Genomic DNA, 54927 nt, shown 5'->3' with positions numbered 1-54927 from the left:
TGGAGCAGGCGCTCTACCTCGGGGACGCCGCCGCCCTCGACCGGGCGACCGAGCAGGAGGACGACAGGCTCGACTCGCGCGTCGAGGACCTCCGGGCGGCCGACCCCGGCATCGTCGTGTCGGGAGAGCTGCTGGTCGGCGACCCGCTCGAACTGCTGACGGCGCAGAGCACCGCCGACACGCTGGTGGTCGTCGGCACCCGCCACCGCGTGGGTCCGCGCTTTCGCTACGGCTGGTCGCTCGGCGCCAAGCTCGCGACGGCCGCGGGCGGTCCCGTCGCCGTCGTCCCCGTCGAGGAGCGCGACGCCGCGGAGGCCCGATCGGGCGTCGTCGTCGGCGTCGACGGCTCGGACATCGGCCGGCTCGCACTCGCGTTCGCGGCAGCCGAGGCCGCGGCGCTCGGTCAACCGCTGACGATCGTCCACTGCTGGGTCGCACCGCTGGCGGAGCAGCCGCTGGTCGTGCCGGACGACGAGTTCGTGTACACCCAGGAGACCGAGCGCAGGGACCTGCTCGACGATCACCTGCGGACGGTTCGAGAAGCCCATCCCGAACTGGTGGTGACATCCGTCCTGCTCCGCCAGAACCCGATCTCAGGCCTGCGGGTGCAGTCGGAGCACGCGTCGATGCTCGTCGTGGGCAGCAGACGCCTGACCGGGTGGAAGCGGACGTGGCTCGGGTCGGTCTCGCACGGGCTCGTGCTCGACCTCGCCGCGCCGACGGTCGTGGTCGGGCACGACACACGGATGTCAGCGGCCTCCGCGGGAGATACACTCAGCGCGTGAGGGCCAGTCGCCTTCCCGGCCTGCGCCCGGCCCCCGCCCCGAGAGGAGGCCCGCCATCACCGGCGACGATTCGATCACCTTCCCCGACGCACCCCGCGCGGAGCTGGACCGCGCGCTCGGCGAGCTCGTCGAACAGGCCAGAAAGGTCCTCGACACTCAGGGCCGCCTGCGGGCGCTGGTGCGAGCGAACCGCGCCGTCGTCTCGCACCTCGACCTCCCCGTCGTCCTGCGGACCATCATCGAGGCGGCGGTCGAACTGGTCGGAGCCCGCTACGGGGCGCTGGGGGTGATCGCCGAGGGCGGCGGCCTGGAGCAGTTCATCCACGTCGGCATGACGGACGATGTCGTCACGCGTATCGGCCACCTCCCGGAGGGCCACGGCCTGCTCGGCGCCCTCATCGACGATCCCCGGCCGATCCGGCTCGACTCGATCGCCGACGATCCGCGTTCGTCCGGCTTCCCCGACGGGCACCCGCCGATGACGGCGTTCCTCGGCGTCCCGATCGCCGTGCGCGACGCCGTGTACGGCAACCTCTACCTCACCGATCCCGTCGCCGGAGGATTCACCGACGACGACGAACAGCTCGTGAAAGCGCTGGCCGCCAACGCGGGCTTCGCCATCGACAACGCCCGGCTCTACGCCGAGACCGTCGCCCGCCAGGCCTGGAGCGCGTCCGCGGCCGAGATGACGGCGAGCATCCTGGGCAGCGATGCGGCGCGCGCACACGAGGAGCTCGCGGCGCGCGTGGCAGCGCTCGTCGGGGCGAAGACCGCCTTCGTGATGTCCGCCGAGGAGCACGACGGCACCTTCCGGTTGCTCGGCGCGAGCGACGGCCGCGCCGTGACGACGGGCCTCGTGATCGACAACGGCCGGGTGCGGAGCGCGATCGAGGGCGCCCAGCCGACGCGGATCGACGAGCTGGACGGGCTTCCCGCCGTCATGGACGACACAGCGGGTCCCGCCCTGATCGTTCCCTTCGACGGCCGGACGGGCGAGCCGGAGATCCTGATCGCCGCGCGCACGGTCGACGACCTCCCGTTCTCCACGTTCGACCTGGAACGGACGGTGGCCTTCGCCCGGCAGGCGGCCATCGCGATGGAACTGGCCGAGGCCCGCGCCGACCGGGAGCGCGTCGTGCTGCTGGAGGATCGGGCGCGGATCGCACGCGACTTCCACGACCATGTCATCCAGCAGCTGTTCGGCACCGGGCTCGAACTGCAGAGCATCCAGTCGGAGCTCGGCCCCGGCCGCCTCGCCGAGCGGATCGAGACCACCGTGCGTTCGCTCGACGACACGATCGCGCAGATCCGCAGGGCAATCTTCTCGCTCTCGCGCCGGCAGGAGGAGACCGCGAGCCTCCGGCACCGGCTGCTCGACATCGTCCAGGAGCTCGGCGACGCGCTGCCGCGCCCGGCGACCGTCTCGTTCTCCGGTCCGGTCGACGTCGTCGCCGACCCCGGGCTCGCCGACGACATCGCCGCGTTCGTGCGGGAGGGGCTCACGAACGTCGTCCGGCACGCCGGCGCAGACACCGCGACGGTCGAGGTCGTGGCCTCCGCGGACGAGATCACGGTCGACCTGGCCGACGACGGCAGCGGGATGGCAGAGACCACCCGCCGCAGCGGCCTCCGCAACCTGAGCGAGCGCGCGCAGCGGAGATCGGGCGTGCTCGACATCGAGTCCACCGCCCGCGGCACCCGGCTGCGCCTGCGGCTGCCCGTGCCAGCGCCCGCACCTGCCAGGAGGACCCCGTGAGTCGACCGCCGATCCAGGTGTTCCTCGCCGACGACCACGAGATCGTCCGCCGCGGGATCGCCGCCCTGATCGACGCTCAGGACGACATGGAGGTCGTCGGCGAGGCCGAGACGGCGGCGCAGGCGCGCGGCCGCATCCTGGCCGTGCGCCCGGACGTCGCCGTGCTCGACGTGCGGATGCCCGACGGCAGCGGCATCGACGTCTGCCGGGCCGTGAAACAGGCCGAGCCGGGGATCCGCTGCCTCATGCTCACCGCGTACGACGACGAGGACGCCCTGCGCAGCGCGATCATCGCCGGCGCCGACGGCTATGTCGTGAAGGACATCCGGGCGAGCAGCCTCCTCGACGACATCCGCGCCGCCTTCCGCGGCAAGCGCCTGATCGACCCGCGGATCGCCGACCGCGTCACGGCGACGATGCGGGAGCAGGCGGACGATCCCCGCTTCGCCGCCCTCGGCCTCCGCGAGCGCCAGGTGCTCGCACTCATCGCCGACGGCCGCACGAACCGCCAAATCGCCGAGCGCCTCGGCCTGGCCGAGAAGACGGTGAAGAACTACGTGAGCTCGCTCCTCGCCAAGCTCGGCCTGGAGCGGCGGACGCAGGCCGCGGTGCTCCATCTCGAGCACCGCGGCCACGCCTGATCGGGGTTCGGGCTCCCGATCGGACTCCACCGGCGGCGGAGGACCTCTGGCCCTATGGAGAGCGCGGCCGTCGCTCCATGCTGAGCGTGCGGTCTCCGCACGGCCGACCGCGTCCGGACGTCGGGAAGGGTCTCGACGTCGGGCAGAGTCTCAGGGGATCGAAATGAAGGTTCGCTCGCACACACTCCGGGTCGTCGCCGCTCTGGCGGTCGCCGGGTTCCTCAGCGTGTCCCTCGGAGGAGCGGCGGCACCCGCGGCCAGCCCGCCCTCGAGCGGAGCGGGACCGCACTTCTACGGCGGTCCGACGGTCGACATCCCAGGCGCGGTCGATGGCGACGTCTACGCGGCCGGGCAGACCGTCACCATCAGCGGAGACGTGACCGGCGACGTGATCGCCGCGGCGCAGACGATCTCGATCAGCGGGCGGATCGACGGAAACGTGCGATTGGCGGCCCAGAGCGTCACCATCAGCGGCCACATCGCGCGCAGCGGCACGATTCTCGCAGGGAATCTCCTGATCGACGGCCACGGGACGGTCGGAAAGGACGTCGTCGCGACAGCGAGCACCATCGACGTCGCGGGCGCGATCGGAAGGGATCTCGTCGTCAGCGCGACCGAGCTCAGCATCGACGGGACGGTCCGCGGCGACGTGACCTACTCGAGCAGCAGCACCGCTCACATCGCGGACGGCGCTGTCGGCGGCGCGGTCACGCACGTCCAGCCGCAACAGCCGTCGCGCGTGGAGATCTCGCCCTGGGCGGCGGCGCTCGCCTGGCTCGTCGGCCTTCTCTATGCGATCGTGGCGCTCAGCCTCCTCACCGTCGTCGCCGGCCTGCTGATACCTCGCGTCCTCGGCAGCGTCACCGATCGTCTCCTGATCTCCCCCTGGCGGGCGCTGCTCGTCGGGTTCGTCGCCGCGGTCGTGGTGCCGATCGGGCTCCTCATCCTCTTCGTGACGATCGTCGGCGCTCCCCTCGCTCTCGCCGCCCTCGTGGTCTTCGCCGTGCTGACGCTGGCGACGTTCCTCGTGGGCGCCCACTACCTCGGACGCGTCATCCTGCGTCGCTCGGCGCACCCGGTGCTGCAGTCGTTCGTCGGGGGCCTGGTCCTGATCGTGGGGCTGCAGATTCCCCTGCTCAACATCCTGGTCTGGCTCGCGATGGTGTTCTTCGGCCTGGGCGCCGAGCTGCTGGAGATCCGACGCCGGCATCCCTGGAGCACGAAGCCCCGGTCGGACGGAACCGATCACCAGTCGCTGTCGTCCGCCGAACCCGGCGTGACGAAACCGTAGTCTCGGGGAGTGACCAGCACCGGGCAGGGCAGGTTCAGCAGCACGTCATGGCTGACGGACCCGAGCAGGGAGGCCACGAACCGACCCCGTCCACGCGAACCCACCACGATGGCCGCGGCACCGGCGCCGTGCTCGACGAGGGCCGCTGCCGGGTTCTGCCGCACGACGATCGGTGTGATCTTCGCCGCTCGCGCGATCGGCACGTCGGCGATCGCGTCGGGGATCACCTCGTGCTCGCGTTCGAGGAACGCCGGGTCGGCGCCTTCGCCGGAGTCCAGCGCGCGCTGCAGTGCCTCTGGCACGTCCCAGGCGTGAACGGCCTCGATCTGCGCGTCCCGCCAGCTCGCTTCCGTCACCGCCAGAGCGAGAGCCGACCGCGCGAACCCGGAGCGGTCGACGCCGACGACGACCACGTTGCGCTCCGGGCGCGGCGCGTCGGGGATCACCGCGACGGGGCAATCGGACTTCGCCGCCAGTTTCAGGGGCAGTGTCCCGATTCGGGTTCCCGGCCGGTCGGGACGCTTGTCCGTTCCGACCACCAGGAGCGCCGCCGTCGCGGACTCCCTCAGCAGTGCGTTCGCCGGCGGTCCCTCGACCCATCGGGTCTCGACGGTCACGCCCGGCGCCATCGCACGCACGTGTCCCATCGCCTCGCGAAGCCCGATGTCGACGCCGGCGTCGAGGCCGAATCGGGGGCCGAGCACGGCGCCGCCGAGGCGCGTGTCGACGGCATGCACCACCTCGAGCACGCCACCGCGCTGCGCCACTCTGTCTGTCGCCCAGTCGAGTGCCCGCCACGCCGACGACGACCCGTCGAACCCGACGACCGTGCGCCCGTCCGTGACCACGTTCACCACTCGCCTTCCCGGCGACCGACCAGCGTGTGCAGGTTCACCCGGAACACCCCGGCAGCTGCGGCCGAGCGGCCGTCGGCACCGTTCATCGCGCTCGGCATGCGGACTCCTCACCGTCGTCGTTCGCAGTCGAGCATGCTCCCCCGCCGTGCTGGCCGGTAAGGACTTTCGACCCTTGCCGCGCGGGCCGCCCGAGCGGTCGAATGGCCGCATGAGAAACCACAACGGAGGGTCCCCGCTGGGGATGCACGAGGTGCCGGCATCCGGCCGTGCCCTGGTCGTCGCGGTCGTCGCCTGGAGCCTCGCCTGGAAGGGCGCGTCGCTGTGGCGCGCGGCCAGGAACGGCAGCAAGCCCTGGTTCGTGACCCTGCTGCTGACCAACACGCTCGGCGTGCTCGACGCCGTGTACCTGTTCGGCGTCGACCGCCACCATCGCAGGGACGAGTTGGACGAGCTCGCGATCCTGGAGGTCACGGGCGAGCCGGAGCAGGGCGGTCACCCGCAGGAGACCTGAGCGCCGGCGACCGACCCGCGGGACCTTCGGCCCGTTCCGCGTGCCGCCCGCGGACGGATGCTGACGGTGACGGAGGAGGTCACCGTGGACATCGTCGCAAGCGCGCCGGGCATCTACGTGGGCTGGGGCGCGTTCACCATCCAGCTCGGCAACCTGATCGTGATCGTGGTGATGCTGGTGCTGTTCGCGCTGGCACTGCTGCTCCCGTTCCCGAAGGCGCGGCGCCGGCGATGAGCACGCAGGAACGGCAGAGCCCGCCGCGTGCGCAGGGCGCGCAGAGCCCGGAGAGCCCGGAGAGCCCGCAGGAGGAGATCTACACCTGGACGGGCCGGACGCGGCGCTGGCTGCTGAAGCGGTTGCCGCCGCAGAAGCTGCTGCCGCAGGACCAGCCGAGCTACGTGTCGTCGTGGATCTACGTGTTCGGAATGGCCTCCCTCGCCGCGCTCGGCGTCGTGATCATCTCCGGGCTCGTGCTCAGCCTCAACGGTCCGCAGTGGTATCACACGTCCGGCCTCGGGCATTTCACGAACTCCGTGCACCTGTGGAGCGTCGAGCTGTTCTTCCTGCTGATGGTCGTCCACCTGTGGGGCAAGTACTGGATGGCCGCGTGGCGTGGCGGAAGGGTGCTCACCTGGATCACCGGGGTGATCGCGTTCGCGGTGTCGATCGCGGCCGCGTTCACCGGCTACCTGCTGCAGACGAACTTCGACGCGCAGTGGATCGCCTTCGAGGGCAAGGATGCGCTCAACGCGGTCGGAATCGGTGCGTGGTTCGACGTCGCCGACCTCGGGCAGATGTTCGCCTGGCACATCGTGCTGCTGCCGATCGGCGTCGGCGCGATCGTCGTGCTGCACGTCCTCCTCGTCCGCGTCCACGGTGTCGTCCCCCCGATCGACGCCGCCGAGGACGACGATCAGGTCGTCCACCCCTGGAACGAATCGGAGGGGCCGCGATGACGCGCAGGCCGAGCATGACCTGGAAGGCAGGGCACGACCTCGCCAGCCGGCCGTGGCAGGGCCGCGTCCGCGACTACGACCTGTTCAAGGAGGTCCTCATCGGGTTCGTCGTCGTCGCAGCCGTCACGCTCGGGCTCGCTGGAGTGTTCGGATCGCCCGACGAGCCGCCGGTCACGTTCGCCGCGTGGTCGTCGAACGACCCTGTCGACTTCGCCGCCACCGCGACCGCCGAGCTGGGCGGAACGAGCGCGACCGCGCAGTACGGACCGCCGTACAACGACACGCACGGCGCCACCCAGACGCTCGGGCCGATCGACCTGCAGAGCCTCTCCGGCGTGCGGCTGCCGATCGATACGGCGAAGGTCTTCGTCATCGGGCCGCTGCAGACGCTCACGTCCGCGCCGTCCGCCGTCGCGCGCTGGACCTCGGCCTCTGCCGCGCAGCAGGCGCGATGGACCGACGCGTACGCCAAAGCCCTCGCCGCCGACACCGGGCACAGCCTGCCGAGACCGACAGCGGCCGAAGGGCCGGTGCCCGCGATGATCGCGTCGTTGAGCGCGATGGCGCGCAGCGGCGGCCTCGACGGCGCCCTCGCCGGCCAAGGCGGCTTCTACCCGCTGAACCGCACCTCAGCCATCCTGTTCCTCGGCGACGGCCAGTACTTCAACGACCTCGCAGCGCATCAGCACCTCACCGGTGATCAGTGGGGGATGATGAACGAGACCGGGAACACGCCGGGCCAGGCCTGGCTCTGGCTGTTCTCGTTCTTCTATCAGATCGAGCCGTTCGCCTCGCTGCCGAACGTCGACCTCGTCGTCGTGCTGATCATGGCGGCGCTGACGCTGCTGCTCGCGCTGCTGCCGTTCATCCCGGGGCTACGCACGATCCCGCGCTGGATCCCGCTGCACCGCGTGATCTGGCGCGACTACTACCGGGCGACCGGTGCGAGCAGCGCCAGCCCCGGCGCCGATCAGGCTGGCGGCGATCAGGCCGCCGCGAGCGCGCGGGCGCGCGACGAGACACCCGCTGCCCACGTGCGGTAGCCGCCGTCGAGGTTGACGACATCGAAGCCGTGCTGGGCGAGGATCCGCGCCGCGGTGTGACCGCGTTGGCCGACCTGGCAGTGCACGACGACGGGGGCGTCCGGCAGCTCGGCCAGCCGGTCGCGCAGCTCGTCGACCGGGATGTTCACCGCACCGGGGATGGCGCCGGTCGCGTGCTCAGTGGCAGTGCGCACGTCGACCACCATCGTTCCGGCCTCCTGCGCCGCGGCCAGCTCGTGCCACTGCAGCACGCGCGTGGCACCGCTGCGGAGGTTGTCGGCGACATAGCCGAGTTGATTGACCGGGTCTTTCGCTGAGCCGAACTGCGGGGCGTACGCGAGCTCGAGCCGCGCCAGCCCCGACGCCGCGATGCCGCCGGCCATCGCGACCGCGATCACGTCGATGCGCTTGTCGACGCCCTCGCCGCCGACGATCTGGGCTCCGAGGATGGCGTCGGTCGCCGGGTCGACGAGCAGTTTCATCGACATCGTCTGCGCGCCGGGGTAGTAGGTCGCGTGCGATGCCGGATGCGTGTGGATGACGCGGTGGTCCCGGCCGGCGGCCCGCAGCTGCCGCTCGCTCCAGCCGACCTTGGCGGCGACGGTGTCGAAGACGTTCACGATCGCCGTGCCCAGCGCCGGCGTGTTGCGCTCCGCACGACCGGCGATCACATCGGCCACCGATCGGCCGTGCCGGTTGGCGAGACCGGCCATGGTCACCAGGGCGGCCTCGCCCGACAGCGCGTCCACCTTCTCGACGCCGTCGCCCACCGCGAGGATGTGCGCGTCGCTCGTGCGGTTGCTCTCGTCGACCGCGATGCCGCCGGTCGGGCCCAGCCGGAGACCGGCGGAGCGGGCGAGGTCGACGCTCGGCGCGACACCGGCGGCATCGACGATGAAGTCGGGCCGCAGCACGCTTCCGTCGCTCAGGAGGACGGCGCCGCTCTCGACCGTGTCGATGGTCACCGACGTGCGCACATCGACGTTGTGCGCGAGCAACTCGGCCTCCACCGGGACGACCATCTCGGGGTCGAGCGGGGTCAGCAGGTGCGGGCCGCGCTGGACGAGGGTGACCCGGATGCCGCGGCGCACCAGGTTCTCCACGGCCTCCAGCCCGATGAAGCCGCCGCCGACGACCAGGGCGGAGGGCTGCTCGCCGGCCGCGGCCACCAGCGCGCCGATCGCGTCCACGTCCTCCACCGTGCGCAGCGTGTGCGTGGGGATCGAAGAGTGCTCGACCGCCGCGCGCGCTGCGGCGCCGACGGCCAGGATCAGCTCGTCGTAGCTCTCCACGAACGTGTCGCCGCTCGCCAGGTCGAGCACGGTGACGGTGCGTCGGGCGGCGTCGATCGAGAGCACGTCGTGCCCGGTGCGCACGTCGAGGCGGAACCGCGCAGCGAGGGAGTGCGGCGTCTGCAGCAGCAGCGACGACCGGTCGGGGATCACTCCCCCCACGAAGTACGGGAGGCCGCAATTGGCGTACGAGACGTAGGGTCCGCGCTCGAAGACGACGATCTGCGCGGTCTCGTCCAGTCGGCGCAGCCGGGTCGCGGCCGACATGCCACCGGCGACGCCGCCGACGATCACGATCTTCATTGTGGGTCCTCTCGATGCGATTGCGTATACCCCCCGGTGTATCGTACTATACCTCCGGGGGTATCCCGAATCCCCCGAGAGGACCCACCATGTGTTACCCCGTCACCTGTTCGACCTGCGGCAAGACGACCTGGAACGGCTGCGGCCAGCACGTCGACGACGTGCGGCATCGTGTCCCCGCGGCGCAGTGGTGCGCCGGTCACCAGGACGCCCCCTTCGACGCCGCCACCGCGGGCGGCACAGGATTCTTCGGCCGCCTGTTCGGGCGGAGCTGATCGTGGCCCGCACGCCCGCCGACACCAAGCCCGTGCTCAACCGCCTGCGCCGCGCGCAGGGTCAACTCGGCGCGGTGATCGCAGCGGTCGAGAACGGCGGCTCGTGCCGCGACGTGGTCATCCAGCTCGCGGCCGTCTCCAGCGCGCTCGACAAGGCCGGGTTCCAGATCATCGCCACCGCGATGCAGAAGTGCCTCGACGATCCGGACGACACGACCGACCCGATGACGGTCGAGGAGCTTCAGAAGCTCTTCATGACGCTGGCGTAGCCCGCGCCGGCCGGTCCGTCTGCTGACGCCGCGCGACAGCGGCGATCGACACCGCGGAGGTCGCGACGCTGACCAGCGCTCCGAGCAGGATCGCGCCGCCCTCACCCGGCGCCAGCGTGTTCGTCTCGAGACCGAGAGTGACCGCCGCGACCGGCACCCCGAGCTGCCCGGCCGAAGCGACCGCCTGCGCCCAGGGCAGACCGGTCGCCCGCGAGGCCAGGTGCGCCAGCACCGCGCCGGCGCCGAGAGCGAGGCCGAGCAGGATCATCGCCGGGTGCGCGACGAGCTCGCGCAGGTCGAGCGAGGCGCCCAGCCACACGAAGAACAGCGGACCGAAGAAGCCCTCCGTCATCCCGAACAGCTGGCGGGCGAGCCGATGCGGCTCTCCCACGGCCGACAGCAGCAGCCCGAGCGCGAAGCCCGCGATCATGATCGACAGGTGCGCGAACTGCGCGATGGCGGCGAACGAGAACAGCACCAGGAGACTGACCCGCAGCTCCAGCGCGAAGCGTCGCCGCTCGGAGTACGCGTGGACGAGCTGACGCCGGCCCGAGCGGACGAACCGGATCATGACGACGCCGAGGGCGACGGTGACGACGGCGATCACCAGCAGGCCGATCCCGGCGGAGAGCGCCCGCGCCGGCTCGATCACGAGCGGGAGCAGCACGACGCACACGACGTCCGCCACAGCGATCTGCGCGACCAGCTGCGCCGCCGACCGCTTGCCGATGCCGACCGACTGCAGCATCGGCAGCACGAGCGCCGCGGACGATGAGGCCAGCAGCACGCCGTAGAGCAGCCCATGACCCGAGTGCGACACCAGGACGAGCAGAGCGGCCAGCACCGCGGAGGCCGCACCGACCGCCGCCGCGCCCAGGGCGCCGCGCGCGAAGGCGGCGCGCACATCCGGATCGCGCAGCGGCACCTGCGAGCCGACCACGACCATCGTCAGGCCGAAGCCGATCTGCGCGAGGAGGGTGAAGTCGTCGTTCGCGGGGTCGACGAGCCGGAATCCCGACGTGCCGATGACGAGGCCACCCACGAGCTCTCCGACCACCACCGGCACGCGCCAGCGCGCCCGGGCCGACGCGATCGGACCGAGCAGGCCGACCGCGACCACCAGTGCGAGCAGGGCGAAACTCATGAGGGAACCGTAGCGGGAGGGAAGGGCCCGTGCGCGACGACACCCGCCGAGCGCGCCAGAGCCAGTGCATAGCCGATCCTCAACCGACTTTCAGCCCACGTAAGAATGCACAAAGATTCGACCGGCATCGTTGGAGTCATGGCAGAGACCTGGGCCGCCGCGACGGCCCCCTCTACGACCCCCGCACGGCGGCCGCGCCGCGGCACGGCCGTGCGGCATCGGCGCAGTGCGCGCACGGTGCGGGTCGTGCTCGTGGCCAGCGTCGTCGCAGTGCTCGGGATGTGGTGGTTCAGCGTCCCCGCGAACTTCGCCTCCACCCCGGCCAACGCGATCACCTCGATCGGCGAGCTGAGCGGGATGGTCGGCGCTCTGCTGGTCTGCTACCAGGTGCTGCTGATCGCACGGATCCCGTGGTTCGAGAACGCGGTCGGACTCGACAAACTCGTGTCCTGGCACCGGTCGCTCGGCGCGTCCGTTATCTTCCTCATCGTCGTGCACGTCGTCTTCATCGTGCTGGGCACCGAGGTGGTCGACAAGACGACGCCGTGGGACGAGTTCTGGAACGTCTACTACTCCTACCCCGACATGTTCCCCGCGCTGGTCGGCACCGTCGCGTTCCTGGCGGTCGGGCTCAGCAGCGCCCGCCTGATCCGGACGAAGCTGTCGTACGAGGTCTGGTACTGGCTGCACGTCACGACCTACGTCGCGATCTTCCTCACCTTCCTGCACCAGCTCAGCGGCGGCGCCCACTTCGTGTCGAACCCCCTCAACCGAGTGCTCTGGATCGCGCTCTACCTCGGCACCGCGTCCGCCGTGCTGACCTGGCGGTTCATCCTCCCGACGATGGACGCCTGGCAGCGCCGGATGCGCGTCGCCGCCGTCGTGCCGGAGGGGCACGGCCTCAACAGCGTCTGGCTCACCGGCCCGCACATCGATCGGCTGGGCGTCCGGGCGGGCAACTTCCTGCTGTTCCGTTTCCTCGCGTGGGGACACCTGGGCACGGCGCACCCGTACTCGGTGTCCGCCGTCCCTTCGGACGGCCGCCTCCGGATCACGGTCGGCACGCTCGGCGACCACTCGAGCCGCTTGGCGGCGCTCAAGCCCGGCACCCTGGTCTTCGCGGAGGGACCGTTCGGCCACTTCACCGCCGACCGCGCCAGCCGCGGCAAGATCCTCCTCGTCGCGGGCGGAGCCGGCATCGGGCCGATCCGCGCCCTCGCCGAGGACCTGGTCGCCCGCGGCGCCCGGCCGGTCGTGCTCTACCGGGTGAGCAGGCCGGAACAGCTCGCGCTGCTGGACGAACTCACCTCGATGCCCGGCGTCACCGTGTACCCGCTGGTCGGCCGCCGCGCCGAGCTCGGCTACGACCCGCTCGGCCCCGGCTACCTCGCGCGGATCATCCCCGACGCGCACAATTGGGAGGCCTTCATCTGCGGGCCGGAGGGGATGGCGGAGCACGTGGAGTCCAGCCTGAAGCAGCTGCGGATGCCCAAGCGCTTCATCCACCGGGAAGAACTGAGCATGTCATGACCGAACGGAGCCCTCATGAATAGCAAGTCGTGGCGGGGCACGATCCTCTTCACCGTCATCCTCGTGACGATGGGCGCGACCGTCGGCCTCAAGCTGTACGGCGTCGGCGAGCAGGCGTCCAGCGCGCAGACCTCTGTGCACGTGTCGACCTCGGCGTCGGGCTCGACGACCTCCACATCGCCGAGCGCGACCAGCACGCCGAGTGCGGCTGCGACCGCTTCGCCCAGCGCGACCGCCTCCGCTCCCGCGGCCTCCGCCGCGTCGGCCACCAAGACCGTCACCGGTTCGGCCGTCGACACCCGGTACGGGCCGGTGCAGGTGAAGGTGACGTTCTCGGGCACGACGATCACCGCGGTCGACACCGTGCAGTACCCGAGCGAGAGCGGGCGCGACGTCGAGATCAACTCGCAGGCGCTGCCGATCCTGCAGCAGGAGACGCTGTCGAAGCAGTCGGCGCAGATCGACACCGTCTCCGGGGCGACCTACACCTCGGAGGGCTACATCCAGTCGCTGCAGTCGGCGATCGACCAGCGATGAGGTTCCTGGAGACCGTCATGGGCATCCCCATGTCGATCGACGTGCGCGACGCACGCGACCCGCTCGTCGTGACGCGGGCCGCCGAGCGCGCGTTCGCCGTGCTGCGGGCGGCCGACGAACGCTTCAGCGCCCACCGGCCGGACAGCGAGCTCAGCCGCGTCAACGCGCACGGGGGCGACCTCGACGGGGTGAGCGGCGACTTCCGGGAGGTGGTGGAGCTCGGCGCGGCGCTGGCGGAGGCCTCGGGCGGCGCATTCCGCATCCGCAGGCCGGACGGCGGCTGGGACCTCGACGGCGTCGTGAAGGGCTGGGCCGCCGACCGGGCGGCGCACGCGCTCGCCGACGACGGCCTGCACGACTACTGCCTCAACGCCGGCGGGGACGTGGCCCTCGCCGGCAGCCCGGGCGACGGCCGGCCCTGGCACGTCGCGGTGCGCTCCCCCGACAGCGCGAACGACCTACTGGCCGTGCTGGAAGTGAGGGACGGCGGCGTCGCGACGTCGGGCGCCTACGAACGCGGCGCCCACATCGTCGACGGGCGCACCGGGGCGCCCGCGACGCAACTGCGCAGCGCGACGGTCGTCGCCGACGACCTGACCACGGCCGATTTGCTGGCGACGGCCGTGTTCGCGCTCGGCCCGCACGGGGTGCGCTGGGCGCTCGGTCAGGGCGCTCGCGCCGTGCTGGCCGTCGCTGCCGACGGAACGCTGCTCGGGGTCGGCGAGCTGGCCTTCGCGCGCGAAGACGCCGAGCAGTGAGCGCAGAGACTCCGGAGGCGGCCTCCTATGCTGTGGGCATGAGCGCAGCCTCCCGCACCGAAAGCCCCCGTGTGCTGGTCGCCGAGGACGACAGCCGCCTCGCGGGCATGCTCAAGACGCTGCTGCGCTCGGACGGGTACGACGTGGAGGTCGCCCGCGACGGCCAGCGCGCGCTGCACCTCGGGCTCACCGAGTCGTTCGACGCGGTCGTGCTCGACCGCGGCCTCCCCGCCGTCGACGGGCTCGGCGTGCTGGCCGGACTGCGCAACAGCGGCGTGACGACGCCCGTGCTGATCCTCTCTGCGCTCGGCACCGCACCCGACCGCGTCGACGGGCTGAACGCGGGAGCCGAGGACTACCTCGCCAAGCCGTTCGACATCGACGAGCTGCTGGCGCGGGTGCGCGGCCTGGTCCGGCGCGCGTGGTCGAACGTGCCGACGGTACGGTTTCCCGGCGGAAGGCTCGACGTGGGCAGCCGCACGGTGACACTCGACGGCGGCGGGCGCACCGTGCTCTCCGACCGGGAGGCCGGCCTCCTCGAACTGCTCGCCCGGCGACCGGACCAGGTCTTTTCACGCGGCGTGCTGCTCGACGAGGTGTTCGCGGACGCCGACGACCCCGGCGTGGTCGACACCTACGTGCACCACCTGCGCAAGAAGTTCGGGCGCGCGCTCATCGAGACCGTGCGCGGCGTCGGCTACCGCCTGGGCGGCCTGGAATGAGGGCCGACCAGCGCGAACTGCGGGCGGCCTCCACCCGGTTGGCGGTGCAGTTCGCGCTCGTCATCGTCGCGCTCTTCACGGTGCTCGGCGGCGTCGCGTACTTCGTCGTCACGACCGGCCAGAACGAGGCAGCGCACCGCGCGCTGGCCGACGCCTCGATGGTCGACTCGGTGCACGACGCACCCCGCGACCTCCTGATCACGGTCGTGATGCCGGACGGCAGCAGGGACAGTTCGCCACAGCTCCCTAGGGGTCTGCCGGACGAGACCGCGCTGCAGGACGTCATCCGCAACGGCGGCTCGCGGCTGGAGACCGTGCAGGCGGGCGGGCGGAGCTACCTGACCCAGACCGACGTGCGTCGCGGCAAAGTCGTCCAGGTCTCGTACGGGCTCGGCGAGCAGGAGGAGGAGCAGGACCGGCTGATCGTCGCGCTCGTCGTCTCCGGCCTGATCGCGGCGGTCGCGGCGGCGGGCATCGGCCTCCTGCTCGCGCGCCGCTCGATGCGCCCGATGTCGGAGGCGCTCGCACTGCAGCGGCGGTTCGTCGCCGACGCCGGCCACGAGCTGCGGACGCCGCTCACCCTGTTGAGCACGCGAGCGCAGCTGCTGCGGCGCCGCCTCGCCGGCGGCGACGCGTCGGCGTCGGCCGAGGACATCCGCGACGGGCTCGACGAGATCGTCGACGACAGCAGGGCGCTCACCGAGATCGTCGAGGACCTCCTCACCGCGGCAGACCCGCGGCAGAGCGCGGCGGCGGAGGGCGTCGACCTCGGCGCACTCGCAGCGGCGGTGGCGCGCTCGGCCGAAGGGCGTGCCCACGAGCGCGGCATCGCGATCACGACGCGCGCGGCGCAGGACGCGGTGGTCACCGGGGCTCCGGTCTCGCTGCGGCGGCTCATCGTCGCGCTGGTCGACAACGCGCTCGACCACGCGGCGTCCCGGATCGGAGTCGACGTGTCGGCCTCCCGCGACGCGGTGACGCTGACGGTGACCGACGACGGTGCCGGGTTCGTCGACGAGGAGCACGCGTTCGACCGCTTCGCCTCCACGCGGGCGGCGACAGGCGACGCGGGCCACGAACGGCACTACGGGCTCGGCCTGGCGCTGGTCGCGGAGGTCGTGGACCGGCACGGCGGCACGGTGGCGGCGGCGGGTGCACCGGGTGGCGGCGCGGAGGTCGTCGTGCGGTTGCCGCGGGCACGCGGTGAACGCGGCGGCAGCGCCGGTACCGCCGGTACCGCAGAATGAAGGAGTGGTGAGCTGCGGAACAGGAGGTCGGGCATGACCCCGAGCATCCTGAGCCTGCGGCTGCTGGTGCAGACGGTCGAGCGCGGCAGCGTCTCGCAGGCGGCGCACGCCGTCGGGCTCACCCAGCAGGCGGCATCCGCCCGGCTCTCCGCTCTGGAGCGCGAACTCGGCACCGCCCTGATGGTGCGCAGCACGCGCGGCACACGGCCCACCGAGGCGGGCGCGCTGGTCGCCGAGTGGGCGGCCGAGGTGCTCGACGCCGCAGACCGCTTCGACGCGAGCGTGCTGTCGTTGCGAGAGTCGTCGCACGGCAGCCTCCGCATCGCGGCCAGCATGACCATCGCCGAGAACCTGGCGCCGCGCTGGCTCACCGCCATGCACGCCGAGTCGCCGCAGCTGCTCATCGAGCTGACCGCCGCGAACAGCGAAGCCGTCGCGGCTGCGGTGCGCAGCGGGGCGGCCGCTGTCGGGTTCATCGAGACGCCCGAACTGCCCGCCGGCCTCGAGCACGCCACCTTCGGCTCCGACGAGCTCGTTGTCGTCGTCGGGCGCGACCACCCGTGGGCAGGGCGCGCACGCGGCGTCTCGATCGAGGAGCTGGCGCGCACGCCCGTCGTGGCCAGGGAGAGCGGATCGGGGACGCGCCTGGCCTACGAGCGCGCCGCTGCCGCGGCCGGGCACCCTCCCGTGCGGCCGGCGCTCGAACTGTCGTCGACGAGCGCCATCCGCGCCACGGCGGCGGCGGGCGACCACCCGGCCGTGCTGAGCATCCTCGCCGTGCGCGAGCAGCTCGCGGCCGAGACGCTCGTGAAGGTGCCGGTGCGTCAGCTGCGGATCATCCGGCCGCTCACCGCGGTGTGGCGGCGCAACAATGCGGGGCTGCCCGGGGCAGTGCGGCGGTTTCTGGAGGTGGTGGGGGCGGGGGTGTGAGGCGCGGCCGTGTGAGGCGCGGCCGTGTGGGGCGCGGCAGTGTGGGGCGCTCACCCCTCAGAGCTGCCCGGTCAGCGCGAGCACGACCAGGCTGGTGACGGCGACCAGTGTCGAGAGCACCCCGCCCAACAGCAGCGGCCTCCACCCGGCCCGCCGGATCGCCGCGATGTCGGTGGACAGGCCGATTCCGGCGAGCGCGACCGACACGAGGAACACGCTGAACGTCACGAGGGCGTCGTGGACCCCGCCCGGCACCGGGATCACCGAGTTCGCCGCCGCGACGACCAGGAAGCCGACCAGGAACCATGGCACCAGTCCCACCAGCCGCCGCGCCGTGAGCGGCGCGCCCGCGTTGCGCCTCCGGTGCTCGACGACCGCGAGGGTCACGCTGATCGGGATGATCATGAGCGTGCGCACGAGCTTGACGACCACGGCGAACCCGAGCGCGGAGGTCGCGAACAGACTGGCCGCCGCGACCACGGAGCTCGTGTCGTTCACCGCGGTACCGGCGAACAGGCCGAAGGCGTGGGGGGTCATCCCGAGTGCGTGCCCGATGAGCGGGAAGACGAGAACGGCGACCGCGTTGAAGAGGAAGATCGTCGACACCGCGTAGGCGATCTCGGCGCTCGCGGCCCCGATGATCGGGGACACCGCTGCGATCGCGGACGCCCCGCAGATCCCGGTGCCCACCCCGATGAGGGTGCGCTCGCGACGCGGGATCCGCAGCGCCTTGCCGACCAGCCAGGCCGCCAGCAGACAGACGGCGAGCGTCGTCAGCATCACCGGCAGCGATTCCACCCCGACAACGAGGATGCTCGACAGGGAGAGCTGGACGCCCAGCAGCACGACCGCCAGCTGCAGCACGAACTTGCCGGAGTACGCGACGCCGGGAGCCGTGCGGGCGCCCGGCCGGCGGACGGCGCCGACGACGATGCCGATGACGAGGGCGGGGAGGGCGCTCCCGAGCGCGGGGACGAACCGGGAGACCACGCTGGCGACCAGGGCGATCGCGACGGTGACGGCGACGCCGGGGGCCACCTCCACCGCGCGGGCGCCGAGGCGGGTCGGGAGGGTACGGGCCGGGGCGAATTGCATGCTTCGAGCCTGGTGGACGCGGCTGCCGCAGCGCTACGGGCGGGCGGTTGTGATGCCACAACGAACTGTTGTGACCGTCTCACGCCCCTGAGGGCCGCCGCTTCCTGCCGCCGACACCCGGCACCGAGGTCACCTGCCGCATCCACTCGGCGACCTGGCGCTCGTCGAGGTCGTCCACGGACTGCAGCTCGACTCCCCGCGTGGCCTTGCCCATCCCCACCGGCGTCACCGGCGGCACAGGGACGAGCGTCACGCCGTTGACGAACATGAGCTTGACGTGGTCGTCGAAGGCACCGCACGAGAAGCACCAGCCGTCGCCGACTCCGTAGTACGACATCCCCCACTTGACCGAACGACGGAGGCCGGGAAGGGTGCGCGCCGCAAGCGCGTCGACGGCCTCGGCGATGCCGCGCTGCGGCTGCGGAAGCGTCGCGATGTAGGCGAAGACGGGCGCATCGCCGTCGGCGGCCTTCGCGGGGCTGGCGCGGCCGGTCATCGAGTGCGGGAGGTCAGTGGGGGTCATGCGAGGATCGTACGTCTCGGGCACGGCCACGGGGAGCTTCAAGCACCCCGACCAACCGCTCCAGCTGCTGCGACCATCCCGGCTCCAGCCCCGCCAGCATCGGCGCGGCCGACGCCTCCGCCGTGGTCGCGCGGATCGCTACGGTCACGATGGTGGCGCGCTTGTCAGCACGCTCGCCCTCGCCCTCACCGGCGTCTTCCAGCCGCACGTCGACCTCCACCGGGAAGAGCACGCGGCCCTCGGCGTCCAGCGGCGACAGGTCGAAGGCCAATCGGCTCCGCGCCTCGACCTCCCGCACCGCTCCCGCCGCCGCGTACTCGGCCCCGTCGCCCTCGCGCAGGACCAGCTCCACGCGCGCGCCCGGCCTCGGCTCGATCGCGCAGCGGACCACCGTGAAGTGCTGCGGCGCCCACCAGCGGGCGGCGACCTGCGGATCGGTCCAGGCGCGCCAGACGTCCGCGCGTAAGGCTGGGATGCGGCGCACGATCGTGAAGTCGACGGACGCGCCGCCCCCGTCGGTCGCCTCCCGCTCCGCCGACGCCACCGCCTCCGCATACGCGTCGAGTGCCCGATCGTCGTCGGTCGACTCGGCCAGCCGGTCGAACCAGCCCGCGACCTGGCGGAGCGCTTCGCGGTCGAGGCGCGCGAGCCGGCGGCGCCCCAGGCGCTGCACCCGGATGATCCCTGCCGCTTGCAGCGCCTGTACGTGCTTCGTCGTCTGCGGCTGGAGGGCGCCGAGCGCCGAGGTCAGCTCGCCCACCGTGCGCGGGCCGTCCGCCAGCAGCGTCACGATGCGGAACCGCGTCGGCTCGCCGATCGCCGCCAAGACCTGCTGCGCGTCCACTTCGCCTCCTCTTACGCAGAATAACGGGAGTTGACACATTCGTCTAGACGAATATATGGTGACCCCGAACGCATCACGACGACGACAGGAGATCACCATGAAGACCATCGAACGCACCGTGTCGGCCGAGCCCGAGACCATCTGGAACCTGTGGACCACTCCGGAGGGGATCGCACAGTGGTGGGCGCCCGACGGCTTCCGCACCGAGGTCGACAGCCTCGACCTGCGCCCCGGTGGCGAACTCGTCTACACGATGACCGCGGAGGCGCCGGAGCAGGTGGCGTTCCTCGAGCAGAACGGGCTGCCGCTCAGTACCCGGTCACGCAAGATCTTCACCGAACTGGCGCCCACCAGCAGGATCGCCTACCGGTCGACCATCGATTTCGTCCCCGACCACGAGCCCTACGAGCAGCTCACCGTCGTCGACCTCCAGCCGGCTGCCGAGGGCACGCGTGTCGTCATGCAGGTGGAGGAGTTGCACGACGAGGTCTGGACCGAGCGGCTCCTCGCTGGGCGGGCGAACGAGCTGGAGAATCTGGCCCGACTGGTGGGTTGAGCGTTCCTGCGCTTGACTCGGACCATGTTCACGACTGCCGAACGCGAAGGAATCCGGGCAGCGCTGGTCGAGGCGGCGAGACGCGACCCGGCCGTCGTGGGTGCCGCCCTGGTGGGCTCCGCCGCGCGCGACGCCGAAGACGAGTGGTCGGACATCGACCTCGCGCTGCAGCTCGCCGACGGCGCCGACGAGCCGGCTGTCGTACGCGAGTGGACCGCCCTCCTCGGCGGGATCAGCCCGGTCGCGGACACAGCCGACGTGGTCTCCGGCGGCGTCCGGTACCGGGTCTTCCTCCTCGAGTCCTCGCTGCAGGTGGATCTGTCGTTCTGGCCGTTCGATCGATTCCGTTCGACCGGGGAGCCCTTCCGGCTGCTCTTCGGAACACCGCAGGAGCCGGTAGAGGCGGGCGCTCCCGACCTCGCGCGCACGATCGGGACAGCCTGGCTGCTCGCCCTCCACGCCCGGTCCGCGATCGCCCGCGGTCGGCTCTGGCAGGCAACGACGATGCTCGATCAGCTGCGCGAGGAGGTCGGCACCCTGATGTGCGTCCGCAGCGGTCTTCCCTCCTGGCACGGCCGCGGCGTCGACGGCCTCTCCAGCGAGGACCTTTCGAGGCTCGATCGCAGCAGAGCGGCACGCGTGAGCCGCACGGAACTCGACGCGAGCCGGTGCGCGCTCGTGCGGCTGCTCTTCGACGAGATCGAGCAGCGGGATGCGCACCGGGCCGCCCGTCTCGCGCCGGCGCTGGACGAGTTGTCGACGCCGTTGCCGACGATGCCGCCGTCGACGCACCGGCGAGGCCGCTGAGCCTCAGTGGCCTCCTACCGCGACGTCCGCGCCCCGCCGCGGTCCGACCGGCGGACACGCCCGTTCGAATCGACGGTGAGCACGATCGTGTAGCGCTTGCGGTTCACGACGCGGTAGATGACCACGATGAGCCACAGGCCGGCGGTGAGCAGGGTGAGGATGGTGTTCCAGAACCAGCCGATCCGCTTGTTCTTGGTGAGGGTCGCCGTCGCGCCGACCACGGACTCCGCTGCCCAGCCGTCGGAAATGTACCTGGCGACCTCGACGCCGAGGATCGCCTGCTGCTGGTCGGTGCTGATCGGAATGGACACGCGTGCTCTCCTTCTGGCTCCTCCCGTCAGCCTACCGGTCGGAGATTAGCGCCGAATGTGGCGTTCGGAGCCGCCGAAGGCCACATTCGGCGCACACCTCTTCTCCGCCGGCTACGCGTCGGCGAGCTCCGTGGGCTCCACGACGGCGTCGACGAGGGCGCCGTTGCGCCACACCGTGAGTTCGAGGCGGCGGCCGATGGTGCTCGCGATCATCAGGCGCTGGAGGTCGGCGACCGCGTGGATGCGCACGCGATCGAGCGAGATCAGCACGTCGCCTGGCCGGACCCCGGCCAGGTCGGCCGGGCTGTCCGGCACCACCGACATGACCTGGATGCCGGTCCGGGCCCCCGCTTTGCGGGCGACGGCCTCCTGGAGGGCGATCTCGGCTCCCGCGATGCCGAGCCAGCCGCGACGCACGCGGCCCTCCCGCATCAGCGTGTCCAGGATCTGCCGGCTGGTCGCGTTGACCGGCACGGCCAGGCCGAGGCCGGTGCCGGCGACGGCGGTGTTCACGCCGACCACGCGGGCCGAGCTGTCGGCGAGCGCTCCGCCGCTGTTGCCGGGGTTCAGCGCCGCATCGGTCTGGATGACCTCGTCGACGACACGTCCGGCCCGCGTCGGCAGCGAACGGCCGAGCGCCGAGACGATGCCTGCGGTCACGCTTCCCGCGAGGCCCAGCGGGTTGCCGACCGCGACGACCAGCTGGCCGACCTGCAGCGCGGACGCATCTCCCAGTTCGACGGGCGCGGGGGTGGACTCGTCGGCCTGCAGCACGGCGAGGTCGGAGAGCGGATCCCTCCCGACGACGCGCGCACGCACCCGGGTGCCGTCGCCGAACGCCAGGTCGACCTGGGTCGCGCCCTCCACCACGTGCGCGCTGGTCAGGAGGTGGCCCTCCTCCGACACGACCGTCGCGCTGCCGAGGCCGACGCCGCGGGAGGTCCGCGCGGTCACCGCGGCGACCGCGGGGCCGACGGTGGCGGCGACGCGCACCACCACGGCCGAGTAGGAGTCCAGGGCTCCCGCATCCGTCATGAGACGAGTGTGCGCCTCCCGCGCCGCGGCGCTCCCCGCGTTCGCCCACGGCGCACGGCACCACGCCCGACTTTCGTCACGAATGCGCACATTCGTGCCACGAATCCCGACATTCGTCACGAATCTCCCGACACGGTGTCGCGGCGAACGCAACCACGCCGTGGTGCGAAATGCGAGATTCGTCACGAATGTGCGGATTCGTGGCACGAATCGCGAGATTCGTCACGAATGTCCCGACACGGTGTCGCGGCGAACGCGACCACGCCGTGGTGCGAAACGCGAGATTCGTCACGAATGTCGGGATTCGTGGCACGAATCGCGGGATTCGTCACGAATCTCCCGACACGGTGTCGCGGCGAACGCGACCACGCCGTGGTGCGAATTGCGAGATTCGTCACGAATGTGCGGATTCGTGGCACGAATCACGAGATTCGTCACGAATCTCCCGACACGGTGTCGCGGCGAACGCGACCACGCCGTGGTGCGAAAAGCGAGATTCGTCACGAATGTCGGGATTCGTGGCACGAATCGCGAGATTCGTGACGAATGTCGGGGGCGGTGCGCGGCGCGACGGAGGCGGCGCGCGACGGGCGCCGCTCAGCGGGCGGCGAGGTGGCCGAGACGCTCGCGGAGGGCCGCGGCGACGGCGGCCGGCTTGCCGCCGTCGGCGGCGTTCTGCGTCGCCGAGTGGCCGACGCCGTCGATCGTGGCGGTCGCGGCGCCAGGGAGCAGCTGGTGGAGGCGCTCGACGGCGTGCTTCAGGTAGGCGGGTGACTTCGCGGCGCCGACGAGGACGACGTGCCCGCGCAGCGCCCGGTAGTCCTCGATGCGGTCGGCGTGGGCGGCGACGATGCGCATGTCGTACGGCACCGCGCTCGCCAGCTCGGCCATCGTGGCGCCGCCGGCCGGAAGGGTTCCGGCGTCCTTGGCGATCATCTTCCGCGTGGTGGATTCCAGCATCCGTCGCGGGAAGAAGCGCAGGAAGCCCGGCCCCATCTGCGTCCCCAACAGCGCGGTGACCATGTAGGCCGGGACGTCGCCGCGGGCGACCTCCGGCTCGAAGCGGCGCAGGAAGGCGTCGAGGTCGAGCGACCCGTCCGCGACCAGGGCCGGTTCGAAGAGCACCACCGTGAGCTCGGGGTGACGGAGGCCGACCTCCGCCGCGAGGATGCCGCCCGAGCTGATGCCCAGCACCGCGGTCGCTCCCGTGGCCGCCACGACCGCCTCGATGTCGGCGACCTCGGCGGCGGGGTCGTAGTCGGTCAGGGCCGGGTAGGCGCCGCTGCGGCCGCGGCCTCGGCGGTTCAGCAGGTGCACGGCGAACGTGTCGGAGAGGGCTCCGGCGAGCTCGCTCTGGCTCGCCGCCGACTGCATCGTGCCGTGGACGACGACGAGGCCGGGGCCGGTTCCTGTGCTGAAGTACTCGATCGGCGTGCCATCCTCGGAGGACACGAGGTGCGCGGTGAGGAGATCGGTGGGTGGTGCGGTGACGGTTGTCCGGGACATCGGAGCTGCCTTTCGTCGGGATCGCGTGGATCGTCGGTCAGTGGAGATTCTCTTAGTGACTAAGATAATGAGCAAGTGAGAGGTTCGCAAGAGTGGAAGCACAGAATCGTGACGCCCTGATCGCGCAGCTGACCGACCTGGGTGCGCAATCCGCGAGCCTGACCGCGCTCTTCCAGCAGCGGGCGGCGGCGGGATACGGCCTCGGGGTGAGCGACATGAAGGCCCTCGACCTCCTGATGCGCAACGGCCCGCAGACGGCCGGCCAGCTCGGCACGGCCCTCGGGCTGACCTCCGGCGCCGTCACCGGGATCGCCGACCGCCTGATCCGGCGCGGCTTCGCGCGCAGGGAGACCGACGCGGCCGACCGTCGGCGGGTGCTGCTCTCGGCCGACTTCGCCGTGCTGTCGTCCGGTCCGAACGTTTACCAGTGGATCGGGGAGGCCTTTCAGACCCTGCACGACTCGCTGACCACCGAGCAGCTGGAGTTCCTGGTCCGCTACCAGGAGCAGTCGATCGCACTCACCCAGGAGGCGGTCGAGCGGCTGGTGCGCAGCGAATAGCGGCTACAGCCGCAGCCCGCCCTCCAGGAACGAGAAGGCCTCGTCGATCAGGTCGGCCAGTTCGGCGTCGGGGTCGTCCGCGAGCTGGGCGAGCACCGCGAACATGCTGCCGACGATCGCGCCCGCGATGGTCCGCACGGCGAAGTCGTCGCGCGAGCGGTCCTCCCGGTCGGCGATCGCCTCCGACACGAGCAGCATCGCCTGCGACAGCTGGTCGAGCATGGCACCGCGCAGCGCCGGCACGCCGAGGACGAGCGCGAGCCGTTCGCGCTGCTCCTCGAGCTGCTCCGCGGTCAGGCCGACGAACGCCTCCCTGAGCGCCACGCGCAGAGCCGCGACGGGAGGGACCCCCTGGGGCTGCGCCTGGAACGCGGCGATGATCCGCGGGTCGAAGTCGTCGAACAGCACGACCGATTCCTTGGTCGGGAAGTAGCGGAAGAAGGTGCTCGCCGACACGTCGGCGGCGTCGATGATCTGATCGATGGTGGTCTGGTCGTAGCCCTGGTCGGTGAACAGCCGCAGGGCGTGCGACTGGATGGCCGCGCGGGTGCGGGCCTTCTTGCGCTCGCGCAGCCCCGGTCTGTCAGACGTGCCGTCCGGCATGCGCGCTCCTTCTGCTCGGTGTGGTCGGCTCGGCGGTGGTCGGCTCGGCGGTGGCCGGCCCGGCGCTGGTCGATCCGGTGGTGGTCGATCCGGGAGCGACAGCTCCGGCCGGCGCTTCCGCCCCCGGGGCCGCCGCTCGGCGCGGCAGGATCACCACCGCCATGATGGCCCCTGCGACGGCGATGCCGGCGGAGACCAGCAGCGAAACGCTCATTCCGGTCGTGAATGCCGCGCGCACGGAGGCCGCGAGCGCCGGCGAGTGCAGCCGTTCGGCCACGGCGAGGCCCGCGTAGACGCTCGACTTCGCCGCGGAGGCCACGGCCTCCGGAACCGCCGGCGCCGCGAGCACAGAGCTCAGCTGCGCGGTGTAGACCGCCGCGACGACGCTGCCGAGGATGGCCGTGCCCAGCGGGGCGCTCGTCTTCTGCAGCGCCTGCACGACGCCCGACCCGACTCCACTGTGCTCGGCGGTGAGCCGCGACAGGGCGGCGGACATCGCCGCGGTGAGCGCGAGCCCCGCGCCGGCGCAGACCGTCGCCATCCAGCCGGCGATGAGCAGCTCGCTGGTGGAGGCCGTCGTCCGCGAGCCGAGCACGGACCCGACCGCGATCACGACGAAACCGATGGTCACCGTCGCCCGGAAGCCGATGGCGGCGGCGATGCGGCCGGCCGGCAGCGCGCCGATCAGCATGCCGAGCACGAACGGCAGCAGGCGCAGCCCGGAGGCGAAGACGTCGACGCCCTGGACGGCCTGGAAGAACTGCGGCATCACGAACAGCAGCCCGACCATCCCCATCCCGGCCACCCCGGCGAGCGCAGCGCCCCCCGTGAACGACCGGGAGCGGAACAGCCGGGTGTCGACGAGCGGCGAGCGGCCGCGCCGGGTGAGGGCGACCTCCCACGCGACGAACCCGGCGAGGATGGCGACGCCGAGCCCGAGGGAGGTCAGCGCGCCCGCGTCCGTCCAGCCGTGCTGGCCTGCCTCGATGATGCCGTACGTGAAGACGACCAGACCGCCGACGGACGAGAGCACGCCGATCACGTCGAAGCCCGGACGTTCGGCCGCCTTCGACTCGGGCACGAGCACGGCGACCGCCAGGAGCCCGATCGCGACCACCGGGATGTTGAGCAGGAACACCCAGCCCCACCAGAGGTTGGCGAGCATCCAGCCGCCCAGGATCGGGCCGAGCGGAAGCGACAGGAAGTTCGCTGCCGAGAACACGCCGACGGCTCTGGGCCGGCTCGCCTCGTCGAAGAACACCGTCAGGGCCGAGAGCGCCATGACCGCGACCCCTGCCCCCGCGACGCCCATCAGCAGGCGGGCGATCAGGAACACCGTCGGCGTGGTCGCGAACGCGCACAGCGCCGAACCGGCCCCGAACGCCGCGAGCGAGACGAGCAGCACCGCCTTGCGGCCGAACCGGTCGCCCAGCAGGCCGAGCGGCAGCACGGCGGCCGCCAGCATCAGCAGGTAGCCGGACGAGAACCACTCCAGTTCGGTCTCGCTCGCGTGCAGCGCGTTCGCGAGCGTCGGGAGGGCGATCGACAGAACCGTGCCGTCGATGCCCACCGCCAGGACGCTCAGGCTCACCGCCGCGAGCGCCCACCATTTCCGCTGTCCATTCATGAAAGTCACCTCCATTTGCATAGTAGGCGCTTTTTGACAGTTTGTGTCAGTTTTTCAGGACACCCGCTGCTGCTCGGCATCGGGGTGCGTCGGCAGCAGCAACCGACCGCTGTCGGCGTCGAACTCGAACAGCTCGCCGTAGCGGCCCCAGTCGATGGCCGTGTCCAGCTGGCGCTGGGCGTCGTCGGTTCCGTAGTACGTGCGCAGCTCGGCGAGGATGTCGTCCGTCCCGATCGCTCCGGTGCCGGTGTGACGCAGATCGCGCACGATGCGGCGGACGAGCGGCGCGGCCTCCATCGCGAGCGTGGCGAACTGCTCCTTGGCACGCAGCTGATCGGCGCCCGCATACCGCCTGCCCTGCTCGGTGATCCGCAGCTCCGTGCCCTGTGGCCGCGCCAGCTTGAGCAGCTGGGCGGCGTCGACGACAGGCAGGAGGTCGTCGATCTCGTACCGGAGCTCGTCCGCGATCTCGGCCAGGCCGTCCTGCCCTCCGCGCTCGGCGAGCAGCTCGACGAGACCGCCGAGCTCGCCGGTGCTCACCGCCGGCAGCGGGATGTCGATTCCGTCGGCGGCGGCCCCCTGCCGAGCGCCGCTCTCGACCGCGCTCGCACGCGGCTCGGCCTGCTGCCCGGTCAGGATGCCGTACACCTCGTCGACGAGCGCCTCGAACCCCGGGCTGCGCCGGTCGCGCGGCTGCGGGAGGGTGACGGCGAGCTCGGCCTTGATCCGGCCAGGGTTGGAGTCGAGCACGACGACGCGGTCGGCGAGCTGGATGGCCTCCTCGATGTTGTGCGTGACGATGAGCGCGGTGCGGGTCGGGAGCGTCCCGTCACTCCACATGCGCACCAGCTCGCCGCGGAGGTTCTCGCTCGTGAGCACGTCCAGCGCGGAGAACGGCTCGTCCATCAGCAGCACGTCGGGTTCCACGACGAGCGCTCGGGCGAAGCCGACGCGCTGACGCATCCCGCCGGAGAGCTCCTTCGGGTACGCCGACTCGAAGCCGTCGAGGCCGATCTGGTCGATCGCGCGCAGCGCCCGCTCGCGACGGACCTCCGCACGCACCCCCTTGGCCTCCAGTCCGAGCTCGACGTTCTCGAGCACGGTCAGCCACGGCAGCAGGGCGAACGACTGGAAGACGAGGGCGGTGCCCGGGTTGGCGCCGTTGAGCACCTCGCCCTTGAACGAGACGGTGCCTGACGTCGGCGCGATCAGTCCGGCGATGCAGCGCAGCAGGGTGCTCTTGCCCGACCCTGAGCGGCCGAGGAGGGCGACGATCTCGCCCTGGCGGATGCTCAGCGAGACGCCGGAGAGGACGATCTTCTCGCCGCCGTCGGTGGCGAACGACTTCGTGACGTCGCTGACGTCGATGAGCGTGGCGGTCGTGGTGGTCATGGTGGAGACCTTCCTCACAGGCTGAAGCGGCGCTCGGCGACCGCGTAGAGACGGCGCCAGAACAGACGGTTGAGTCCGACGACGAAGACGGACATCACGATCACTCCGACGAGCACCTTGGCCATGTCGCCGGTCGTGGTGGCGTCGGCGATGTAGGCGCCGAGGCCGGTCGCCGTGTAGGTGTGGTGGTTGTACGTGACGACTTCGGCGACGATGGAGGCGTTCCAGGCCCCGCCTGCCGCGGTGATGCCGCCGGTGACGTAGGCCGGGAAGATCGCGGGGAGGATCAGCCGCCGCCAGCGCTGTACCCTGCCGACCCCGAAGCTGTCCATCGCCTGCCGCAGGTCGGTCGGGATCGCGCTCGCCCCCGCGATCACGTTGAAGAGGATGTACCACTGCGACCCCAGCGCCATCAGCAGGATGCCGCCGATGTTCAGCGGGATGCCGGACGCGACGAAGAACGCGATCGCGAACGGGAACAGGAAGTTCGCGGGGAAGCTGGCCAGCAGCTGCACGACAGGCTGGGCCAGCCGGCTGATGCGCGGATTCATGCCGATCCAGACGCCGATCGGCACCCAGACGATCGTCGCGAACAGCAGGATCACCACCACGCGCGCCATCGTGATCGCGCCGAGACCGAACGCCTCGAGGAAGGCGCCGAGACCGACCGAACGCTGGATGAACACGTACGCGGCGACCGCCCCCACCAGGATGGCGGCCACCACGAGGACGGTCACGGCCACGTCGAGCGTGCGCTTGCGGGCCTCCGGCACCCGCAGCGGATGCTCGGCCAGACCGAACGGGCGCGTGGCCCGGTCGAGGCCGCGGGCGATGGGCCGGAACCCGCGCTCGACGGTGCGCGGGAGCCAGGAGCGGCTGATCACGTCGAGCACGACGCTGCGCGGCCGGTCGGTCGGGGCGGTGTCCTCCTGCCGGAACCGCTCCGCCCACGCGACCAGCGGCCGCCAGAACAGGAAATTCACCCCCAACACCATGATCGTCATGGTGAGGATCGCCCAGCCGACCCTGTCGAGCTGCCCGGCCTGCACCGCCGAGGCGACGTACGCGCCGACACCCGGGAGGGCGTAGCTGTGATTGTTGACCGTGATCGCCTCGGAGGCCGCAAGGAAGAACCAGGCGCCGCCGAAGCTCATCATGCCGTTCCACACCAGCGGGATCATCCCGGAGGGGACGTCGAGCTTCCAGAACCGCTGCCACTTGGTCAGCCGCATCAGCCGGGCCGCCTCGTCGAGGTCGCGCGGCTGGCTGGTCAGCGACGCGTAGAACGAGAACGTCATGTTCCACACCTGCGAGGTGAAGATCGCGAAGATCGCCGCGGACTCCAGCCCCAGCGTCGAGCCGGGGAAGAGCGCGATGAACCCGGTCACCGTCACCGAAAGGAAGCCCAGGATCGGCACCGACTGGAGGATGTCGAGCGCCGGCAGGATCACTTTCTCGGCCCGCGGCAGCCGGGCGGCGGCGGTGGCGACCACGAAGGTGAACACCAGCGACGCGGCGAGCGCGGCGAACATCCGCAGCAACGATCGCAGCGCGTAGTACGGCAGCAACGCGGGATCGGTGTCGATGGACGAGGGCACCTCGGCGAGCCGCAGCGGAGCGGTCGCCCCGGCGGTCGCCTGGATCACCAGGTAGAAGAGGACGACGATCGCGACGGCGACCACCACGTCGAGCCAGCGGAAACGGACGCGGCGGAGCGTGCCGGCGCCGGGAACGGTGCGGAGAAGAGGCACGACAGGACCTCCCTGAGTCGAGGGCAGACGGGAGACGGAGGCTCGTCCTCGTGCTGCGAGGCTCAGTGGTGGCCGGGTGCGCTGGGCACGGAGGCCGCCGCCGGGCAGCAGGGACGAGACGGACTATGATCGTCGCTCACGGCGGGTCACCTCCTCGCTGATCGGGGCAGGCGCACGCCAGGTTCCGCCGGCGCCGCGCTGGCCGAGGACGGGACTCCCCGTTTCTGCCGGGAAAAACCTAACAGACCCCCGGTCCCCCGCGCGGTCCTCTAACGAAATCCACACGGCCATCGAGACGTGAGTGATCGCAGGAATCCGGGCGTGGATTCCTGCGATCACTCACGTGTCGTGGACTGGCGCGGGGTGTCGATGAGGGCGCGGATCGGCATCAGGGCGGAGCCGAGGGCGACGGTGTCGCCGCCGAAGGTGGCGGGGACGAGCTCGAACTGCTCACCCATGCGGTCGAGACAGTTGCGCCGCACGGCCGCCGCGATCCGCTCGGAGTGGTGCTCCATCAGCCGCATCCCGACCCAGCCGCCGATGACGATGCGCTCCGGGTTGGTGAGGTTGACGACGCTGCCGAGGGCCGCGCCGAGCGCCTCGATCACGTCGTCGACCACGCTCGCCGCCTCGACATCGGTCTGCGCTGCGGTGAGGAGTGCGCCGATGGCCTGCCATCCGCTGCCGTCGAACATGCCGCCCCGCGACTGCCACGCGGCGAGGATCGCGTCGGCGCCCACATAGGCCTCGACGCAGCCGAGCTGACCGCACCGGCACAGCGCGCCGCCGAAACGGATCTTGGTGTGACCCCACTCGCCCGCACTGCTGAACGCCCCGTGCTCGAGCTCCCCGTCGCTGATGATGCCCAGGCCGACTCCACGGCCGAGCAGCGCCACGACGGCGTCGTCGATGCCGCGGGCGGCTCCGTACCAGAGCTCGGCCCTGGCCTGGGTCTTTGCTCCGTTCTCCGCGAAGACCGGCAGGTCGGGATCCAGGTCGAGCGGGATCGGTCGCGGCTCCCAGCCGAGGCTCTGCGCGAACAGCACCTGGGACCCGTCCGCCTCGGTCTCCACGACACCGGGGAGGCCGAGGCCGATTCCCAGCACGCGCGGCCAGCGTTCGCGGTTGCGCTCGCGCAGTTCGGCGATGGCCTCGGTGAGGTCGCGGTGGATGTCGTCGGGGGACTCCTCCTGACGGCCGCCGCGGAACTCCCGGTCCACCATGGCCAGCGAGAGGTCGAAGAGCTCGACGGCGACACCCCGCTCGCCCACGTCCACGCCGATCGCGTAGGCGCCGTCGGCGCGCGGTGCGATCACCGAGATGGGGCGGCCGCCTCGGGAGGCGACGGAGCCGACCTCGCTGATCAGGCCGTCCTCGATGAGCTCTGCGGTGATGTTCGCCGCCGACGCGGAGGAGAAGCCGCAGTGCCGGGCGAGCTCCGCACGGGTGGTCTCCCCCGCCTGCAGCACGAACTGCAGGGCTGCTGCACGGTTCTGCTGGCGGAGGGTCGTCACCGTGGCCGACTCCCGGGCGGTGCCGGGGGCGGTCGGCCGTGCTGGTGCGCTCATGGCTCGACGATATCCCGTCACACGCCGACCTCGAGCCTGCGGACCAGGACGCGCTCACCGGCGGCGAGGGTCAGCGTGCCGTCACGCCAACTGGCCGTGAGGGCGTGCGGGCGATCGGCGTCGATGCTCCACGACGCGGGTGGAGCGGAGAAGCCGAACTCGAGCCGTGAGCCCGGGGCGAGCTCGACCGGAACGAACTCATCGTGGGCGTAGGGACGCCCGCCCGTGTGGTGCCAGATCCCCTCGGGTACGGGCTCCGGTGTCAGCTCGACGATCGGCGTCTCCGCCGCGTCGCGCACGCCCGTCCACGCGGGCAGGTGCAGCTCCGGCCGCGCGAACAGGGCGTCGAGCACCCCGGCACGAACCTCGCACCGGTCGGCAGGGATCGCCGCCAGGTAGTCGTCGAGGATCCGCTCGGCGTCTGCCGCGGACGCTCGCGACGCGGGGTCCGCGATGAGCTCCCAGTCGGCCGGGCGGCGCACCGACAACGGAGAGGTCAGCGTGTCCAGCTTCTTCCACGGCCAGAAGTTCCAGCCGATGCCGTGACGCTCGTAGAGGCGGGTCGCCGCGTAGATCCAGCCCGGCGTGTTCTCGCCACCCTCGCCCATGTAGACGGGAACGCCGAGGTCGCGCCGCACCCGCAGGAACTCGGCGATGCTGGTCTCGTCGGGCGGGCACCAGTAGCGGTGGAACTGGACCGCCTGGTTGTCGTCGTAGCGCACGCTCACCGGCTCGGGGTTCGTCGCCCAGTGGCTGCCCTCGTACATCAGCAGGTGGCGGTCGTCGATCTCGCGGACCGCGGCGGTCAGCTCGCGGTACAGCGCGACCAGTTCGTCGGCGAAGCGGTGCTGCCACTCGTTGGGCAGCGGCTCGTTGAGCAGATCGTAGCCGAGCACGGCCTCGCGGTCGCGGTAGCGCCGGGCCAGCTCGCGCCACAGCTCGACGGTCTGGGCGCGGTACCGCGCCGACATGAACAGCTCAGGCATCCCGTTCGGGGAGTCGTCGATGTTGGTGCCGGTCTGCCCGCCGGGGGCGCCGTGCAGGTCGAGCAGAATGCGCAGGCCGTGACGCTCGCTCCAGCGGACCGCGCGCTCGATGAGCTCGAACCCGCTCTCGATCACGCCGCCGTCGTCGTCCATCACCCCGCGCGCGTTGATCGGCAGCCGCACGTGGTCGAACCCCATCGCCGCGATCAGATCGAAGTCGCGCTCGGTCACGAACGTGTCGCGGAACCGCCTCCAGAAGTCCTGCGCACGTTCGGCGCCGAGCAGGTCCGCGAACCGGCGTTCGATCTGGCGCGGAGACGACAGCTCGTCGCCGAACGCCCACATGTACCCCTCGGCGAGCAGCCAGTTGCCGAGCCCGACGCCGCGCAGCAGCAGCGGTCCGTCGTCGTCGACCAGCTGCGTTCCCTCAGCGCGAACGAATCCGGCGGGCTGACGGCGGGCGGGAGTGTTCATGGTGCTCCTCACGGGTTGCAGGTTGCTCATTTGAGACCGGACAGAGCGAAGCCCTGCACGACGTAGCGCTGGAAGACGACGAAGACGATCAGGATGGGGACGACCATCAGGGTGGACGCCGCCATCTGCAGCGACGGGTTGGTCGCGATCTGCTGGTTGAGCAGCGAGAGCCCGACGGACAGCGTGTAGAGGTTCTGGTCGTTGGCGATGATGAGCGGCCAGAGGAAGCTGTTCCAGCCGGCGATGAAGGTGAGCACGATCTGCACGGCGAGGATCGGCCGCGACATCGGCAGGATGATGCGGAAGAAGATCCGCCACTCCCCCGCGCCGTCCATCCGCGCCGCCTCGACGATCTCCGTCGGGATGGTCGCCATGAACTGCCGGAACAGGAAGACCGCGAAGCCGGAGACCAGCATGGGGAGCGCGATGCCGACGAGGGTGTTCGTCAGCTTCACCCCGTTCAGGATGAGGTAGCTCGGGATCATCGTGACCTGGCCGGGGATCATCATGGTGACGAGCACGAGGAAGAACAGCGCATCCCTGCCCCGGAAGGTGAACTTGGCGAACCCGTAGCCGGCGGCCGCCATCAGCAGCAGGCCGAACATGCAGATCACCACGATGATGACGGTGTTCAGCAGGTACCGGCCAAAGTCGAGCTCGGTGAACAGCTGCACGAAGTACTCGAGGGTCGGCTTCTGCGGCAGGAGCCGCGGCGGGTAGGCGACGGACTCGCTGCGGGGCTTGACCGACGCGAACACCATCCAGAGGAACGGGAAGGCGGTGACCAGCGCGCCGACGCCCAGCAGCGCGCCGATCACGATCGTGCCGGCGCGGCCGCGCCGGTTGCGGCGCCGTCCTCGCGGCATGGCCCCGGAGGCGCCGCCGTCGCCCTCGCCGTCGGCCAGGGCACGGCTCCCGCGTGAGAGCAGTTCAGTAGTCGACATCGGACCTCCTCAGGCGCAGCTGGACGACGGTGATGACCGCGATGATCGCGACCAGGACGACCGAGCCGGCGCTGGCGTAGCCGAACTGGCTCGACGAGAACCCCTTCTGGTAGAGGAAGAGCGAGATCGAGGTGGAGGCCCCGAGCGGACCGCCCTTGGTGAGCACGAACGGCTCGTCGAAGAACTGCAGCCAGGCGATCACGGTGGTGATGGTGACGAAGAAGATCGCGAAGCGCAGCAAGGGGATGACGATGGACACGATGCGCCGGAGGCCGGAAGCGCCGTCGATCGCCGCGGCCTCCAGATACTCCTTCGGCACACCCTGCAGGGCCGCGAGGAAGATGATCACGTTGAGCCCGAGGCCGCGCCAGACGGCGACGAGCACCACGGAGAACTTCACGACCGTCGGGTCGGAGAGCCAGGGCACCGGCGGCAGGCCGACGGTCGAGAGCAGATAGTTGAAGAGCCCGAACTGGGTGTTGTAGAGGTAGCCCCAGACCAGGGCGACCGCGACGATCGCGGTGATCGCCGGAACGAAGTAGAAGGAGCGCAGCGCCCGGAAGAAGCGCCCCTGCGAGCGGTTCAGCGCGAGGGCGATCACCAGGGACAGCACGACGACGCTCGGCACGCCGACTAGCGCGAACAGGGCGGTGTTCCCGAGCGCCTGCCAGAACGCAGGGTCGGCGAAGAGGGCGGAGTAGTTGTCGCCGCCGACGAACCGGATGCGCGACCAGTCGCCGAGACCGGCCAGGTTCATGTCGGTGAAACTGACCAGGAGGGCGACCGCGATCGGCAGGATGCCGAAAGCGATCAGCAGCAGCATCGCGGGCGCGACGAAGGTGTAAGGGACGAGTCGGGTCTTCATGGCCTCAAGGCCGGTGGTGCGCGGCGGGCTTGGCAGTCGCCGCGCACCCCCGGAGCTCATTTCGCGGACGTTCCGCCGGTGGCGGTGAACAGGGTCTTCAGTGCGTCGTCCCGGTTCGCCCCGGTGAGCACGATCGAGTTGAGCGAGTCGAGCAGCGCCTTGCCGGTCTCCCCGTCCCAGTTGGGGACGAGAGGCAGCAGCCGGGAGGAGGCGAGCTGCTTGGTGTAGACCGCGACCATCGGGTCGGCGGCGAGCTTCTGGTCGTCGAGCGCCTTCTTCACCGTCGGCAGCTGGCCGTCCGACTCGTACCATGTGACCTGCACGTCGGGCTGCGAGAGGTAGTCGAGAAGCTCCAGCGCTCCGGCCTTGTTCTTGGTCGACCCCCAGACGCCGAGGTTCGAGCCGGCGAGGAGCGAGGTGTCCTTCTTCGCGGCCGGGACCGTCGTCACATTCCATTTGCCGGCGAGGTCGGGCGCGGCCTGTGTGATGGCGGCGGCGAGATAGGGTCCGCTGACCAGCATCGGCGTCGAGCCGCTGATGAAGCCCTGGGTCTGGTCGAAGTCGCCGTTGGTGGGGACGCTCTTGTCGGCGTAGAGCCCGGTGTACAGGTCTACGGCCTTCTCGAACGCCGGGGTGTCGAAGTCGATCTTCCCCTTCGAGTCGACGATCTCGCCGCCCTGGTCCCAGGTCATGACGACGGGGAGGGCGCTGTCCCACTGCGGGATGTAGTAGCCGTACGAGCCGTTGCCGCGGGCCGCCAGCGTCTTGGCGTCGGCGCGGAGCTCGTCCCACGTCGCGGGGGGAGTGTCGATTCCCGCCGCCTTCAGGATGTCGGCGCGGTAGAAGAGCACGCGGGTGTCGGACACCCACGGCATCGAGACCACTTTGCCGCCGATGGCGGTGGCGTCGCCCGCGACCCCGTCGACGAAGTTGGACGCGGCGAGGTGGGGGTGGCCGGCGAGCGCCGCGTCGTCGAGCGTGAGCAGTGCGCCGCTGTCGGCGTAGGTGCGCAGCTTCGAGAGCCCGATCTGCAGCACGTCGGGGCCTCCACCGGAGGCGACGGCGGTCGTGAACTTCTGGTCGACGTTGTCCCACGGGATGGCGACGGTCTTCACGTCGATCCCGGTCTTCTGCTCGAACGGTTTGACCAGTGCGTCGAAGTGGGCGGAGCTGTCGCCCATCACCCAGACCGTGAGGTTCTTGCCCGGGGTCTGGCCTCCGCCGGATCCGGAGGAGGAGCATCCGGCGAGGGTGGCGGCGACCAGGGCGGCGGTGCCCAGGGCGATCCAGCGCATTCTCTTCATCGAGATTCCTTTCGGGTGTGCAAATCCTTTCTCTGCGCCTTAGAATAAGGCATAGTCAAGCCGCTCGCAAGCACCCGGCACCAGGCACCACCGAGACGGTCACGCCGCGGCCTCCAGGCGCAGCAGGGCCGCCTTCGCCTCGAGTTCCCCGATCTAGCCGCCGAGGGTTCCGTCGGTGCGCAGCACCCGGTGGCACGGGACGACGACGGGCAGCGGGTTGGTCGCGCAGGCGCTGCCGACCGCGCGGATCGCCGTGGGGTTGCCCACGAGCGCAGCCAGCTCACGCGCACCAGCCCCTTCGGGGTGGCCGCGAGCAGCAGCTTCCCGACGGGGCTGTCGACGGTCGTGTTTGCGACGTCCAGCAGGCCCTCGTCCTCCCTTCCATCTCGCACTGAAGACGCGCAGGAGAGCGGGAACGTGAGATCGGGGGCGTGTATTTGCTGCACTCTATGCGCGTAGAATGCCGTAGACGTGACCCAGCCCGTCATGAACGAAGGAGTATCCGTGACAGAGTCGAACGATCGCACCCGCACCGAGCCCCGGGTCCTTGTGCTCGGTTCCGCCAACGTCGACACCTTCCTCTACGTCGACGACTTCCCCGCGCCGGGCGAGACGATCTTCGGCCGGGCCGGCCGCACCGGTCTCGGCGGCAAGGGCGCGAACCAGGTCGTCGCGGCGCAGCGCACCGGCGCCGAGACGACCTTCGTCGGAATGGTCGGGGATGACGACGGCGGGGCGTTCGTCCGCCGCACGCTCGACGACAACGGGGTCGACACCAGTGCTCTGCTCACCTCGGCGAGCGCACCGACGGGTGCGGCCTACATCTCGGTGAACGCCGAGGCCGAGAACACCATCGTGGTGGTGAGCGGGGCGAACGCGGAGCTCACCGCGGACGCGCTCGTCTCGCACGACATCGATGCCCTGATCGCCGCGTCCCGGCCCACCATCGCCCTCACCCAGGGCGAGCTCGCCCCCGACACGATCGCGGCGTTCGCGGCGGCGAGCGCCAGAAGCGGCGTGCGGTTCGTGCTCAACCTCGCCCCCGCCGCACCGGTCGACCCCGCGGCACTGCGCGTCGCCGACCCCCTGATCGTCAACGAGGGCGAGGCGCAGGCGATCGCGCGCGGCGGCGCGCCGGACCCGGGCGGCGACATCGTCGCGTGGGCGCTCGCCACCGCGCAGGAGCTGGCGGGCACGGCGTCGACGTCCGTCGTCATCACCCTCGGCGCCTCGGGAGCCGTCGCCGCGACCGCGGACGAGGTCTGGCACCAACCCTCCCCGCGACCGGCCGAGGTGGTCGACACCACGGGCGCGGGCGACGCCTTCGTCGGCGCGCTGGCCGCGGTGCTCGCGGCCGGCCGGCCGTTGGCGGAAGCCGTGCGCTGGGGGGTCGCCGCGGGTTCCGCCGCCGTGGCCGGGCACGGCACCGTCGAGTCGTACACCCGCCTGGCCCGTTATGACCACGAGGCCCTGCCCGCCGAATCGGGGCGGACCTCCGCATGACCCCATCGCGCCGGCGCGCCCGCGTGACCCGCGAGGACGTCGCGCGGGCGGCGGGGACGTCGACCGCGGTCGTCAGCTATGTGATCAACGACGGCCCCCGCCCGGTCGCTGAGAAGACCCGGCTGCGCGTCCTCGCCGCGATCGAGGAGGTCGGATACGAACCGGACGCGATCGCTCGAGCGCTGGCCTCCGGCGTGACCGGCGCCTACGGGCTGATCGTCCCCGACATCGCCAACCCCTACTTCGCGGCGCTCGCCCACGTGCTCGCCGACGCGACGTCCGCCGCCGACCGCGTGCTGCTGCTCGGAGACTCGATCGAAGACGTCGCCCGCGAGGCGGAGCTGATCCGATCCTTCGCCCGACGCAAGGTCGACGGGCTGCTCCTCGCCACGGTGGACGGCCGGCCGGACCTGACACCCGCCTCGGCGAACCGGATCCCCGTCGTCGTGATCGACCGGGTCGATCCGGGGCTGGAGGCGTCGACGGTCGCCATCGACAACGTCGCGGCGGCCCGCGCCGTGACCGAGCACCTGCTCGCGCACGGCTACGACAGCCACGGGATCGTCTCGGGCCCCGCGGATCTCCTCATCGCACGCGAGCGCGTGCAGGGCTGGTCGGCCGCGCTGGACGCCGCCCGCGTCGACCAGGCGCACCGATCGGTGGCCGAGGCCCCATTCTCGCGTGCGGGCGGCCGAGAAGCCGGTCTGCACCTCCTCGACGGCCCGACCAGACCCCGCGCTATCTTCGCGTCCAGCGAAGCCCAGGCCGTCGGAGTCCTCAGCGCGGCGGCCGAGCGCGGCCTGCGCGTGCCGGACGATATCGCGGTGATGTCGTTCGACGGGACGGAGACGAGCGACTTCACGGTGCCCAAGTTGTCCTCGGCGGTGCAACCGCTCGACGAGATCGCCCGCGCGGCCGTGTCACTTCTCGGGAGGAAGGCCGGCATCGCCCCCGCGCACCAGCTCATCGGGTTCGACCTCCGGCTCCGCGCGTCCTGCGGCAGCCACCGCGACATCGGCTGAACCCCGGCCGCTCTGATCGGCCGTCTCCTCGACTCCCCGCAACCGCCGCACCGGAACCACCGCTGCCAGCGCCACGGCCACCACCCCGACCACGAGCAACGCGACCCCCGTGCCCGACGCGTCGATGACCGCGCCGGCGACCGCGGAGGCCAGGGACGCTCCGAGGTTGACCGCAGTGTTGATCCACGCCGAGGCCTCCGTGCGGCCGTCGGGCGCCACGACCGTGTCGGCGACCAGGTAGCCGGTGATCAGTGACGGCGCGAGGAACGCGCCGAGCAGCACCAGCCCTCCGGCGAACAGCGGCAGCGAGCCCAGGGTGGACACGGCGACGGCGGTGAGGCCGATCGCGGCACACAGCACGAGGAGTCGCACCCCGAGCGAAGCCCGCCAGCGCACGTGCCCGTAAAGGAGACCGCCGGCAGCGCTCCCGGCCGCGAACGCGGCGAGCAGCCAGCCGGAGACCGCGACGGCGCCCTCTTCGGCCGCCAGAGCGGGCGCACCGATCTCGACGACGCCGAGCACGGCGCCCACCCCGGTCAGCACCACCAGCACGCGAAGGAACCCGGGGACGACGAGCGGACGCGCCCGATGCTCGCGCGCACGCGGCGGAATACCGGACAGCGCGGCGGACGCCCTGCTGGTGATCAGCCCGAGCGTCCCGACGAGTCCGACTCCCGCGGTGACGAACAGCCCGACGCTCGGCGACGACGCCACGATGATCGCCGTGATCGCCACCGGCCCCCCGACGAAGAGCAACTCCTCCGCGACCGCGTCGAGGCTGAACGCCTTCTCGCGCTGCGGCCCGGCGTCGGTGAGGGAACTCCACACGACGCGCATCGCGGCTCCGAGGGGAGGAGCCGACAGTCCGACGACGACGGCGAGCGCGACAGACCAGCCGGCGACGGAACCGGGAGCGGTCGCGACGGCGGACACGATGCCGAACCCGACGAAACCGGCTGCCTGCACGATTCCGAGGAGCCCGAGAGCGCGCGGCTGGCCCCAGCGGTCGACGGCGCGGGCGCGCCAGGGCGCCGCGACGACGTTGGCGAGGCCGAACGCGGCCGACGCGAGCCCGGCGAGCGCGAACGAGCCGGTGCCCTCCTGCACGGCCAACAGCACGGCGAGGCCCGCCATGGCGAGCGCCGAACGGCCGACCAGGGCCGGGACGAAGGCGCGCAGCGCGCCGGGAAGACGAAGAGATGCGAACACGGTGAAGCTCCAGAAGACTCTGACGGTGGATGGGCCCGCGGGGTCGAAGAAGAGACCCTCGACGGATCGAGACCTGCGCGGGTGGGACGCAGGACCGTCAGATGAACATCACGATGTGAAGCACCCGGAAACGGTATCAGATGCGTGGTGCGGTGGTCGGCGGTGGTGATAGAGGGGCTCGGGGCGGGCGGCCGGCGAGACGGGTCCGCCCTAACCGGCTGAGCGACCCCGCACCACGGTGGCGAGTGCCACGGCGACGAACGCGACGACCTGCGTCAGCACTCCGACCAGGATCAGCCAGGCGAATCCCGCGTACGCGACCGCGGGATAGACCAGGGCGAGCGGAACCAGTGTCGACACGGCGAGCGCAGTGCGCACGAGCATCGTCTGCCGCCGGCTCGCAGGGCGCGCACGCCGGTTCAGCCGCGGCACGGCGAGAACGGCGGCGAGCAGGGCGGCGAAGGAGGCCGTCGGCACCCAGGCGGGCGAGGGCAGCCCCAGGAGTACGAACACGGCGGGAGCCGCAGTGATCACAACGATCACCGCGAGCACCAGCACAGCAGGGGTTCCGGGCGCCGGAACCCAGCGCCGCTCGGTCATGCCGGTCACCGCCTCCACGCCCTTCGGTCAGCAGTGGTCGATGACGAGATGCGTCGTCGCCATCGGCACGTAGATCAGCGCGCGCATGCCGATGCACTTGCCCTGGTTCAGGGCCGTCGACGCCTGCTGGCCGACGTACGCGGCCGAGAAACCGCAGACCAGCGCACCGATCGGTCCGGCCAACATCGAACACCCCGTCGTGATGAGAATCCCCGAGGTGCCGTTCGTCGCGGCGATCTGCTGTGTCTCGGCCTTGCTGTACATCACGGTGCAGTACACCCAGTCGCACATCAAACGCGGGTCAGCCACTACCGGGTACGTGGCGCCCGCGTGGTCGACATGCTGCACGACGGTGCTCCGATCGAGCGTGTACCAGGTCCTGACGGGGACACCGCGAGCGTCGAGCGCCCACGCAGCACCGAGCGCGTTCACGGTCTCTCCCGCCGCGTTCTCGACGAGGACCCCGCCATCGCTGGTGAGTTGCAGCCTGGCGGGCTGGCCACCGGCGTCGACCTCGAACCGGTACTCGGTCGGGGCGGAAGCGTTCGGGATGATCGCATAACCCGCGTCGGCCTGTGCGCCCTGACCGGTCACCGCGTACTGATAGCCGTCCTCCGGGTAGACCACCGTGCTTCCGCCTGCCGTGACGACGCCGCGGACCTCCGTGTCCGGTCTCAGCGACACCGCCGTCTCGGCGGACCCGACCGAGACGCCGACAGCCGCTGAGACGTCGCCCGCAGCGGCCGATTCCGGTGACGCCGTCAGAAGGTCATGCTGGTCCAATGCCCGCACCGCCTGGATCGTCTCATCCGGTGCCGGTGCCGCTGCCGCCGGTACGGCGGTCGCCATGGTGAGCACCGCCACGGTGGCAACGATAAGAACTGCTCTCAATCGAGACATCATCGTCTCCCTTCCGAGCTGGGGAGGACGCCTCGATCGTTTCCGCCAACCAGATCTTTGCCAGCGTACCAGAACTAACACGCACAATTTTAGATTCCTGGTGCTTGCTCTGTGCTGCCTTGTCCGGAGACCCGGCCGCACGCGGGCCGGACCTCCGGAGTAGCGCACGCTACGCGGGCGGCGTGAGCCTTTCCGCCTCGGCTCGGCCCTGGGCGTAGCCGGCGCGGGCGGACGGCGGGCGGGTGGCGAGGTCCATCTGGTTCGTCCCCATCGCCTCCCGTGAGGCCGCATCGGGTGTGATCACGACGACCCGGCTCCCCTGTGCGCGCAGGGCCTCGACCTGGTCGTCCAGACCGTAGCCCGGGAAGCGTCGGATGCCCTCGAACTGTCCGGGGCGCTGCCAGTCGGGGCCGCCGAACGGCGAGAGCACGATCACGGTCGCGTAGCCGGCCGCGAGGTCCGCGTTCTCGGCGGAGCGGACACCGCCGTTGATGTAGTGCACGCCGTCGACGATGTGGGTCGCTGTGCCGCCGGGGAGGGCCGTGCTCGCCGTGACGGCGTCGGCCAGGTCGACCCCGGAGTCGCGGTCGAAGGCGACCAGTTCGCCGGTGTGCGCGTTGAGCGCCGCCACGAGCAGGGGGCGCTCCGGCCAGTCCTGGCTCGGGAGGCGGGAGGCGACGAGCGCCCGCCGCTGGTCCGCACCGGGGCGCAGCAGCGCGTCGCTCTCGAGGGCGAACGCGCCGAGTGCTCTGTGCAGTTCCTCTGCCGAGCCGGCGGCGTCGCCGATGGCGCGCAGTCGGTCGAAGAGCTCCTGCTGCGGGATGGCCGGCGGCCGCTGAGCGGGGCCGGGCGCGGCGGCGCCGGCACCGGCCGGCCGCGCGGGCACCACCAGGGCGGCGGCGTACAGCTCCGCGGCCGACATCCCGCTGCGCACGCTCGCGCCCGCGGTGGAGCCGGCGGAGGTGCCGACGACCAGGTCGGCGAGCTCGGTCAGGTCGTAGCCGGCGTCGGCCAGGCCGGCGATGACGCCCAGCTGCCAGGCGTTGCCGGCGGCGCCACCGCCGCCCAGGACGAGAGCGACGTCGTGCGAAGAGTATGGTTCGGTGTTCTGGTTCATTTTCGTGATCCTTAGAAGAGGTGCTGGGCACCCGCGGATCGACGACGGAAGCGCTAGTGGCTTCGGCGCGAAGGGGCGAGTACCCGACTGTTGATGGAAATCGGACTCACCTCCTCAGCTGGCGCGCTGGACCAGCGCGTACGGACGAACCCTTGAACGATAGTCGCCGGCGCGATCGACCGCAAACAGCGGTGTCACGACGTCTGCGCCGGCGCGTGCTCGAGCCCGAGTCCCTGCTGGCCGTAGGTGCTGAGCACCTCGCCGATCACCACGCGGTACGGGCCGATCCACCGCTCGTGGAGGCGCTTCGCCTCCCGGTGGGTGTCCATCCCGATCAACTGGCGGAGGGCCTCCAGGCTGTCCCAGTAGTAGACCTCCGAGTGCAGACCGGTCTCCGGGTTCTCCCACGCCTCCTCGCCGAGGAAGCCGGGGATGCTGCGGGCGCGCTCGGCGATCTCGTCGTTGAGGCGGTGGAACTCATCGTCGTACGGCTTCGTCGCGAAGATGAAGGTGGACGTGTAGGTCGTGCCGGTTCCGCTCATGCGAGCAGCATACGGATGCCGCTCAGCCGAAGACCAGGTACGTGCCCGGTTTGCCCGTCTCCCTGAGCTCGAAACGGAGGGCGAGGTCGGTCCGCGCGAGGAGGTCGACCTGCTGCCCGAACTGCTCGTTGGTGACGAAGACCGCGCGTTCGAAGCCCCAGTCGTCGCGCAACCACGCGCGCAGCGCGTCGAGCAGGGTCGCGTCGAGACCGGCATCCAGCTGGGACAGGCGCACCCAGAAGTACGCGGCGGCGTCGACGTCCTGCCACGCATCGCCGCCCAGAGGCGTGACCTCCGACTTCACCAGGAAGGTCGCGGCCGTCGGGAAGAGGTAGACGCACCCGAGGCAGACGGTGTCGTCCGGGTCGCGCACGGTGAAGGTGAACGTGCGGTGCTCTGCGTGCCGCTGCTGGAGGCCGACGAGGTCGGAACGGTTCGCCTCCACCGTGAAGTCGTCGGCCGGCCACTCCGACTGCTCCCAAAGGCGCAGCAGCTCCCGCGTCTCCATCACCGCCGCGTGGTCGTCGGCCGCGTCGTCGGCGCGGATCGGGCGGAGCACGAAGCGGTCACCGCTCAGCCTGTCCGGGACCGGATCGGCCGGATCGCGGAAGGACACGGCGGTCAGTCCTCGGCGGCGGGCGAGCGCGGGATCGACAGCTGGTCGAGCTGCCGCTCGTGCACCGACCGCACGAACTCCCAGCCCCCGCGCGGCGCTTCCACGCGTGCGTCGTGCGGCTCGAAGCCCTCCGCGAGCGCCTCGACGTACGCACGGTCGCGGGCGAGCCGATCGCGCAGCGCGCTCGCGTCGCCGACGGAGCCGTGGCCGGGGATGACGACCGTCGCCTCCCCCGCCTGCGCCTCCAGCAGCAGGAGCGCCGCGAGGTAGTCACCGAGCGGATCGGGCGCACCGGCCAGGTCGAGCATCGGGACAAACACATCGGACAGCATGTCGCCCGCGACGAGCACGCCTGCGCCGTCGATCAGGAGCGCTGCGTGGCCGGGCGCGTGCGCACGATGCTCGAGGATGTGCACGGTCGGCCCGTCCCACGGGATCCGGTCGGCGCCGTCGGGGAGCCCCGCGATGTCGTCGCCGAGCCCGTCGAGGCGCACATCGTCGGGGATTCCGAACCGCTTCGCATCGATCCCGTTCGCCAGCCGTCGCCGGGCGGTGTCCGCGGCGAGCGCGGTCGCCCAGTGGTCCGCTGCTCCCAGCGCCGGGTGCCAGAGCAGGTGGTCCCAGTGCGGGTGCGTCGCGAACCCTGCCACCACGGTGTGCCCCGCGCTCTGGAGGTCGTCGGCGAGACAGTCGATCTCACTCTCGTGGATGCCCGGGTCGACGACGAGCGCCCCCGCCTCCCCCACGACGATCACCGCGTTGGTCTGACACCACTCGCTCGTGTGGACGAGCACTCCCTCAGCCACTTCCCTCAGCACGCCCCCAACCTACTCCGAGCCGGTCCCCTCACCGCCTCTCCCCTCCCCAGACCGGGCCTGCCGAGCCCAGCGCCCCCGCTGGTACGGTGAGCGCGTGACCGACGGCGCAGAGATGGTCCTGATCGAGGGCGGAACGTTCCGCATGGGCTCGGCCGAGTTCTACCCCGACGAGCAGCCTGTCGTGGAGCGGGAGGTCGCCTCGTTCCGCATCGACCGCTACCAGGTCACGAACGAGGACTACGCGCGCTTCGTCGCCGACACCGGGTACGTCACGGTCGCCGAGCGCCCGATGGCCGCCGCCGACTATCCCGGCGTCGCGGCGGAGGACCTCGTGCCCGGCGCCATGGTCTTCACCCCGACCTCCGGGCCGGTCGACCTGGGCGACTGGCGCAACTGGTGGCGCTGGCAGCCCGGTGCGTTCTGGCGGGCGCCGTTCGGCCCCGGCTCCACGGTCGACGACCGGATGCGGCATCCCGTCGTGCACATCGCCTTCGAGGACGCCACGGCGTACGCGGCCTGGGCGGGCAAGCGGCTGCTGACGGAGGCCGAGCACGAGTTCGCGTCCCGCGGAGGCGTCGACGGCGCCCGGTTCGCGTGGGGCGACGAGCCGTACCCCGGCGGCGTTCCGCAGGCCAACTCGTGGCTGGGACGCTTCCCCTACGACAACCAGGGCGTCGGCGGCACCGCACCGGTCGGGTCGTACCCGGCGAACGGCTTCGGGGTCTTCGACCTGATCGGCAACGTCTGGGAGTGGACGACCGACTACTACACGCCCCGTCACGTGCGCCTGAGCGACCATCCCGTCGACGCGGGCAAGCGGCAGAACCTGCTCGCAACCGCGAGCGCGCACGAGGGCGAGACCATCCCGCGGCGGGTGCTCAAGGGCGGCTCGTTCCTGTGCTCGCCCGAGTACTGCCTGCGGTTCCGCCCGGCCGCACGATCGCCGCAGGCGGAGGACACCGGGATGTCACACATCGGGTTCCGCTGCGCCGTCGACGCGTGACGGGCGCTTGGCTCAGAACAGCGCCGCGATCCAGCGGCCGACGAAGTCCACGCCGATGACCAAAAGCACCACGACGAGCAGGGCCGTGCCGTGGTCGCTCAGCCAGGTCTGCAGCCGGCGCAGCGGCGCCTCAGCCCGATCGGGCGCGACGATTGCCGCGCCGACCGGGATGGTCACCGAGCTGGTGCTCAGCACGACGAAGACCACGACCACCACCAGCTGAGCCGCGGCCGCGAGCCCGCCGGTCGCGATGTCGACGCCGACCGCCGCCGCGACCGCCAGGTGCAGCGGGCTGACGATCGAGACGGCGAGACCGAGACCGAGCGCCGACATCGGCGTCAATCGCCCGATCATCCGCGTGAGCCGGGGCGGTCGCGGCTCCGACCCGGGTCGTGGACGCGCGCGCCAGGCCAGGGCGGCGGACCCGAACATCACGAGCGCGACGAGCGCGTCGAGGAACCACGCGTCGCCCTTCAGCGACGGCAGCTGGATCGCCCCGATGGCCGCGCCGAAGATCGTGAACACCGCGATGTACAGGGCGATCCCCACCACCCAGCCCACCGCGTACGCGCCGGGAACCGCACGGGCGCGCCCGGAGAGGAGGAGGGCGGTCGCGGCCATTACCCGCGTCGGGCTGAACCACACGACGAGCGCGAGCGGGAGGATGGCGCCGACGACCGCGAGCATCCCGGTTGGCTTCCTGCCCGGGGCCGCCGCCTACGCGGAGGCGACGCGCAGCCCGTTTCCGCGGCTCGCGCGCTGCCCCTCGACGATGAACAGCACACCGGTCGCGAGCTGGAGCACCTGCGACAGAATCAGTGCGTCGATCCAGATCGTGATGAAGTCCAGCGACGGGACCTGGCTCGCGAGGAGGGCGAGCACGGTGGTGACGCCGAGGGCGGCGAGCGACCAACGCGCAAGACCGCGGACCACGCCGGCGCGGAAGACCACGACCGCGGCGACGGCGAGCGCGACCAGCGACAGCAGGACGAGCCCCCAGATGAGCGTGGCCCAGACGGCCAGCACCTCTCGGCCCGCACCGATGCCCGGGGCCGACACCGGGAGATACCCGGTCGAGGCCACGTGCGTGACCCCGAAGAGGATGAGCGCGGACTTCCCGACCACCGACGACCCCGCGATGCCGGTCTCGCCGCCGAGGCCGACGGCCAGCACGATGAACCCCGCGATCAGCAGGACGGCCGAGATACCGCCGAGGACAGGCTGAGCGGAGTACATCCACGATACGTCGATCGAGGGGAACACGAACCCGGCGGACGACAGCAGCGGGAACACCGTCGCGAGCGCGACCGCGGCACCTCCCCAGGTCAACGTCCAGCGCGACGACCGGTCGGGCGTGTTCGTGTCCTGTGCATCCCCCATCCGGACAGACTGGCCGGTCGGCGAGCGGTTGCGCAAGGACTTTTCGCCGAATCGTGCCAGGATCGGGTGGACGTCGACACGGGGGGGAAACGTGATGCGGACGATGAGGACGGCGACGGTCGAGACCGGGGAGCTCTCGCGGCTGCCCGCCGGGCCGATCCTGGTGCGGCTGCGCCGCCTGCTGCTCACGACCGCGGGAGCCGCCGCAGCGTATTCGCTCCTGAGCACGGGGAGCGTCGGGACGTGCACCGACTCGCCCGACGCGGGCGGCTCCGGCACGACCCAGGTCACCTGCGCGAACCTCGTCATGCACCCGAGCTGGATCGTCTACGCCGCGTTCGCCGTCATCCTGTTCGTCGCGATCGGCCGGGTCGCCCGCCAGTCCTCGACGGTCGCCGACGCACTCCGCATCCTCGACCGCACCGCCATCGTCATCGGCGTGCTCGCCGTGACCGCCGGCCTCATCGGGATGGCGTGGATGCTCCTCGTCCCGCACGAGTCGCTGACCAGCGGGGGCACGGTGATCTTCCCGTTCCCGTTCAGCTCGCCGGAACTGACCATCACGCACAACCCGTGAGGGCGGAGGCGAGCCCGTCGAGCCGCCGACGGCCGTGGCTGCTCGCACTGCTGCTGGTGGGCGCGCACATCGCCGTGGCCGCACTCCTAGTGATGGTCGCCCTGACGGTGTCGCTCGCGGTCGGCGGCCCTGAGATCGGCCGTGACGAGCTCTCCCGCCTGGGTGCGGCGCCGCGGCTGGCTGTGGCGGGCGCCGTGGTCCCCGTGATCATCGCGGCGACGGCCGCGTTCGTCGTCGCCCTGAGCGCGCGCCCGCAGAACGCCTGGAAGGCTCCGGCGATCGGCATGGTCGCGAGCGTCGCGCTGTGCGCGATCGCTCTGGCCTTCCTCCACGCGCCTGCGCCGGTCGCGGGAGGCTGACCTTCCGCGACTGAGTACGATGCACCCCATGGCCATCAGACTCGACAACGTCGGCATCGCGGTGCGCGACCTCGAAGCGACGATCTCCTTCTTCACCGACCTCGGTCTGGAGGTGGTCGGCCGCGACACGGTCAGCGGCGAGTGGACGGACACCGCGGTCGGCCTCGACGGCAACCACGCGAAGATCGCGCTGCTGCAGACGCCGGACGGGCACGGGAAGCTGGAGCTGTTCGAGTACCTCCACCCCGACGCGATCGAGACAGAGCCCACCCTCCCGAACCAGATCGGCATGCACCGGGTCGCGTTCGCGGTGGACGACATCGACGCCGCCCTGGCGATCGCCGCGTCGCACGGCTGCTATCCGCTGCGCGGCGTCGCGAACTACCAGGACGTCTACAAGCTGACCTATCTGCGCGGGCCGAGCGGCATCCTGGTGATGCTCGCGGAGGAGCTGCAGCGGGATTGACCGCTAGTTCTCCTCCCGCACCGGCGCCCGCCCGTCGATGCCCACCGCAACCGCGAACGCGTGGGCGGCGGCGTCCAGGGACTCGTCGCGCAGGAAGCGCGGGACCACGGGGCCGAACCGCATGAGGTGGACACTGATCCGTCCGTGGGCGGCGCCGTCGCGGCAGATCAGGTCGAGCGTCGGGACGATCCGGGCTCCCGCCTGCGCCGAGCCGATCTCCACCCGTTCGATCACGGCCGCGGGAAACTCCGCTACGGCGTGCGGACGGCGCCACCCCCGCACGAATCGCACGGCCCCGCGGTCCGCGACCAGCGCCATGTACGAACTGGCGACGAGCTTCGTCCGCGCGCCGGTCGACTCGCGCGCGAACGCGTCGACGCCCGAAACCAGGACCGGGTCGGTCGGGACCGTCGCGATGAATGCGCCGGGGTAGGTGTCGCCGAGTCGGCGGGTCCGCCTGCGGTCGAGCACCGCGTAGAGCCGGAACAACCCGAACGCGAGCAGCAGGACGCCGACGACGATGAGCGCCAGCATCGAGAGGATGTCGAGCCAGTCGAGGCCCTCGTCGTGTGCCACCAGCACCCGGCCGACGAGGCCCAGCAGAGACAGGGCGAGCAGGAACCCGTAGCCGATCGCCGCTGCGGCCGAGATCCGTCGGCTTCGTGTCCCCGTCACGTCGCCATCCTGTCAGAGGCGCCCTCCGTTCCTCACGGATCTGAGAGCACTCGCACGATGGCTCACGCCTCCGCCGCAGCCCTGATGATGGCGGCAGCGCGGTCGGCCCGCGGGATGAACGCGGTGTGCGATCCGTCGATGTGCTCGGTGGTCGCGCCCATCCGCTTCGCCCAGGCCTCCTCGGCCTGCGGCGAGATGGAGTTGTCGTGGTCGGAGACCAGGAACCAGCTCGGGATCTCATGCCAACCGGCGCCCGTCGCCTGCTCGGTCAGGGCAGCGACCGCCAGCGGGCGCTGGGTGGCATACATGAGCGCGGCGGCGGCGTCAGACGAGTCGGCGCAGAAGACCTCCTGGAACCGCCCCTTCTTCACGTAGAGCTCGGGGCCGCCGGGCGCCCCCACCGCCTCGTACGGGGTGGGCTCGTTCTCGGTCGCCAGCAGCGGCGCCGGGTACGGCTGCTGCGCGCTCACCGCGCTCTCCCCTACGTCGAGCCCGAAGGCGGCGAGGAACACGAGCGCCTTCACGTTGCTCAGCCCCGCGGATGCCTGGCCGATGACCGCACCGCCGTAGGAGTGGCCGACGAGCACGACGGGCCCGTCGATGGCGGCGACGACGCGGCGGACCGATTCGCCGTCGTTCAGCAGGCCGCGGAGCGGGTTCGGCGGCGCGACGACCGTGTAGCCGGATCCTTCGAGCTCGGCGATCACCCCGGCGAAGCCGGAGGCATCGGCGAAGGCGCCGTGGACGAGAACGATGGTGGGCAGTTCAGGCATGAGTCTCTCCTCGAGTCGGTGATGGTTTCGGGAGGCCGCCCGAAACGACGACGGCACGGCGAGATCATGAGACGCCCCCTGCCGCTGTGGCAAGGGGCGTCACCAGGAGTTCGTCGACTGGCCCGCCTGCGCAATCCGCAGGCGGACCGGCGCTCACCGACCGACGGCCGTGCGCAGGATCGCGGCGATCCGCTCCTCGTCCGCAGCCGTCATGCTGGTGACCGCGTAGCCGACCGGCCACAGGCCGCCGTCGTCGAGCTGCGCGGCCTGCTGGAACTCGATCGTCGCGTAGCGGATCTTGAACTTGGATCCCGGCTTGAACGCGACGACGATCTTGCCGTCGGCGTCGGCGTAGGCCGGCATGCCGTACCAGGTCTTCGCCGCCAGGGAGGTGTTCTCGGCGACCAGCCGGTGGAACGCCTCCGCGAACTCCCGGTCGCTGCCGGTCATCGCGGCGATCGCCTCGTCGCACGCCGCCGCGGCGTCCGCTCCCGCCTGCGCCGCCTTCTTCTCGGCGACAGCGGCCTTGATCGCGGCCTTCTCTTCTTTGCTGAACGTGGTGTCGGTCATGGTTTTCGTTCCCCTCTCGGACCTGACCCCAACCTAGGCGTGGATCCCGGTGGGCCGCTTCTCCGTTCCTGCTCTCTTCCAAAACTGACACACGGTGTCGAAAACCCTAGCCAGGAGGCGGGCACGAGGATCACACTGTGCTCACCCGGCACATCCGTCGCGGTCGGCGACGGAGACGTGGCCGGCGCCAGAGGGAGGTATGCCGTCACCATGCACCCGTCCATCCACCACGCCCCGCATCTCGAGGAGACCTCGCCGGTGCCCTACCTGCGGCACGGTCAGCTCATCTCGCTCATCCACTGGAACCGCGTCGCCGGCGACTGGAAGTACACGACCCTCCTGGCCGAGTACGCCGGCCGCGACGACAAGCACTGGCAGGTGATCGCCCACGGCCAGCCGATGACGCTCGACCGCGCCGACTGGTCGATCTTCAACTGAGGGGACGCGCGCGGACTCAGCGGGCCGCGAGCAGCGGTCGCACCGAGGCGTAGGCGTCGCCCACGTCCCGGGTGGAGGCGTCGTAGACGCGCGCGATCCGGCTGGCGCCGTCGTAGCGGGGCCAGCCAGGGTCGCCTGCCGAGACGAACGCGACGGCCGCGCCGTGCACCTCGTCGGCGAGCTCCTGCGGAGGGTTGGGACCCGCCAGCGGCTCCATCGCGGGGCCGTCCAGGCAGTCGAAGAAGAACGGCACGTCGAGGCAGTGCTCGGCGAAGCCGAAATGCCCGGACGGCCACGCGAACCGGTACACCCAGGTCGGCGCGGCGCCGCGGTCGGCGGCCACCGTCAGCACCGCGACGCGGAACATCCGGTCGGTCAGCACCCGGCCGGCCAGCCGGGGCTTGCCGTGGGCGACGACGTCCGCGTTGGCGGCGAGGTAGGCCTTCCGTGCGCTCTTCGGCACACCGAGCTTGCCGAGCAGGATGCCCTTCGGCACCAGCGCGAGAGTCCTGCCCGCGTCGGCCATCGCCATCGTGAACTCGTCGTCGGTCGCGCCGAGCACGAGCGGCTTGTCGGCGCCGACGCCGCTCCGCAGCGATTCCGGCGTCGAGCGCGCGAGCAGGTCTCCGTCGATCGTTGGACCGAGCGGGAGCCCGCCCTCCACGACCTCGTTCAATGCGTCCGGTCCGAGCTCCGTCGCCTTCTTCTGCAGTTCGAGGACCCGCTCCTCGGCGACCGTCGCCCAACCGGCGCGGGTCGGCTCGACCCCGGCCGTCGCGGCGAGCGCCCGCCCGAACGCCTCCGACTTCTCCGGCGTCACATCGGCGAGCGCTCCGGAGATCGCGTACACGGCGCGGAACAGGTGCTGCGCCTTGGCCATGCCGAGCAGGGTCAGCACGGCGCCGCCGCCGGCGGACTGACCGGCGATCGTGACCTGCGCGGGGTCGCCGCCGAACGCCGCGATGTTCTGCTGCACCCACTCCAGCGCGAGCAGCCAGTCGCGCACGCCGCGGTTGGACGGTGCGTCCTCGATCCAGCCGAAGCCGTCGAAGCCGAGCCGGTACGAGATGGTGACCGTCACGATCCCGTCGCGGTTGAAGTTTCGGCCGTCGTACCACGGGCTCGCCGGGGAGCCGGCGAAGTAGCCGCCGCCGTGGATGTACACGAGCACGGGGAGGCCGGCGCCGGCCTCGGCCCGCTCCGGGCTCGGGGTGTGCACGTTGACGTTGAGGGTCGACTCCCCCGGGATGCTCGGCTCGGGGATGAGGGTCACGCCGGGGTCGCCGCGCTGAGCGGTGGCACCGAAGGCCGCGGCGTCGAGCACGCCCTCCCACGGGGCCTTCGGCACGGGTGCGGCGAAGCGCAGCTCGCCGACCGGCGCCTCGGCGAACGGGATGCCGAGGAACGCCGCGGAGCGCAGGGCGCCGCGCGGGCCGGACCCGGGGGCCGTGGTGTCTTTCCAGCGACCGCGCACGGTTCCCGCGAGCGTCTGCACCTCGGGGTGCGGGCCGCCCGCGACCTCGGTCTTCGCGTCGCCCGCGATCCCGGCGGGGGATGTCTGCATGTTCTCCATCAGGCGACCTCCGCCATCACGTTGCCACTGTGCCTGCCGTCGACCGCGTCCTCATCGAGGGGGAGCCAGTCGACGATCTTCTTGATGAACGCGTCCCAGAATAGCCAGTCGTGTCCGCCCGGCCCTTCCTCGTAGTGGTGCTCGACGGCGTTGCGCTCGAGGAAGCGGTGGAAGTCCTGCGTGCGGGTCAGCACGAAGTCGTCGACGCCGCTGGCCAGGAAGATCCCGGGGATGTCCGCACCGGACTCCTTCAGGCGCGCGATGAGCCCCTTGTAGTCGCGGTCGCTGCCGAGCACGTCGGCGGGGTCGCCCAAGGCGCGTTCGAGCATCCGCCGGTTGCCGGGCATCAGGGCGTCCAGGCTCTCCAGCTGCGGCTCGTCGTAGCCGGGCACCAGGTCGCCCAGCAGCAGCCCGGGCGAGAGCACGCCGATCCGGCTGAAGGTGTCGGAGAAGCGCAGCCCGTTGACCAGGGCGCCGTAGCCGCCCATCGACAGGCCCGCGATGAAGGTGTCGTCGCGCCGGTACGAGAGCGGGAACGTCCTCCGGGTGAAGTCCACGAGCTCCTCGCCCACGAACCGCCCGTAGTTGCCGGCCATCGGCGACCCCTCGAGGTCGTCGATCCACCAGCGGTTGTCGCCGGACGGCATGATCACCGCGAGGTTCTTCTCCTGCGCCCACATCTGGATGCGCGTGCCGCCCAGCCAGTCCGTGTAGTTGCCGAGACCGCCGTGCAGCAGGTAGAGCGTCTTCAGCCCCTCGGTGGATGCACCGCTCTTCTCCTCCTGCCCGGTGGAGAACAGCGACTTGTCGGTCGGGATGATCGCGTTGAACGTGACGGTGCGCTCGAGGGTCTTCGCGTAGAAGTTCACTTCGGCGAGTGCCATGGTCTGCCTTCCTCTGTGTCGGTCTGCTCGGTGCCGGTCTGCTCCGTGCCGGTCTGCTGTGCTGTCACTTGACGCCCTTGATCGGCGCGGTGGCCACCGCGCCGAGCACGGCGAAGACGATCGCGAACACGAACAGCACGGGGTAGCCGCCGAGCGAGCCGATGATGATCGCCGCGATCGGCGCGCTCAGCGCCTGCGGGATGTTGGTCGCGACGTTGAGGATGCCGAGGTCCTTGCCCGCGGCGCCGCCCTCGTTGGGCAGCACCTCGGTCATCAGCGCCGCGTCGACCGACATGTAGAGGCCGAAGCCGATGCCGTTGATGACGCTCATGGCGATCATGCCGGTCAGGTCGGGCATGATCAGCGGCATCGCCAGTCCGATCGCCATGACCACGGTCGCGACGTAGATGAAGACCTTGCGGCGGCCCGCCCTGTCGCTCCACCATCCCGCGACGACGATCGCGATGAGGGTCGGGACGAAGGCCACCAGGGTCAGGGTGATGACCGCCCCCGTCGCCGCCTCCAGCGAGAGCTTGATGTAGTCGGTGAGGATGTAGAGCTGGTAGGTCGCGACGACGAAGTAGCCGAGGATCAGCAGGAAGCGCGCGGTGAAGGCCCAGAAGAAGTCCGGGTGTTTGCGCGGGTTGATCCAGAAGCCCGCGAAGAACGCTCCCCAGCGGAAGGGCTCGACGGCGGCGTCCTTCGACGACCAGTCACGGTTGATCAGCACGAACAGCAGCGTCACAACGATGACGGCGCCGCCGAAGACCGCGTAGCCGACGCCGACCTGCTTGGCGAAAGCACCGGCGACCATGACGCCGATCGTCATGCCGAGCTGCGTGCCGAGGCCGATCATGGCGCTCGCGCCGCCGCGCTTGGAGCGCGGGAAGCGGTCGGCGGTGATCGTCGTGAGCGGCGCCTGCAGGAAGTTCAGGGCGACCTGGATGACGACCCAGAACACCGTGATCCAGAGCAGGTCGGTCAGCGAGCCGAGCCCGAACAGGAAGATGCCGCCGACGATCGCGCCGACGACCATCCACGGTGCGCGCCGGCCGAAGCGCGACCGCGTACGGTCGCTGAACGCGCCGGCGAGGGGCTGCGCGAACAGGGTGAACACGAAGGAGGTCGTGGTCACGATGGCGAGGTTGCCGACCTTGTGCGCCGGGTCGAGCAGGGCGACCTGCACGGGCAGCAGGATCGCGATGAGTCCGCCGTAGGTGGCGAACAGGGTGAGCGCGGCGGCGAGCAGGCTGGGCAGCAGGCGCTTGGTGGCGGGCGGGCTCGCCGCGGGCTGGCCGACGGCGGGCTGCTGCGAACTGATGAAGCCGGTCGGCGCGACCTCGGCGGCAGGATCGGGAGGGGTCATGGTCATGGGGGGCTCCTCATTGAGCGGGACAGATGCTGTGCGGAGATCCGAATACCAAACATTGTTTGGTTTCTGAACCGCTCCGATTGTCGCAGCTAAAGCCGAACGCTGCAAGGGTTTCGAGCCCGAAAGCCGCATCCCGTTCGTGTTTGATCGCCTATCCTGGATCGCATGGCCAAACGTGGCGCGTACGCGAAGGGCGTCGTCAAGCGCGAGGAGATCTTGGAGGCCGCCCTCGAGATCATCGGCGAGCGCGGTTTTCGCAGCGCCTCCGTACGCGAGATCGCCGACGCCGTCGGCCTCAGCCCCGCGGGCCTCCTGCACTACTTCGGCTCCAAGGAGCAGCTCTTCGTGGAGATCCTCCGCGCGCGCGACGAGCACGACTCCCGACAGTTCCCCGGCGCCGGCTTCGAGGAGTCGCTGGTCGAGATCATCCGGCACAACGCCCAGGTGCCCGGGCTCGTCGAGCTCTACACGCGGCTGGCCGCCGAGGCCGGCGACGCCGAGCACCCCGCACGCGCCTTCTTCCTCGACCGCACCGCCTCCGTGCACGCGGCGGCCCGGGAGGCCTTCATCGCGGAACAGCGCGCGGGCCACATCCGCTCCGACCTCGACCCCGAGTGGATCATCCGCGCCGGTCACGCCCTCGCCGACGGCCTCCAGAACGCCTGGATCCTGGACCCCACCATCGACATGGCCGCCGACGTCGAACGCTTCTTCACCCTCCTGCGCCCCTGAGCCCCTGCGGGCCGCGAGATTCGTCACGAATGTCACTTTTCGTGCCACGAATGTCGACATTCGTGACGAATCTCCGGTGGTGCCGGTCAGTTGGCGGTGACGGCGTACGTCACGGCCACGCCGGGGGTGCCGACGGCGACGGTGTACTTCGCGTTCGTGTACACGGCCTTGTTGTCGGTGGCTCCGGGCTGAACGGTGTA

At 71.1% G+C, this 54927-nt stretch carries 60 protein-coding genes and 1 pseudogene (1 of these 61 only partly in view); 27 read left to right on the top strand and 34 right to left on the bottom strand.

Annotated elements, in window-relative coordinates; translation table 11 throughout:
* The 4 genes from JNB50_RS15990 to JNB50_RS15975 form a co-directional block, all read left to right on the top strand.
* Window positions 1-785 carry the 3' portion of a universal stress protein gene (locus JNB50_RS15990; RefSeq protein ID WP_208041178.1) on the top strand. Its footprint begins 115 nt before the window's first position, so only the last 785 of its 900 coding nucleotides appear in the window; its start codon lies off the left edge, out of view; its stop codon occupies window positions 783-785.
* A 178-nt stretch (window positions 786-963) separates the two neighbouring features.
* Window positions 964-2541 (top strand): GAF domain-containing protein, encoded by a 1578-nt coding sequence (locus JNB50_RS15985; protein ID WP_307794754.1) that lies wholly within the window; start codon window positions 964-966, stop codon window positions 2539-2541.
* Window positions 2538-3182 carry a response regulator transcription factor gene (locus JNB50_RS15980; RefSeq protein ID WP_208041177.1) on the top strand — a complete coding sequence of 215 codons (645 nt, stop codon included), beginning with the start codon at window positions 2538-2540 and terminating at the stop codon, window positions 3180-3182. The genes JNB50_RS15985 and JNB50_RS15980 overlap by 4 nt, the downstream gene beginning before the upstream one ends.
* Before the next feature lie 163 nt (window positions 3183-3345).
* On the top strand, window positions 3346-4473 hold the full coding sequence (locus JNB50_RS15975) for a polymer-forming cytoskeletal protein (RefSeq protein WP_208041176.1): 1128 nt from the start codon (window positions 3346-3348) through the stop codon (window positions 4471-4473).
* On the opposite strand, the gene JNB50_RS25810 is transcribed toward JNB50_RS15975, so the two are convergent.
* Window positions 4428-5327, bottom strand: coding sequence for a universal stress protein (locus JNB50_RS25810; RefSeq protein ID WP_307794753.1), 900 nt, complete (start codon window positions 5325-5327; stop codon window positions 4428-4430). The genes JNB50_RS15975 and JNB50_RS25810 overlap by 46 nt on opposite strands.
* 211 nt (window positions 5328-5538) lie before the next feature.
* On the opposite strand from JNB50_RS25810, the gene JNB50_RS15965 reads away from it, so the two are divergent.
* The 4 genes from JNB50_RS15965 (at window position 5539) to JNB50_RS15950 (ending at window position 7840) form a co-directional block, all read left to right on the top strand.
* Window positions 5539-5841: a DUF5652 family protein gene (locus JNB50_RS15965; RefSeq protein ID WP_243768557.1), complete on the top strand. Its 303-nt coding sequence runs from the start codon at window positions 5539-5541 to the stop codon at window positions 5839-5841.
* Window positions 5842-5925: 84 nt separating this feature from the next.
* Window positions 5926-6075, top strand: a complete 150-nt coding sequence (locus tag JNB50_RS15960; protein ID WP_208041174.1) for a hypothetical protein — start codon at window positions 5926-5928, stop codon at window positions 6073-6075.
* Window positions 6072-6797 (top strand): cytochrome b N-terminal domain-containing protein, encoded by a 726-nt coding sequence (locus tag JNB50_RS15955; protein WP_208041173.1) that lies wholly within the window; start codon window positions 6072-6074, stop codon window positions 6795-6797. Before JNB50_RS15960 ends, JNB50_RS15955 begins: the two co-directional genes overlap by 4 nt.
* Entirely contained in the window at window positions 6794-7840 is a 1047-nt protein-coding gene (locus tag JNB50_RS15950; protein WP_208041172.1) for a hypothetical protein, read from the top strand. The genes JNB50_RS15955 and JNB50_RS15950 overlap by 4 nt, the downstream gene beginning before the upstream one ends.
* On the opposite strand, the gene JNB50_RS15945 is transcribed toward JNB50_RS15950, so the two are convergent.
* Window positions 7783-9435, bottom strand: a complete 1653-nt coding sequence (locus JNB50_RS15945; RefSeq protein WP_208041171.1) for an FAD-dependent oxidoreductase — start codon at window positions 9433-9435, stop codon at window positions 7783-7785. The two genes, JNB50_RS15950 and JNB50_RS15945, sit on opposite strands and share 58 nt — an antisense overlap.
* 89 nt (window positions 9436-9524) lie before the next feature.
* Here JNB50_RS15945 and JNB50_RS15940 point away from each other — a divergent pair, with 89 nt between their 5' ends.
* Window positions 9525-9710 (top strand): hypothetical protein, encoded by a 186-nt coding sequence (locus tag JNB50_RS15940; RefSeq protein WP_208041170.1) that lies wholly within the window; start codon window positions 9525-9527, stop codon window positions 9708-9710.
* 2 nt (window positions 9711-9712) lie between these two features.
* Window positions 9713-9979 carry a metal-sensitive transcriptional regulator gene (locus tag JNB50_RS15935; protein WP_208041169.1) on the top strand — a complete coding sequence of 89 codons (267 nt, stop codon included), beginning with the start codon at window positions 9713-9715 and terminating at the stop codon, window positions 9977-9979.
* Here the strand turns inward: JNB50_RS15935 and JNB50_RS15930 are convergent.
* Entirely contained in the window at window positions 9963-11123 is a 1161-nt protein-coding gene (locus JNB50_RS15930) for a cation:proton antiporter (protein ID WP_208041168.1), read from the bottom strand. The genes JNB50_RS15935 and JNB50_RS15930 overlap by 17 nt on opposite strands.
* A gap of 138 nt (window positions 11124-11261) precedes the next feature.
* On the opposite strand from JNB50_RS15930, the gene JNB50_RS15925 reads away from it, so the two are divergent.
* The 6 genes from JNB50_RS15925 to JNB50_RS15900 are packed head-to-tail and all read left to right on the top strand — an operon-like array spanning window position 11262 to window position 16847.
* A complete protein-coding gene (locus JNB50_RS15925; RefSeq protein WP_208041167.1) occupies window positions 11262-12653 on the top strand; it encodes a ferric reductase-like transmembrane domain-containing protein in 1392 nt (463 codons plus the stop codon).
* A gap of 15 nt (window positions 12654-12668) precedes the next feature.
* A complete protein-coding gene (locus JNB50_RS15920) occupies window positions 12669-13190 on the top strand; it encodes an FMN-binding protein (RefSeq protein WP_208041166.1) in 522 nt (173 codons plus the stop codon).
* Window positions 13187-13948 carry an FAD:protein FMN transferase gene (locus JNB50_RS15915; protein ID WP_208041165.1) on the top strand — a complete coding sequence of 254 codons (762 nt, stop codon included), beginning with the start codon at window positions 13187-13189 and terminating at the stop codon, window positions 13946-13948. Before JNB50_RS15920 ends, JNB50_RS15915 begins: the two co-directional genes overlap by 4 nt.
* Before the next feature lie 38 nt (window positions 13949-13986).
* Window positions 13987-14670, top strand: a complete 684-nt coding sequence (locus JNB50_RS15910) for a response regulator transcription factor (protein ID WP_243768556.1) — start codon at window positions 13987-13989, stop codon at window positions 14668-14670.
* Window positions 14667-15917 carry a HAMP domain-containing sensor histidine kinase gene (locus tag JNB50_RS15905; protein WP_208041164.1) on the top strand — a complete coding sequence of 417 codons (1251 nt, stop codon included), beginning with the start codon at window positions 14667-14669 and terminating at the stop codon, window positions 15915-15917. Before JNB50_RS15910 ends, JNB50_RS15905 begins: the two co-directional genes overlap by 4 nt.
* 33 nt (window positions 15918-15950) lie before the next feature.
* On the top strand, window positions 15951-16847 hold the full coding sequence (locus tag JNB50_RS15900; RefSeq protein WP_208041163.1) for a LysR family transcriptional regulator: 897 nt from the start codon (window positions 15951-15953) through the stop codon (window positions 16845-16847).
* A 57-nt stretch (window positions 16848-16904) separates the two neighbouring features.
* Here the strand turns inward: JNB50_RS15900 and JNB50_RS15895 are convergent, their stop codons facing one another.
* The 3 genes from JNB50_RS15895 to JNB50_RS15885 all read right to left on the bottom strand — a co-directional run bounded on the left by JNB50_RS15895 (window position 16905) and on the right by JNB50_RS15885 (window position 19309).
* Window positions 16905-17942 carry a YeiH family protein gene (locus JNB50_RS15895; protein ID WP_208041162.1) on the bottom strand — a complete coding sequence of 346 codons (1038 nt, stop codon included), beginning with the start codon at window positions 17940-17942 and terminating at the stop codon, window positions 16905-16907.
* 79 nt (window positions 17943-18021) lie between these two features.
* Window positions 18022-18465 (bottom strand): DUF1801 domain-containing protein, encoded by a 444-nt coding sequence (locus JNB50_RS15890; RefSeq protein ID WP_208041161.1) that lies wholly within the window; start codon window positions 18463-18465, stop codon window positions 18022-18024.
* A complete protein-coding gene (locus JNB50_RS15885; RefSeq protein WP_307794752.1) occupies window positions 18452-19309 on the bottom strand; it encodes a metalloregulator ArsR/SmtB family transcription factor in 858 nt (285 codons plus the stop codon). Before JNB50_RS15885 ends, JNB50_RS15890 begins: the two co-directional genes overlap by 14 nt.
* A gap of 97 nt (window positions 19310-19406) precedes the next feature.
* On the opposite strand from JNB50_RS15885, the gene JNB50_RS15880 reads away from it, so the two are divergent.
* The gene (locus JNB50_RS15880; RefSeq protein ID WP_208041159.1) at window positions 19407-19865 is read left to right on the top strand and encodes an SRPBCC domain-containing protein; all 459 of its coding nucleotides are present in this window, start codon (window positions 19407-19409) and stop codon (window positions 19863-19865) included.
* A gap of 24 nt (window positions 19866-19889) precedes the next feature.
* Complete coding sequence (locus JNB50_RS15875; protein WP_208041158.1) at window positions 19890-20672, top strand: nucleotidyltransferase domain-containing protein; 783 nt, start codon at window positions 19890-19892, stop codon at window positions 20670-20672.
* A 14-nt stretch (window positions 20673-20686) separates the two neighbouring features.
* Here the strand turns inward: JNB50_RS15875 and JNB50_RS15870 are convergent, their stop codons facing one another.
* From JNB50_RS15870 to JNB50_RS15860, 3 genes are all read right to left on the bottom strand, one after another.
* A complete protein-coding gene (locus JNB50_RS15870) occupies window positions 20687-20983 on the bottom strand; it encodes a hypothetical protein (RefSeq protein WP_208041157.1) in 297 nt (98 codons plus the stop codon).
* Window positions 20984-21094: 111 nt separating this feature from the next.
* Entirely contained in the window at window positions 21095-22018 is a 924-nt protein-coding gene (locus JNB50_RS15865) for a S1C family serine protease (protein WP_208041156.1), read from the bottom strand.
* Window positions 22019-22615: 597 nt separating this feature from the next.
* Entirely contained in the window at window positions 22616-23524 is a 909-nt protein-coding gene (locus JNB50_RS15860; RefSeq protein ID WP_208041155.1) for an alpha/beta fold hydrolase, read from the bottom strand.
* Window positions 23525-23616: 92 nt separating this feature from the next.
* Between JNB50_RS15860 and JNB50_RS15855 the strand changes: the two genes are divergently transcribed.
* Window positions 23617-24084 (top strand): MarR family transcriptional regulator, encoded by a 468-nt coding sequence (locus JNB50_RS15855; RefSeq protein WP_208041154.1) that lies wholly within the window; start codon window positions 23617-23619, stop codon window positions 24082-24084.
* A 3-nt stretch (window positions 24085-24087) separates the two neighbouring features.
* On the opposite strand, the gene JNB50_RS15850 is transcribed toward JNB50_RS15855, so the two are convergent.
* From JNB50_RS15850 to JNB50_RS25135, 10 genes and pseudogenes are all read right to left on the bottom strand, one after another.
* The gene (locus JNB50_RS15850; RefSeq protein WP_208041153.1) at window positions 24088-24687 is read right to left on the bottom strand and encodes a TetR family transcriptional regulator; all 600 of its coding nucleotides are present in this window, start codon (window positions 24685-24687) and stop codon (window positions 24088-24090) included.
* Window positions 24668-26314: an MFS transporter gene (locus JNB50_RS15845; RefSeq protein WP_208041152.1), complete on the bottom strand. Its 1647-nt coding sequence runs from the start codon at window positions 26312-26314 to the stop codon at window positions 24668-24670. Before JNB50_RS15845 ends, JNB50_RS15850 begins: the two co-directional genes overlap by 20 nt.
* A 54-nt stretch (window positions 26315-26368) precedes the next feature.
* Complete coding sequence (locus JNB50_RS15840; protein WP_208041151.1) at window positions 26369-27706, bottom strand: nitrate/sulfonate/bicarbonate ABC transporter ATP-binding protein; 1338 nt, start codon at window positions 27704-27706, stop codon at window positions 26369-26371.
* A gap of 14 nt (window positions 27707-27720) precedes the next feature.
* On the bottom strand, window positions 27721-29457 hold the full coding sequence (locus JNB50_RS15835) for an ABC transporter permease subunit (RefSeq protein WP_208041150.1): 1737 nt from the start codon (window positions 29455-29457) through the stop codon (window positions 27721-27723).
* Window positions 29458-29792: 335 nt separating this feature from the next.
* A complete protein-coding gene (locus tag JNB50_RS15830; protein WP_208041149.1) occupies window positions 29793-31025 on the bottom strand; it encodes an ROK family transcriptional regulator in 1233 nt (410 codons plus the stop codon).
* A gap of 17 nt (window positions 31026-31042) precedes the next feature.
* Window positions 31043-32485 (bottom strand): glycoside hydrolase family 5 protein, encoded by a 1443-nt coding sequence (locus JNB50_RS15825; RefSeq protein WP_208041148.1) that lies wholly within the window; start codon window positions 32483-32485, stop codon window positions 31043-31045.
* A 26-nt stretch (window positions 32486-32511) separates the two neighbouring features.
* Window positions 32512-33429 carry a carbohydrate ABC transporter permease gene (locus JNB50_RS15820; RefSeq protein WP_208041147.1) on the bottom strand — a complete coding sequence of 306 codons (918 nt, stop codon included), beginning with the start codon at window positions 33427-33429 and terminating at the stop codon, window positions 32512-32514.
* On the bottom strand, window positions 33416-34294 hold the full coding sequence (locus JNB50_RS15815) for a carbohydrate ABC transporter permease (protein WP_208041146.1): 879 nt from the start codon (window positions 34292-34294) through the stop codon (window positions 33416-33418). Before JNB50_RS15815 ends, JNB50_RS15820 begins: the two co-directional genes overlap by 14 nt.
* Before the next feature lie 56 nt (window positions 34295-34350).
* Window positions 34351-35598 carry an extracellular solute-binding protein gene (locus tag JNB50_RS15810; protein ID WP_243768555.1) on the bottom strand — a complete coding sequence of 416 codons (1248 nt, stop codon included), beginning with the start codon at window positions 35596-35598 and terminating at the stop codon, window positions 34351-34353.
* A gap of 153 nt (window positions 35599-35751) precedes the next feature.
* Window positions 35752-35883, bottom strand: a pseudogene (locus tag JNB50_RS25135) (methylated-DNA--[protein]-cysteine S-methyltransferase); the annotation flags it as partial.
* 219 nt (window positions 35884-36102) lie between these two features.
* Between JNB50_RS25135 and JNB50_RS15800 the strand changes: the two are divergent.
* The gene (locus JNB50_RS15800) at window positions 36103-37101 is read left to right on the top strand and encodes a ribokinase (protein WP_208041145.1); all 999 of its coding nucleotides are present in this window, start codon (window positions 36103-36105) and stop codon (window positions 37099-37101) included.
* The gene (locus tag JNB50_RS15795) at window positions 37098-38123 is read left to right on the top strand and encodes a LacI family DNA-binding transcriptional regulator (protein ID WP_208041144.1); all 1026 of its coding nucleotides are present in this window, start codon (window positions 37098-37100) and stop codon (window positions 38121-38123) included. The genes JNB50_RS15800 and JNB50_RS15795 overlap by 4 nt, the downstream gene beginning before the upstream one ends.
* On the opposite strand, the gene JNB50_RS15790 is transcribed toward JNB50_RS15795, so the two are convergent.
* From JNB50_RS15790 to JNB50_RS15760, 7 genes are all read right to left on the bottom strand, one after another.
* Window positions 38022-39332 carry an MFS transporter gene (locus tag JNB50_RS15790; protein WP_208041143.1) on the bottom strand — a complete coding sequence of 437 codons (1311 nt, stop codon included), beginning with the start codon at window positions 39330-39332 and terminating at the stop codon, window positions 38022-38024. The genes JNB50_RS15795 and JNB50_RS15790 overlap by 102 nt on opposite strands.
* 210 nt (window positions 39333-39542) lie before the next feature.
* Window positions 39543-39932, bottom strand: coding sequence for a hypothetical protein (locus JNB50_RS15785; RefSeq protein WP_208041142.1), 390 nt, complete (start codon window positions 39930-39932; stop codon window positions 39543-39545).
* Window positions 39933-39959: 27 nt separating this feature from the next.
* Window positions 39960-40796, bottom strand: coding sequence for a hypothetical protein (locus JNB50_RS15780; protein WP_208041141.1), 837 nt, complete (start codon window positions 40794-40796; stop codon window positions 39960-39962).
* Between the two features lie 205 nt (window positions 40797-41001).
* Window positions 41002-41949, bottom strand: a complete 948-nt coding sequence (locus JNB50_RS15775; protein ID WP_208041140.1) for a patatin-like phospholipase family protein — start codon at window positions 41947-41949, stop codon at window positions 41002-41004.
* A gap of 194 nt (window positions 41950-42143) precedes the next feature.
* Entirely contained in the window at window positions 42144-42491 is a 348-nt protein-coding gene (locus JNB50_RS15770) for an antibiotic biosynthesis monooxygenase (RefSeq protein ID WP_208041139.1), read from the bottom strand.
* A 22-nt stretch (window positions 42492-42513) separates the two neighbouring features.
* Window positions 42514-43107 (bottom strand): N-acetyltransferase, encoded by a 594-nt coding sequence (locus tag JNB50_RS15765; protein WP_208041138.1) that lies wholly within the window; start codon window positions 43105-43107, stop codon window positions 42514-42516.
* 5 nt (window positions 43108-43112) lie between these two features.
* Complete coding sequence (locus JNB50_RS15760; protein WP_208041137.1) at window positions 43113-43925, bottom strand: MBL fold metallo-hydrolase; 813 nt, start codon at window positions 43923-43925, stop codon at window positions 43113-43115.
* A gap of 112 nt (window positions 43926-44037) precedes the next feature.
* Here JNB50_RS15760 and JNB50_RS15755 point away from each other — a divergent pair, with 112 nt between their 5' ends.
* On the top strand, window positions 44038-44928 hold the full coding sequence (locus tag JNB50_RS15755; RefSeq protein WP_208041341.1) for a formylglycine-generating enzyme family protein: 891 nt from the start codon (window positions 44038-44040) through the stop codon (window positions 44926-44928).
* A gap of 12 nt (window positions 44929-44940) precedes the next feature.
* Here the strand turns inward: JNB50_RS15755 and JNB50_RS15750 are convergent, their stop codons facing one another.
* The gene (locus JNB50_RS15750; protein ID WP_208041136.1) at window positions 44941-45615 is read right to left on the bottom strand and encodes a GAP family protein; all 675 of its coding nucleotides are present in this window, start codon (window positions 45613-45615) and stop codon (window positions 44941-44943) included.
* Window positions 45616-45645: 30 nt separating this feature from the next.
* The gene (locus JNB50_RS15745; RefSeq protein WP_208041135.1) at window positions 45646-46308 is read right to left on the bottom strand and encodes a hypothetical protein; all 663 of its coding nucleotides are present in this window, start codon (window positions 46306-46308) and stop codon (window positions 45646-45648) included.
* A gap of 103 nt (window positions 46309-46411) precedes the next feature.
* Between JNB50_RS15745 and JNB50_RS15740 the strand changes: the two genes are divergently transcribed.
* From JNB50_RS15740 to JNB50_RS15730, 3 genes are read left to right on the top strand one after another with little or no spacing between them, the layout of a single operon-like run.
* On the top strand, window positions 46412-46885 hold the full coding sequence (locus JNB50_RS15740) for a hypothetical protein (RefSeq protein ID WP_208041134.1): 474 nt from the start codon (window positions 46412-46414) through the stop codon (window positions 46883-46885).
* Window positions 46882-47244 carry a hypothetical protein gene (locus JNB50_RS15735; protein WP_208041133.1) on the top strand — a complete coding sequence of 121 codons (363 nt, stop codon included), beginning with the start codon at window positions 46882-46884 and terminating at the stop codon, window positions 47242-47244. The genes JNB50_RS15740 and JNB50_RS15735 overlap by 4 nt, the downstream gene beginning before the upstream one ends.
* Before the next feature lie 28 nt (window positions 47245-47272).
* Window positions 47273-47710 (top strand): VOC family protein, encoded by a 438-nt coding sequence (locus tag JNB50_RS15730; RefSeq protein WP_208041132.1) that lies wholly within the window; start codon window positions 47273-47275, stop codon window positions 47708-47710.
* A 3-nt stretch (window positions 47711-47713) separates the two neighbouring features.
* On the opposite strand, the gene JNB50_RS15725 is transcribed toward JNB50_RS15730, so the two are convergent.
* The 3 genes from JNB50_RS15725 to JNB50_RS15715 form a co-directional block, all read right to left on the bottom strand.
* Window positions 47714-48385: a hypothetical protein gene (locus JNB50_RS15725; RefSeq protein WP_208041131.1), complete on the bottom strand. Its 672-nt coding sequence runs from the start codon at window positions 48383-48385 to the stop codon at window positions 47714-47716.
* A 62-nt stretch (window positions 48386-48447) separates the two neighbouring features.
* A complete protein-coding gene (locus JNB50_RS15720; RefSeq protein WP_208041130.1) occupies window positions 48448-49158 on the bottom strand; it encodes an alpha/beta hydrolase in 711 nt (236 codons plus the stop codon).
* A gap of 153 nt (window positions 49159-49311) precedes the next feature.
* A complete protein-coding gene (locus tag JNB50_RS15715) occupies window positions 49312-49728 on the bottom strand; it encodes a hypothetical protein (protein ID WP_208041129.1) in 417 nt (138 codons plus the stop codon).
* Between the two features lie 177 nt (window positions 49729-49905).
* Here JNB50_RS15715 and JNB50_RS15710 point away from each other — a divergent pair, with 177 nt between their 5' ends.
* Window positions 49906-50166 carry a hypothetical protein gene (locus JNB50_RS15710; protein WP_208041128.1) on the top strand — a complete coding sequence of 87 codons (261 nt, stop codon included), beginning with the start codon at window positions 49906-49908 and terminating at the stop codon, window positions 50164-50166.
* 16 nt (window positions 50167-50182) lie between these two features.
* On the opposite strand, the gene JNB50_RS15705 is transcribed toward JNB50_RS15710, so the two are convergent.
* The 3 genes from JNB50_RS15705 to JNB50_RS15695 form a co-directional block, all read right to left on the bottom strand.
* Window positions 50183-51730, bottom strand: a complete 1548-nt coding sequence (locus JNB50_RS15705) for a carboxylesterase/lipase family protein (RefSeq protein ID WP_208041127.1) — start codon at window positions 51728-51730, stop codon at window positions 50183-50185.
* Between the two features lie 8 nt (window positions 51731-51738).
* On the bottom strand, window positions 51739-52623 hold the full coding sequence (locus JNB50_RS15700) for an alpha/beta hydrolase family protein (RefSeq protein ID WP_208041126.1): 885 nt from the start codon (window positions 52621-52623) through the stop codon (window positions 51739-51741).
* Between the two features lie 64 nt (window positions 52624-52687).
* Entirely contained in the window at window positions 52688-53995 is a 1308-nt protein-coding gene (locus JNB50_RS15695; RefSeq protein WP_208041125.1) for an MFS transporter, read from the bottom strand.
* A gap of 165 nt (window positions 53996-54160) precedes the next feature.
* On the opposite strand from JNB50_RS15695, the gene JNB50_RS15690 reads away from it, so the two are divergent.
* The gene (locus JNB50_RS15690; protein ID WP_208041124.1) at window positions 54161-54727 is read left to right on the top strand and encodes a TetR/AcrR family transcriptional regulator; all 567 of its coding nucleotides are present in this window, start codon (window positions 54161-54163) and stop codon (window positions 54725-54727) included.
* The last annotated feature ends 200 nt before the right edge of the window (window positions 54728-54927 follow it).

The sequence above is a fragment of the Leifsonia sp. TF02-11 genome, assembly GCF_017565305.1.
GTDB lineage: Bacteria > Actinomycetota > Actinomycetes > Actinomycetales > Microbacteriaceae > Leifsonia.
Note: the sequence above shows the minus strand (reverse complement) of the source record. Positions and strands in the feature narration are given on the sequence as shown.

Coding starts and splice junctions, on each gene's coding strand:
- JNB50_RS15905 (WP_208041164.1), top strand. CDS start 14,667: ATGAGGGCCGACCAGCGCGAACTGCGGGCGGCCTCCACCCGGTTGGCG.
- JNB50_RS15910 (WP_243768556.1), top strand. CDS start 13,987: ATGAGCGCAGCCTCCCGCACCGAAAGCCCCCGTGTGCTGGTCGCCGAG.
- JNB50_RS15895 (WP_208041162.1), bottom strand. CDS start 17,942: ATGCAATTCGCCCCGGCCCGTACCCTCCCGACCCGCCTCGGCGCCCGC.
- JNB50_RS15940 (WP_208041170.1), top strand. CDS start 9,525: ATGTGTTACCCCGTCACCTGTTCGACCTGCGGCAAGACGACCTGGAAC.
- JNB50_RS15830 (WP_208041149.1), bottom strand. CDS start 31,025: ATGAGCGCACCAGCACGGCCGACCGCCCCCGGCACCGCCCGGGAGTCG.
- JNB50_RS15845 (WP_208041152.1), bottom strand. CDS start 26,314: ATGAATGGACAGCGGAAATGGTGGGCGCTCGCGGCGGTGAGCCTGAGC.
- JNB50_RS15785 (WP_208041142.1), bottom strand. CDS start 39,932: ATGACCGAGCGGCGCTGGGTTCCGGCGCCCGGAACCCCTGCTGTGCTG.
- JNB50_RS15755 (WP_208041341.1), top strand. CDS start 44,038: ATGGTCCTGATCGAGGGCGGAACGTTCCGCATGGGCTCGGCCGAGTTC.
- JNB50_RS15700 (WP_208041126.1), bottom strand. CDS start 52,623: ATGGCACTCGCCGAAGTGAACTTCTACGCGAAGACCCTCGAGCGCACC.
- JNB50_RS15850 (WP_208041153.1), bottom strand. CDS start 24,687: ATGCCGGACGGCACGTCTGACAGACCGGGGCTGCGCGAGCGCAAGAAG.
- JNB50_RS15730 (WP_208041132.1), top strand. CDS start 47,273: ATGGCCATCAGACTCGACAACGTCGGCATCGCGGTGCGCGACCTCGAA.
- JNB50_RS15705 (WP_208041127.1), bottom strand. CDS start 51,730: ATGCAGACATCCCCCGCCGGGATCGCGGGCGACGCGAAGACCGAGGTC.
- JNB50_RS15815 (WP_208041146.1), bottom strand. CDS start 34,294: ATGAAGACCCGACTCGTCCCTTACACCTTCGTCGCGCCCGCGATGCTG.
- JNB50_RS15950 (WP_208041172.1), top strand. CDS start 6,794: ATGACGCGCAGGCCGAGCATGACCTGGAAGGCAGGGCACGACCTCGCC.
- JNB50_RS15740 (WP_208041134.1), top strand. CDS start 46,412: ATGAGGACGGCGACGGTCGAGACCGGGGAGCTCTCGCGGCTGCCCGCC.
- JNB50_RS15955 (WP_208041173.1), top strand. CDS start 6,072: ATGAGCACGCAGGAACGGCAGAGCCCGCCGCGTGCGCAGGGCGCGCAG.
- JNB50_RS15860 (WP_208041155.1), bottom strand. CDS start 23,524: ATGTCCCGGACAACCGTCACCGCACCACCCACCGATCTCCTCACCGCG.
- JNB50_RS15865 (WP_208041156.1), bottom strand. CDS start 22,018: ATGACGGATGCGGGAGCCCTGGACTCCTACTCGGCCGTGGTGGTGCGC.
- JNB50_RS15840 (WP_208041151.1), bottom strand. CDS start 27,706: ATGACCACCACGACCGCCACGCTCATCGACGTCAGCGACGTCACGAAG.
- JNB50_RS15890 (WP_208041161.1), bottom strand. CDS start 18,465: ATGACCCCCACTGACCTCCCGCACTCGATGACCGGCCGCGCCAGCCCC.
- JNB50_RS15880 (WP_208041159.1), top strand. CDS start 19,407: ATGAAGACCATCGAACGCACCGTGTCGGCCGAGCCCGAGACCATCTGG.
- JNB50_RS15775 (WP_208041140.1), bottom strand. CDS start 41,949: ATGAACCAGAACACCGAACCATACTCTTCGCACGACGTCGCTCTCGTC.
- JNB50_RS15915 (WP_208041165.1), top strand. CDS start 13,187: ATGAGGTTCCTGGAGACCGTCATGGGCATCCCCATGTCGATCGACGTG.
- JNB50_RS15965 (WP_243768557.1), top strand. CDS start 5,539: ATGAGAAACCACAACGGAGGGTCCCCGCTGGGGATGCACGAGGTGCCG.
- JNB50_RS15795 (WP_208041144.1), top strand. CDS start 37,098: ATGACCCCATCGCGCCGGCGCGCCCGCGTGACCCGCGAGGACGTCGCG.
- JNB50_RS15810 (WP_243768555.1), bottom strand. CDS start 35,598: ATGAAGAGAATGCGCTGGATCGCCCTGGGCACCGCCGCCCTGGTCGCC.
- JNB50_RS15975 (WP_208041176.1), top strand. CDS start 3,346: ATGAAGGTTCGCTCGCACACACTCCGGGTCGTCGCCGCTCTGGCGGTC.
- JNB50_RS15745 (WP_208041135.1), bottom strand. CDS start 46,308: ATGGGGGATGCACAGGACACGAACACGCCCGACCGGTCGTCGCGCTGG.
- JNB50_RS15875 (WP_208041158.1), top strand. CDS start 19,890: ATGTTCACGACTGCCGAACGCGAAGGAATCCGGGCAGCGCTGGTCGAG.
- JNB50_RS15930 (WP_208041168.1), bottom strand. CDS start 11,123: ATGAGTTTCGCCCTGCTCGCACTGGTGGTCGCGGTCGGCCTGCTCGGT.
- JNB50_RS15920 (WP_208041166.1), top strand. CDS start 12,669: ATGAATAGCAAGTCGTGGCGGGGCACGATCCTCTTCACCGTCATCCTC.
- JNB50_RS15695 (WP_208041125.1), bottom strand. CDS start 53,995: ATGACCATGACCCCTCCCGATCCTGCCGCCGAGGTCGCGCCGACCGGC.
- JNB50_RS15900 (WP_208041163.1), top strand. CDS start 15,951: ATGACCCCGAGCATCCTGAGCCTGCGGCTGCTGGTGCAGACGGTCGAG.
- JNB50_RS15925 (WP_208041167.1), top strand. CDS start 11,262: ATGGCAGAGACCTGGGCCGCCGCGACGGCCCCCTCTACGACCCCCGCA.
- JNB50_RS15945 (WP_208041171.1), bottom strand. CDS start 9,435: ATGAAGATCGTGATCGTCGGCGGCGTCGCCGGTGGCATGTCGGCCGCG.
- JNB50_RS15750 (WP_208041136.1), bottom strand. CDS start 45,615: ATGCTCGCGGTCGTCGGCGCCATCCTCCCGCTCGCGCTCGTCGTGTGG.
- JNB50_RS15690 (WP_208041124.1), top strand. CDS start 54,161: ATGGCCAAACGTGGCGCGTACGCGAAGGGCGTCGTCAAGCGCGAGGAG.
- JNB50_RS15720 (WP_208041130.1), bottom strand. CDS start 49,158: ATGCCTGAACTGCCCACCATCGTTCTCGTCCACGGCGCCTTCGCCGAT.
- JNB50_RS15715 (WP_208041129.1), bottom strand. CDS start 49,728: ATGACCGACACCACGTTCAGCAAAGAAGAGAAGGCCGCGATCAAGGCC.
- JNB50_RS15770 (WP_208041139.1), bottom strand. CDS start 42,491: ATGAGCGGAACCGGCACGACCTACACGTCCACCTTCATCTTCGCGACG.
- JNB50_RS15825 (WP_208041148.1), bottom strand. CDS start 32,485: ATGAACACTCCCGCCCGCCGTCAGCCCGCCGGATTCGTTCGCGCTGAG.
- JNB50_RS15820 (WP_208041147.1), bottom strand. CDS start 33,429: ATGTCGACTACTGAACTGCTCTCACGCGGGAGCCGTGCCCTGGCCGAC.